The 55,395-nt window shown below is 66.5% G+C and carries 57 protein-coding genes (1 of these 57 only partly in view); 31 read left to right on the top strand and 26 right to left on the bottom strand.

Annotated elements, in window-relative coordinates:
* Positions 1-1,254: the 5' portion of a Pls/PosA family non-ribosomal peptide synthetase gene (locus J0I42_RS08970; RefSeq protein WP_291654484.1), read on the bottom strand. 2,766 nt of this gene lie to the left of the window's left edge; the window shows 1,254 of its 4,020 coding nt (coding positions 1-1,254); it begins with the start codon at positions 1,252-1,254; its stop codon lies off the left edge, out of view.
* A gap of 252 nt (positions 1,255-1,506) precedes the next feature.
* Positions 1,507-2,118: a histidine phosphatase family protein gene (locus tag J0I42_RS08965; protein WP_291654483.1), complete on the bottom strand. Its 612-nt coding sequence runs from the start codon at positions 2,116-2,118 to the stop codon at positions 1,507-1,509.
* A 125-nt stretch (positions 2,119-2,243) separates the two neighbouring features.
* Here J0I42_RS08965 and folP point away from each other — a divergent pair, with 125 nt between their 5' ends.
* From folP to folK, 3 genes are read left to right on the top strand one after another with little or no spacing between them, the layout of a single operon-like run.
* Complete coding sequence (folP, locus tag J0I42_RS08960) at positions 2,244-3,086, top strand: dihydropteroate synthase (protein ID WP_291654482.1); 843 nt, start codon at positions 2,244-2,246, stop codon at positions 3,084-3,086.
* Positions 3,083-3,457 carry a dihydroneopterin aldolase gene (folB, locus tag J0I42_RS08955; RefSeq protein ID WP_291654481.1) on the top strand — a complete coding sequence of 125 codons (375 nt, stop codon included), beginning with the start codon at positions 3,083-3,085 and terminating at the stop codon, positions 3,455-3,457. The genes folP and folB overlap by 4 nt, the downstream gene beginning before the upstream one ends.
* Entirely contained in the window at positions 3,447-3,962 is a 516-nt protein-coding gene (gene folK, locus J0I42_RS08950; RefSeq protein ID WP_291654480.1) for a 2-amino-4-hydroxy-6-hydroxymethyldihydropteridine diphosphokinase, read from the top strand. The genes folB and folK overlap by 11 nt, the downstream gene beginning before the upstream one ends.
* A 54-nt stretch (positions 3,963-4,016) precedes the next feature.
* Here folK and fabI read toward each other — a convergent pair whose 3' ends face one another.
* From fabI to J0I42_RS08935, 3 genes are all read right to left on the bottom strand, one after another.
* Positions 4,017-4,856 (bottom strand): enoyl-ACP reductase FabI, encoded by an 840-nt coding sequence (gene fabI, locus J0I42_RS08945; RefSeq protein ID WP_291654479.1) that lies wholly within the window; start codon positions 4,854-4,856, stop codon positions 4,017-4,019.
* A 155-nt stretch (positions 4,857-5,011) separates the two neighbouring features.
* On the bottom strand, positions 5,012-5,941 hold the full coding sequence (locus J0I42_RS08940; protein ID WP_291654478.1) for a DnaJ C-terminal domain-containing protein: 930 nt from the start codon (positions 5,939-5,941) through the stop codon (positions 5,012-5,014).
* Positions 5,942-6,095: 154 nt separating this feature from the next.
* Positions 6,096-6,566, bottom strand: coding sequence for an RT0821/Lpp0805 family surface protein (locus J0I42_RS08935; protein ID WP_291654477.1), 471 nt, complete (start codon positions 6,564-6,566; stop codon positions 6,096-6,098).
* Between the two features lie 123 nt (positions 6,567-6,689).
* Here J0I42_RS08935 and pdxH point away from each other — a divergent pair, with 123 nt between their 5' ends.
* The 5 genes from pdxH (at position 6,690) to J0I42_RS08910 (ending at position 9,488) form a co-directional block, all read left to right on the top strand.
* Complete coding sequence (pdxH, locus tag J0I42_RS08930) at positions 6,690-7,304, top strand: pyridoxamine 5'-phosphate oxidase (RefSeq protein ID WP_291654476.1); 615 nt, start codon at positions 6,690-6,692, stop codon at positions 7,302-7,304.
* Between the two features lie 67 nt (positions 7,305-7,371).
* Positions 7,372-8,094: an SDR family NAD(P)-dependent oxidoreductase gene (locus tag J0I42_RS08925; RefSeq protein ID WP_291654588.1), complete on the top strand. Its 723-nt coding sequence runs from the start codon at positions 7,372-7,374 to the stop codon at positions 8,092-8,094.
* Positions 8,095-8,110: 16 nt separating this feature from the next.
* On the top strand, positions 8,111-8,593 hold the full coding sequence (locus J0I42_RS08920; RefSeq protein ID WP_291654475.1) for an NUDIX hydrolase: 483 nt from the start codon (positions 8,111-8,113) through the stop codon (positions 8,591-8,593).
* Positions 8,590-9,036: a TIGR02301 family protein gene (locus J0I42_RS08915; RefSeq protein WP_291654474.1), complete on the top strand. Its 447-nt coding sequence runs from the start codon at positions 8,590-8,592 to the stop codon at positions 9,034-9,036. Before J0I42_RS08920 ends, J0I42_RS08915 begins: the two co-directional genes overlap by 4 nt.
* A 182-nt stretch (positions 9,037-9,218) precedes the next feature.
* Complete coding sequence (locus J0I42_RS08910; protein WP_465247664.1) at positions 9,219-9,488, top strand: hypothetical protein; 270 nt, start codon at positions 9,219-9,221, stop codon at positions 9,486-9,488.
* 9 nt (positions 9,489-9,497) lie between these two features.
* Here the strand turns inward: J0I42_RS08910 and J0I42_RS08905 are convergent, their stop codons facing one another.
* Together J0I42_RS08905 and ggt are read right to left on the bottom strand one after the other, a co-directional pair.
* Positions 9,498-10,544: a Gfo/Idh/MocA family protein gene (locus J0I42_RS08905; protein WP_291654473.1), complete on the bottom strand. Its 1,047-nt coding sequence runs from the start codon at positions 10,542-10,544 to the stop codon at positions 9,498-9,500.
* A gap of 56 nt (positions 10,545-10,600) precedes the next feature.
* Complete coding sequence (gene ggt, locus J0I42_RS08900; protein ID WP_291654472.1) at positions 10,601-12,196, bottom strand: gamma-glutamyltransferase; 1,596 nt, start codon at positions 12,194-12,196, stop codon at positions 10,601-10,603.
* Here ggt and ilvA point away from each other — a divergent pair.
* Positions 12,132-13,913, top strand: a complete 1,782-nt coding sequence (gene ilvA / locus J0I42_RS08895) for a threonine ammonia-lyase, biosynthetic (protein ID WP_366509812.1) — start codon at positions 12,132-12,134, stop codon at positions 13,911-13,913. The two genes, ggt and ilvA, sit on opposite strands and share 65 nt — an antisense overlap.
* A gap of 19 nt (positions 13,914-13,932) precedes the next feature.
* The gene (locus J0I42_RS08890) at positions 13,933-14,811 is read left to right on the top strand and encodes a LysR family transcriptional regulator (RefSeq protein WP_291654470.1); all 879 of its coding nucleotides are present in this window, start codon (positions 13,933-13,935) and stop codon (positions 14,809-14,811) included.
* A gap of 3 nt (positions 14,812-14,814) precedes the next feature.
* Here the strand turns inward: J0I42_RS08890 and J0I42_RS08885 are convergent, their stop codons facing one another.
* Positions 14,815-15,873 carry an ornithine cyclodeaminase gene (locus J0I42_RS08885; RefSeq protein ID WP_291654469.1) on the bottom strand — a complete coding sequence of 353 codons (1,059 nt, stop codon included), beginning with the start codon at positions 15,871-15,873 and terminating at the stop codon, positions 14,815-14,817.
* A gap of 128 nt (positions 15,874-16,001) precedes the next feature.
* On the opposite strand from J0I42_RS08885, the gene J0I42_RS08880 reads away from it, so the two are divergent.
* The 3 genes from J0I42_RS08880 (at position 16,002) to mgrA (ending at position 19,234) form a co-directional block, all read left to right on the top strand.
* Positions 16,002-16,439, top strand: coding sequence for an Lrp/AsnC family transcriptional regulator (locus tag J0I42_RS08880; RefSeq protein ID WP_291654468.1), 438 nt, complete (start codon positions 16,002-16,004; stop codon positions 16,437-16,439).
* Positions 16,440-16,687: 248 nt separating this feature from the next.
* Positions 16,688-18,118, top strand: a complete 1,431-nt coding sequence (locus J0I42_RS08875) for an aldehyde dehydrogenase family protein (RefSeq protein WP_291654467.1) — start codon at positions 16,688-16,690, stop codon at positions 18,116-18,118.
* Between the two features lie 93 nt (positions 18,119-18,211).
* Entirely contained in the window at positions 18,212-19,234 is a 1,023-nt protein-coding gene (gene mgrA / locus J0I42_RS08870) for an L-glyceraldehyde 3-phosphate reductase (RefSeq protein WP_291654466.1), read from the top strand.
* A 15-nt stretch (positions 19,235-19,249) separates the two neighbouring features.
* On the opposite strand, the gene J0I42_RS08865 is transcribed toward mgrA, so the two are convergent.
* Positions 19,250-19,738 (bottom strand): Lrp/AsnC family transcriptional regulator, encoded by a 489-nt coding sequence (locus tag J0I42_RS08865; RefSeq protein ID WP_113587173.1) that lies wholly within the window; start codon positions 19,736-19,738, stop codon positions 19,250-19,252.
* Positions 19,739-19,906: 168 nt separating this feature from the next.
* Here J0I42_RS08865 and J0I42_RS08860 point away from each other — a divergent pair, with 168 nt between their 5' ends.
* Positions 19,907-21,268, top strand: a complete 1,362-nt coding sequence (locus J0I42_RS08860; RefSeq protein ID WP_291654465.1) for an aminotransferase-like domain-containing protein — start codon at positions 19,907-19,909, stop codon at positions 21,266-21,268.
* Between the two features lie 15 nt (positions 21,269-21,283).
* Here the strand turns inward: J0I42_RS08860 and J0I42_RS08855 are convergent, their stop codons facing one another.
* The 5 genes from J0I42_RS08855 to J0I42_RS08835 all read right to left on the bottom strand — a co-directional run bounded on the left by J0I42_RS08855 (position 21,284) and on the right by J0I42_RS08835 (position 26,840).
* On the bottom strand, positions 21,284-21,691 hold the full coding sequence (locus J0I42_RS08855; RefSeq protein WP_291654464.1) for a DUF983 domain-containing protein: 408 nt from the start codon (positions 21,689-21,691) through the stop codon (positions 21,284-21,286).
* A 122-nt stretch (positions 21,692-21,813) separates the two neighbouring features.
* Positions 21,814-23,226 carry a dihydrolipoyl dehydrogenase gene (gene lpdA / locus J0I42_RS08850; RefSeq protein ID WP_291654463.1) on the bottom strand — a complete coding sequence of 471 codons (1,413 nt, stop codon included), beginning with the start codon at positions 23,224-23,226 and terminating at the stop codon, positions 21,814-21,816.
* A 29-nt stretch (positions 23,227-23,255) separates the two neighbouring features.
* Positions 23,256-24,560, bottom strand: coding sequence for a dihydrolipoamide acetyltransferase family protein (locus J0I42_RS08845; RefSeq protein WP_291654462.1), 1,305 nt, complete (start codon positions 24,558-24,560; stop codon positions 23,256-23,258).
* Positions 24,560-25,576, bottom strand: coding sequence for an alpha-ketoacid dehydrogenase subunit beta (locus J0I42_RS08840; RefSeq protein ID WP_291654461.1), 1,017 nt, complete (start codon positions 25,574-25,576; stop codon positions 24,560-24,562). Before J0I42_RS08840 ends, J0I42_RS08845 begins: the two co-directional genes overlap by 1 nt.
* Before the next feature lie 4 nt (positions 25,577-25,580).
* On the bottom strand, positions 25,581-26,840 hold the full coding sequence (locus J0I42_RS08835; protein ID WP_291654460.1) for a 3-methyl-2-oxobutanoate dehydrogenase (2-methylpropanoyl-transferring) subunit alpha: 1,260 nt from the start codon (positions 26,838-26,840) through the stop codon (positions 25,581-25,583).
* A gap of 228 nt (positions 26,841-27,068) precedes the next feature.
* Between J0I42_RS08835 and J0I42_RS08830 the strand changes: the two genes are divergently transcribed.
* Entirely contained in the window at positions 27,069-27,563 is a 495-nt protein-coding gene (locus J0I42_RS08830) for an Lrp/AsnC family transcriptional regulator (protein WP_291654459.1), read from the top strand.
* A 166-nt stretch (positions 27,564-27,729) separates the two neighbouring features.
* On the opposite strand, the gene J0I42_RS08825 is transcribed toward J0I42_RS08830, so the two are convergent.
* A complete protein-coding gene (locus J0I42_RS08825; RefSeq protein ID WP_291654458.1) occupies positions 27,730-28,761 on the bottom strand; it encodes an LLM class flavin-dependent oxidoreductase in 1,032 nt (343 codons plus the stop codon).
* A gap of 210 nt (positions 28,762-28,971) precedes the next feature.
* Here J0I42_RS08825 and J0I42_RS08820 point away from each other — a divergent pair, with 210 nt between their 5' ends.
* The 6 genes from J0I42_RS08820 (at position 28,972) to J0I42_RS08795 (ending at position 36,203) form a co-directional block, all read left to right on the top strand.
* Positions 28,972-29,886, top strand: coding sequence for a LysR family transcriptional regulator (locus J0I42_RS08820; RefSeq protein WP_291654457.1), 915 nt, complete (start codon positions 28,972-28,974; stop codon positions 29,884-29,886).
* 302 nt (positions 29,887-30,188) lie between these two features.
* Positions 30,189-30,665, top strand: a complete 477-nt coding sequence (locus J0I42_RS08815) for an NAD(P)H-dependent oxidoreductase subunit E (protein ID WP_291654456.1) — start codon at positions 30,189-30,191, stop codon at positions 30,663-30,665.
* Positions 30,662-32,227, top strand: a complete 1,566-nt coding sequence (locus J0I42_RS08810) for a formate dehydrogenase beta subunit (RefSeq protein WP_291654455.1) — start codon at positions 30,662-30,664, stop codon at positions 32,225-32,227. The genes J0I42_RS08815 and J0I42_RS08810 overlap by 4 nt, the downstream gene beginning before the upstream one ends.
* Positions 32,228-32,237: 10 nt before the next feature.
* Entirely contained in the window at positions 32,238-35,120 is a 2,883-nt protein-coding gene (fdhF, locus tag J0I42_RS08805) for a formate dehydrogenase subunit alpha (protein WP_291654454.1), read from the top strand.
* Entirely contained in the window at positions 35,107-35,949 is an 843-nt protein-coding gene (fdhD, locus tag J0I42_RS08800; RefSeq protein ID WP_291654453.1) for a formate dehydrogenase accessory sulfurtransferase FdhD, read from the top strand. The genes fdhF and fdhD overlap by 14 nt, the downstream gene beginning before the upstream one ends.
* Complete coding sequence (locus J0I42_RS08795; protein WP_291654452.1) at positions 35,946-36,203, top strand: formate dehydrogenase subunit delta; 258 nt, start codon at positions 35,946-35,948, stop codon at positions 36,201-36,203. The genes fdhD and J0I42_RS08795 overlap by 4 nt, the downstream gene beginning before the upstream one ends.
* A 50-nt stretch (positions 36,204-36,253) precedes the next feature.
* Here the strand turns inward: J0I42_RS08795 and J0I42_RS08790 are convergent, their stop codons facing one another.
* Positions 36,254-36,550, bottom strand: a complete 297-nt coding sequence (locus J0I42_RS08790) for an antibiotic biosynthesis monooxygenase (protein ID WP_291654451.1) — start codon at positions 36,548-36,550, stop codon at positions 36,254-36,256.
* A 156-nt stretch (positions 36,551-36,706) separates the two neighbouring features.
* Here J0I42_RS08790 and J0I42_RS08785 point away from each other — a divergent pair, with 156 nt between their 5' ends.
* Positions 36,707-37,138: an OsmC family protein gene (locus J0I42_RS08785; RefSeq protein ID WP_291654450.1), complete on the top strand. Its 432-nt coding sequence runs from the start codon at positions 36,707-36,709 to the stop codon at positions 37,136-37,138.
* Between the two features lie 3 nt (positions 37,139-37,141).
* Here the strand turns inward: J0I42_RS08785 and J0I42_RS08780 are convergent, their stop codons facing one another.
* The 7 genes from J0I42_RS08780 to J0I42_RS08750 all read right to left on the bottom strand — a co-directional run bounded on the left by J0I42_RS08780 (position 37,142) and on the right by J0I42_RS08750 (position 45,473).
* Positions 37,142-38,146 (bottom strand): ABC transporter ATP-binding protein, encoded by a 1,005-nt coding sequence (locus J0I42_RS08780; RefSeq protein ID WP_291654449.1) that lies wholly within the window; start codon positions 38,144-38,146, stop codon positions 37,142-37,144.
* Positions 38,139-39,128, bottom strand: coding sequence for an ABC transporter ATP-binding protein (locus J0I42_RS08775; protein ID WP_291654448.1), 990 nt, complete (start codon positions 39,126-39,128; stop codon positions 38,139-38,141). The genes J0I42_RS08780 and J0I42_RS08775 overlap by 8 nt, the downstream gene beginning before the upstream one ends.
* Complete coding sequence (locus tag J0I42_RS08770; protein WP_291654586.1) at positions 39,125-40,588, bottom strand: amidohydrolase family protein; 1,464 nt, start codon at positions 40,586-40,588, stop codon at positions 39,125-39,127. Before J0I42_RS08770 ends, J0I42_RS08775 begins: the two co-directional genes overlap by 4 nt.
* Positions 40,589-40,626: 38 nt before the next feature.
* Positions 40,627-41,823: an amidohydrolase family protein gene (locus J0I42_RS08765; protein ID WP_291654447.1), complete on the bottom strand. Its 1,197-nt coding sequence runs from the start codon at positions 41,821-41,823 to the stop codon at positions 40,627-40,629.
* Positions 41,824-41,855: 32 nt separating this feature from the next.
* Positions 41,856-42,791: an ABC transporter permease gene (locus J0I42_RS08760; protein ID WP_291654446.1), complete on the bottom strand. Its 936-nt coding sequence runs from the start codon at positions 42,789-42,791 to the stop codon at positions 41,856-41,858.
* On the bottom strand, positions 42,781-43,773 hold the full coding sequence (locus J0I42_RS08755; protein ID WP_291654445.1) for an ABC transporter permease: 993 nt from the start codon (positions 43,771-43,773) through the stop codon (positions 42,781-42,783). Before J0I42_RS08755 ends, J0I42_RS08760 begins: the two co-directional genes overlap by 11 nt.
* A 131-nt stretch (positions 43,774-43,904) precedes the next feature.
* Positions 43,905-45,473, bottom strand: a complete 1,569-nt coding sequence (locus J0I42_RS08750) for an ABC transporter substrate-binding protein (RefSeq protein ID WP_291654444.1) — start codon at positions 45,471-45,473, stop codon at positions 43,905-43,907.
* Between the two features lie 245 nt (positions 45,474-45,718).
* On the opposite strand from J0I42_RS08750, the gene J0I42_RS08745 reads away from it, so the two are divergent.
* From J0I42_RS08745 to J0I42_RS08725, 5 genes are all read left to right on the top strand, one after another.
* Positions 45,719-46,426: a GntR family transcriptional regulator gene (locus J0I42_RS08745; RefSeq protein ID WP_291654585.1), complete on the top strand. Its 708-nt coding sequence runs from the start codon at positions 45,719-45,721 to the stop codon at positions 46,424-46,426.
* Positions 46,427-46,723: 297 nt separating this feature from the next.
* Positions 46,724-47,539: an alpha/beta fold hydrolase gene (locus J0I42_RS08740; protein WP_291654443.1), complete on the top strand. Its 816-nt coding sequence runs from the start codon at positions 46,724-46,726 to the stop codon at positions 47,537-47,539.
* A 107-nt stretch (positions 47,540-47,646) separates the two neighbouring features.
* On the top strand, positions 47,647-48,033 hold the full coding sequence (locus J0I42_RS08735) for a c-type cytochrome (protein WP_291654442.1): 387 nt from the start codon (positions 47,647-47,649) through the stop codon (positions 48,031-48,033).
* Positions 48,034-48,115: 82 nt separating this feature from the next.
* Positions 48,116-49,312 (top strand): Na+/H+ antiporter NhaA, encoded by a 1,197-nt coding sequence (gene nhaA / locus J0I42_RS08730; RefSeq protein WP_291654441.1) that lies wholly within the window; start codon positions 48,116-48,118, stop codon positions 49,310-49,312.
* Between the two features lie 222 nt (positions 49,313-49,534).
* Positions 49,535-49,984, top strand: coding sequence for an NUDIX hydrolase (locus J0I42_RS08725; protein ID WP_291654440.1), 450 nt, complete (start codon positions 49,535-49,537; stop codon positions 49,982-49,984).
* 111 nt (positions 49,985-50,095) lie between these two features.
* Here the strand turns inward: J0I42_RS08725 and J0I42_RS08720 are convergent, their stop codons facing one another.
* Positions 50,096-50,428: a hypothetical protein gene (locus J0I42_RS08720; protein WP_291654439.1), complete on the bottom strand. Its 333-nt coding sequence runs from the start codon at positions 50,426-50,428 to the stop codon at positions 50,096-50,098.
* Between the two features lie 544 nt (positions 50,429-50,972).
* On the opposite strand from J0I42_RS08720, the gene J0I42_RS08715 reads away from it, so the two are divergent.
* Entirely contained in the window at positions 50,973-51,470 is a 498-nt protein-coding gene (locus J0I42_RS08715) for a GNAT family N-acetyltransferase (protein WP_291654438.1), read from the top strand.
* A gap of 106 nt (positions 51,471-51,576) precedes the next feature.
* On the top strand, positions 51,577-51,915 hold the full coding sequence (locus J0I42_RS08710) for an endonuclease domain-containing protein (RefSeq protein ID WP_291654437.1): 339 nt from the start codon (positions 51,577-51,579) through the stop codon (positions 51,913-51,915).
* A 366-nt stretch (positions 51,916-52,281) separates the two neighbouring features.
* On the opposite strand, the gene J0I42_RS08705 is transcribed toward J0I42_RS08710, so the two are convergent.
* Positions 52,282-52,422 (bottom strand): DUF2267 domain-containing protein, encoded by a 141-nt coding sequence (locus J0I42_RS08705; RefSeq protein ID WP_291654436.1) that lies wholly within the window; start codon positions 52,420-52,422, stop codon positions 52,282-52,284.
* Positions 52,423-52,437: 15 nt separating this feature from the next.
* Between J0I42_RS08705 and J0I42_RS08700 the strand changes: the two genes are divergently transcribed.
* Both J0I42_RS08700 and J0I42_RS08695 read left to right on the top strand, forming a co-directional pair.
* The gene (locus J0I42_RS08700) at positions 52,438-53,322 is read left to right on the top strand and encodes a hypothetical protein (protein WP_291654435.1); all 885 of its coding nucleotides are present in this window, start codon (positions 52,438-52,440) and stop codon (positions 53,320-53,322) included.
* Positions 53,303-53,857, top strand: coding sequence for a TIGR02391 family protein (locus J0I42_RS08695; protein WP_291654434.1), 555 nt, complete (start codon positions 53,303-53,305; stop codon positions 53,855-53,857). The genes J0I42_RS08700 and J0I42_RS08695 overlap by 20 nt, the downstream gene beginning before the upstream one ends.
* 38 nt (positions 53,858-53,895) lie before the next feature.
* Here the strand turns inward: J0I42_RS08695 and J0I42_RS08690 are convergent.
* Positions 53,896-55,395: helicase-related protein (locus J0I42_RS08690; RefSeq protein WP_291654433.1), on the bottom strand; the 1,500-nt coding region annotated here is incomplete at its 5' end.

The following is a 55,395-nucleotide window of genomic DNA, read 5'->3' as shown; positions in this document are numbered from 1 at the left end:
GCGGTTTTCATCGAGGCTGACGGCATCGCCGGAGCGGTAGAGGATCGGATCGCCTTCGCCCGCGACCCCGGTGAAGGGGTTGGCGATGAACTTCTCCGCCGTCAGCTCGGGACGGCCATGATAGCCTCTGGCCACGCCGGGGCCACCGATCAGCAATTCGCCCTGCTCACCGGGATGGACGAGGCGCATGTCCTCGCCGACGACATAGGCCGTGTAGTTCGGGATCGGCTTGCCGATGGTCACCGTCTCGCCGGGAACGACCTCGGCCGCGGTCGCGACCACCGTCGCCTCTGTCGGCCCATAGGTGTTGAGGATGCGCCGGCCGGGCTTCGACCATTTCTGCACGATCGCGGGCGGCAGCGCCTCGCCGCCGAGCAGGATCAGCTTCAGCGAAGGCACGTCGGCCGGCAGGATGCCGAGCAGGGTCGGCACGGTGTCGATGATGGTGACGCCGGCCCGGTTGAGGATCGCCGGCAGTTTCTCGGCATCGCCCATCATCTCGGGTGACGCGACGAAGAGCGTCGCGCCGACGAGATAGGGCGTCCAGATCTCCTCCATCGACAGGTCGAAGGCGACGGAGGCGCCCTGGAAGACGACATCGTCAGGCCCGAAGCCGTAGATCGCGTTCCCGGAGCGCAGAAAGTGGCAGATGTTGCGATGGCTGATGACGATCGCCTTCGGCGTGCCCGTCGAGCCGGAAGTGTAGATCAGATAGGCCGGATGATCCGGCGTCAGGCCGGCGGGGCGCGCCGGCGGCTCCGTGCCATCGGCGCCCGCGGCAAGGTCCCCGGGCGTCCAAACGGTGCGTTCGGTCGCCTCGGCCCGGCCGGCCCACGCGGTGCAGGTGACGATGCCTCTGGCCTGCGCGTCGTCGAGGCAGGTCGCGATGCGCTCGACCGGCGCTTCGGCATCGAACGGAATCCAGGCCGCGCCGACCCGGGTGATCGCGATCTGCGCGACGAGCAGGTCGATTCCGCGCGGCATCCACAGCCCGATCATGTCGCCGGGACCGATGCCGGCGAGATGAAGGCCGCGCGCCTGGCGTCCGGCTTCAGCCCAGACCTCGGCGTAGGTCATGCGGCGCTCGAGGTCGGTCAGAGCGGGATGATGGGGGCGGATCGCGGTCGTCGCCGCGAAAATTTCGGCCAGAACCTCGTCCCGAATCAGGTCGGGACGCTTCTCGCCGGCCAGCATGGCGAGGGGATTTGCGGCAGCCGCGTCAGACGCCGCCGACAGCTTCGTCATATCGTTCATCGCGCCCCGCTGCGCTGAAAGGCCCGTCTCTCATGCCGCGGCAAATCCTGCCTTCGGCCCTTGTGGCGCCTTATCACGCACCTCGTGAAGAAAACCGGAATCGCCGCTTCTGCCTCGCGACTTTCGCATGAGCCCCCCGGCCGGGCAGGGTTGCCGCATCACGCTGCTTCGCTAGCATATCCTCCCTGCCGAAGCACGCGTGAACCGATGATGAATGCCGGCGCGCCGTTGCACCCCGGCACCGAGGGAAACTCAGAGCCAGTCCGCCTTGTTCCCGCTGACGACGAGCAGCTTGCCCTGCCAGATTTCGACCATCGAGGCCTCGCGCGGCGCCACGGCCCCAACCAGCGCCAGCACGGCGCGTGCGACACCGCCATGGCTGACGATCACCGTCTCGTGCTGGAGCTCTTCCAGAACCGGCCGTATCCGCTCGGCAAGCATGCGGTAGCTCTCGCCGCCCGGCGGTACGAAGCCCCATTTGTCGCGCTCGCGCAGATGCGCCTGCTCGCGCTCGGCCTTGCGGATGTCGCGCCAGGTGAAGCCTTCCCACTCGCCGAAGGTCAATTCGCGCAGACGATCGTCGATACGATAATCGTCCGCCGGCAAAGCCAGCTCACGCCGGAGAATATCCATGGTCTCGCGCGCGCGCTGCATCGGCGAGCCGATATAGTCGAGATCGGCGCAAGCCGGCTCCAGCGCCTTCAGGCGGCCGGCAGCCTCCGCAGCCTGACGGCGGCCGAGATCGTTCAGGGGAATGTCCTGGCTGCCCTGCAGGCGGCCCTCCCGATTCCAGTCGGTTTCGCCATGACGGACGAGAATGAGACGGTGAGGAAGCGAGAGCGGAACCATAGAAGGCTTCTGCACGCTGGCACCGGCAGGGTCAAAGCTCTTCCCGGCGCTTTGCGCCGAGGGTGACAATCGGCCGCTTTCTGTGGCCGATTCCACACGGGCTGTGTATAGCGCCCTTGCCCAATCATCGGCGGAACCGCATGCCCCCTGCCCTTACCCTGCCCGACGGCCGCAGCCTCCCGCTTCCCGCGACGCCGCTCGTCATGGGCATCGTCAACATCACGCCCGATTCGTTCTCGGACGGCGGATTGCTGGCGAATGCCGAGGCGGCGATCGCCCATGGCGCGCGCCTCGCCGGCGAAGGCGCGGCCATCGTCGATATCGGCGGCGAATCAACGAGGCCCGGCCACGCCACCGTCGATGCCGCCACCGAGATGGGCCGCGTGCTGCCGGTCATCGCCGGGCTGAAGGCCAAGGTCGACACGCCGATCTCTATCGACAGCTACAAGGCCGAGGTCGCGGAAGCGGCTCTCGCCGCCGGGGCCGCGATCGTCAACGACGTCTGGGGCGCCCAACGCGACCCGCGCATCGCAGCGGTCGCCGCCCGGGCCGGCGCGCCGATCATCCTGATGCATAACCGCGAGACCATCGATGCATCGCTCGACATCTTCGACGATGTTCTGCGCTTCCTCGAACGCTCGATCGCGATCGCGATGCAAGCCGGCGTGCCGCAAAGCCAGATCGTCGTCGATCCCGGCATCGGCTTCGGCAAGACGGTCAGGCAGAATCTCGACTTGATCCGCCATCTCGACCGGCTCAGCGTGCTCGGCTGCCCGATCCTGCTCGGCGCCTCCCGGAAATCGACGCTCGGGCGCATCACCGGCCGGGAGGTCCCGGCGGAGCGGCTCGCCGCCAGCATCGCCGCGCATCTCTATGGCGCGAGCCGCGGCGCCGCCATCATCCGCGCCCATGACGTCGCCCCGCATATCGACGCGCTCAAGACCTGGGCGGCCATCGAAGACAGCATGAAAGCAGACCTGTGAGCGAAACCGGCCGCATCCTGATCGAGAAACTCGATATCTACGCCTATCACGGCTTCTTCTCGGAGGAAGAGCGGCTCGGCCAGCGCTTCGTCCTCGACCTCGTGCTGAATGCCGACCTGCGGGCCGCCGCCTCCAGCGACCGGCTCGCCGATACCGTCGATTACGGCCGCGCCGTCACGATCGTCGCCGAGACCTTCACAGCGCGCCGCTACAACCTGCTGGAGGGCGCGGCGCGGGCCGTGGCTCTCGCGATCCTCGACGCATTCCCCTCGGTCGAGAGCGTCGAGGTCACGCTGCGCAAGCCCGCACCGCCGATCCCGGCGACGCTCGGCTCGGTCGGCATCCAGTTGAGGTTCCAGCGTGAAGGTTGAGGCCGCACTCGCCTTCGGCGGCAATATCGGCGATCCCGTCGCGGCCTTCGCCTCGGCGCTGAAGGGCTTGCGCGAGCATCCGGATGTCGCGCTCGGCCGGCTGTCCTCGATCTATCGCACGCCACCCTGGGGCAAGACCGATCAGCCTGAGTTCCTCAACATGGCCGCGCTGGTCGAGACCTCGCTGCCGCCGCAGGACCTGCTCGCTTTCTGCCTCGAACTGGAGCGTGCCGGAGGCCGCGAGCGGCGCGAGCGCTGGGGGCCGCGCACGCTCGATATCGATATCCTGACCTATGGCGACGCGATCATCGACCAGGCGCGACTGCAGATCCCGCATCCGCGCATCCCCGAGCGCGCCTTCGTGCTGACACCGCTCGCGGAGATTCTGCCGCAGCGCCTGATCGGCGGGCGCAGCGTGGCCGATCTGCTTGCCGCCGCCACAGACGAAACGATCCGCCGCGACGAGGCCGCGACGGATCGACTGAGGGATCTGCTGGCAGACTAGGCGCATCGCGCCGAATCGATCAGGCCGGACGGCCGGGCGATCCGAGGCGAAAAGTCAGTCGCCCTTGTCGAGGGAAATGTCGGGCGCGGTCGGCACCTTCATGCCGACGACATGGTAACCGGCGTCGACATGCATGATCTCGCCGGTGATGCCGCGCGACATGTCGGAGACGAGGAAGACCGCGGTCTCGCCGACCTCCTCGATCGTGACCGTGCGGCGCAGCGGCGAATTGTACTCGTTCCAGCGCAGGATGTAGCGGAAATCGCCGATCCCGGAAGCCGCGAGCGTCTTGATCGGACCGGCCGAGATCGCGTTGACGCGGATCTTCGACGGGCCGAGATCGGCGGCGAGATACTGCACGCTCGATTCCAGCGCGGCCTTGGCGACCCCCATGACGTTGTAATGCGGCATCCACTTCTCGGCGCCGTAATAGGTCAGTGTCAGCAGCGAACCGCCATCGGTCATCAGCTTTTCGGCGCGCTGGGTGATCGCCGTGAAGGAGTAGCAGGAGATGAGCAGCGACTTCGTGAAATTCGCCTCGCTAGTCTCGACATAACGGCCGGTCAGCTCGTCCTTGTCGGAGAAGGCGATGCAATGGACGACGAAATCGAGCTTGCCCCAGAGCTTCTCGACCTCGGCGAAGACCGCGTCGATCGTGGCGCCGTCGGTGACGTCGCAATGGCCGACGACATGGCCGCCAAGTTCCTTGGCGAGCGGCTCGACCCGCTTCTTCAGCGCATCACCCTGATAGGTGAAGGCGAGTTCCGCGCCCGCGTCCGCAGCCGCCTTGGCGATGCCCCAGGCGATGGACCGGTTGTTCGCGACGCCCATCACGAGCCCGCGCTTGCCCTTGAGGAGATTGGCGGTCGGCGAAACGGCGTTGGAATCAGGCATGGGAAACCCGCAGATGAACGATGAGCAGGTCTCTTAGAACAGTCGCAGGGAAACGGGAACCGCTTTGATGCCCGCCTCCACGGCTGAATCATGCATGGAGGCGCGCTCCGCGGCCCGCCCGCCGCGTTCTGGGCTGCGTCGGCGTCGGAGCCGGCTCAGTTCGCCTCGTCGCGCGCCTTCATCAGCGCGGTGAGTTCCGCATCGTTCGCGGGCATCTCGATGTCGATGGCCACGAAGAGGTCGCCCACAGCACCCTTCTCACCCTTGAGCCCCTTGCCGCGCAGGCGGAACTGCCGGGTCGTGCCGGTCAGCGGCGGAATATTCATCTCGACGGCTCCGGTCAGCGTCGGCACATGCAGCGGCCCGCCGAGCACCGCCTTCGCGAGCGGCACCGCGACGCGGGTGCGCAGATCATTGCCGTCGACGGTGAAACGGGAATCCGGTTTGATCTTGATGGTCATCATCACGTCGCCGGTCTCGCCCGAGAACGGATCGGCCTGGCCGAGCCCGCGCAGGCGCATCACCTTGCCGTCGCTCACGCCCTCGGGGATGGTGATCTCGACTTCGCGCCCGCCCGGCAGCTTGACCCGGCGCGTGCCGCCGGTCGCGGCCTGCGCCAGCGTGACCTCGAGGGTAAAGCTCTGCTCCGGCGGCTTCTGCGGCTCGGGCCTGCCACGGGCACGCCGTGCGCCCTCGCCGAAGAGCGAGGAGAAGATGTCGGAGGCATCGAAGCCGGCATCGCCACCGCCCGGGCCGCCGCGGCCTGCGAAGGGATGGCCCCCGCCCTGGCCGAAATTGAACTCGAACCCGCCACTGCGCCCGCCCCGGCCGGCGCCCATGCCCTCGAAGCCCTGGAAGCGCGGCTTGCCCTCGGCGTCGATCTCGCCGCGGTCGAACTGCTTGCGCTTGGCCTCGTCGCCCACGATCTCATAGGCGCTGTTGAGCTCCGCGAACTTGTCCTGCGCCTTGGGATCGTCCCGGTTGCGGTCCGGGTGCAGCTCCTTGGCGCGGCGACGGAAAGCCTTCTTGATTTCCGCATCGCTCGCGCCGCGGGCGACGCCCAGAACCTGATAGGGATCGCGCATCCAAAACCTCGTTTCCACGCAAAACCGAACGGCCAGCGCCGAAGCCGCCAGCCGTCCGTCTCGCCCTATGTGGGGGCGGTGTGGCGTGTACGCAACACCTATCCCGGGCCGTTTTGCACCCGGTTCAACGGCGAAGCAAGCGGAGCAGAAAGCGTCAGCCCAGGTCCTTCCAGGGCCCCATGTCCTTGACCGCCCATTCGCCACCCGACGGGCGGCAGGCCGTGCCCTGCAGCTTGACCGGCTTCGCCTGCGTCTGGACGCTGGCGATGAAAGCGCGGCAGATCTCGTCGGAGCGCAGGAACGGGCCACCGACCGGGATGAAAGAACCCTTGATGCCACTTTGGGGATTGTCCCAGGAGACGGCAGCGCCATTGCCCTGAGGATCGAGCGCCACGCTCATCGCGCCGTCGGCACGACGCATGTCTTCCGGCCCGAGATCCGCCGCCAGACTGGCGAGTGGCCCGGCGTGATCACCACCGCGGGCCGGCAGAACCGCCGAAGTCGTCATCGCCGAGGTCGCGGCGACCTCGTCCTCGCTCTTGCTCGACAGGCCGAGAATCGGGAAGGAGACCGAGCAGCCGGCACCGAGCAGCCCCAGAACCACGGCGGCAGCCAGTGGGCGCATGGGGGTTGCGCAACGGTTGAGGCTTTGGAACGCCCCCGCCCCTGCCTTATATAAACCAATCGCCCGGACCCCGACCACTTCTGCGCTCACCCAACGCCATTTCCACTACCCGAGGATTAGAACGTGCAAGCGTTAACGAGCGGTGACTTCACCGAGGAAAACGAGCCTTTCGCCTTGTTCCAGAAGTGGTTGGACGAGGCCACGAAATCGGAGCCGAACGACCCGACCGGAATGGCGCTCTCCACCGTCGATGCCGAGGGCATGCCGAACAGCCGTATGGTGCTGCTCAAGGGCCACGACCCGGACGGTTTCGTGTTCTACACCAACACCGAAAGCCAGAAGGGGCAGGAACTGCTCGGCCAGCCCAAGGCTGCCGCGCTGTTCCACTGGAAGAGCCTGCGCCGGCAGATCCGCATCCGCGGGACGGTCGCGCTGGTGAGCGACGCCGAATCGGACGCCTACTACCAGTCCCGCCCGCGCGACAGCCGCATCGGCGCCTGGGCCTCCCAGCAGTCCCGCCCGCTGGAGAGCCGCTTTGCGCTGGAGAAGGCAGTGGCGAGCTACACGCTGAAATTCGGCATCGGCGAGATTCCGCGCCCGCCCTACTGGCGTGGCTTCCGCATCACCCCGACCTATATCGAGTTCTGGCGCGATGGCGCCTTCCGCCTGCATGACCGCATCGTCTTCCGCCGCAGCGCCGCTGGCGAGGCGTGGACCAAGACGCGCTTCTATCCCTGAGGATTCCCGTTCCATGGCGATGCCGAAATTCGATTTCCCGAAGACCGAACCGGGCAAGCGCCCGGTGATGCTGCTGACCGGGGCGAGCCGCGGCATCGGCCATGCCACGGTGATGCAGTTCGCCATGGCGGGCTGGCGCATCCTGTCCTGCTCGCGCCAGGCCTTCTCCGACAAGTGCCCGTGGCCATCGGGCGCCGACGACCATGTCCAGATCGATCTCGGCGATCCAGAAGACACGATGCGCGGCATCGCGGAGATCAAAAAACGACTGGCCGTCGAGGGCGGCAAGCTCAACGCGCTGGTCAACAATGCCGGCATCTCGCCGAAGGGGCGCAACGGCGAGCGTCTCGGCGCCGCCACCACATCCTTCAACGACTGGCACAAGGTCTTCCAGGTCAATTTCTTCGCGCCGATCATGCTGGCACGTGGCCTGCTCGACGAGCTCACCGTAGCGAAGGGGGCGATCGTCAACGTCTCCTCGATCGCGGGCTCGCGCGTCCATCCTTTCGCCGGCGCGGCCTATGCGACGTCGAAGGCGGCGCTCGCCAGCCTGACCCGCGAGATGGCGGCCGATTTCGGTCCGCTCGGCGTGCGCGTCAACGCGATCTCGCCCGGTGAGATCGACACCTCCATCCTCTCGCCCGGCACCGAGAAGATCGTCGCGACCCTGCCGATGCAGCGCCTCGGCAAGCCCGAGGAGGTCGCCAAGGCGATCTATTTCCTTTGCACGGACGCATCGAGCTACGTCACAGGCTCGGAACTGCACATCAATGGCGGACAGCACGTTTGATGCCGATCAACGCCCGATGAGCGAGGATGGCGGCCAGGTCATCCGCTTCCCCACGCCCGGCCGGGCGGCGGCGCGACCGGTGCTGGCGGCCTCCGTCGCCGTCTTCCGCGACGGCAAGGTGCTGCTGGCGACACGGACGAAGCCGCCGGCCGACCAGCTCTGGTCGTTGCCGGGCGGCAAGGTCGAGGCCGGCGAGACGCTCGAGGAGGCGGCCCTGCGCGAGCTGGAGGAGGAGGTCGGCGTCGTAGCCCGCATTCTCGGCTTCAATCGCCATGTCGAGATTTTCGGCCGCGACGCCAAGGGTGCGGTGACGCATCATTTCGTCGTCGCCTCCTTCGTCGGCGAATGGCTCTCCGGCGAGCCGCGCCCAGGACCGGAAGCCGGGGCTGTGAAATGGGCAGACCCGCTGAAACTCGGCGGATTGGCGACCACGCGCGAGCTCGGCGACGTGCTGCGCCGCGCCCACCGGCTCTTCACCGCGGGCTTGTCGACATCGTGAGGCCCCGACTTTGCCATCAGGCGCTTCTGGCCGCCCTGTTGCTGCTGCCGACCATGGCGGAAGCACAGCAGCGGTCCCAGCAGCCGGCGGAGAAGCCTCCCGCGACCAAGCCTGCCGAGCAACCTGCCTCGGAGCCCAACGCCCCGCCCTATGAGCCCCAGCTCCTGCAATTATCCGAGATCATGGGCTCGCTCGCCTATCTCAGGACGCTGTGCGGTGGCCGCGAAGCGCAGGACTGGCGCACGCGGATGGCCGCGCTGATCGAAGCCGAAGGGCGGACGCCGCAGCGCCGCGACCGGTTAACCGCAGCCTTCAATCGCGGCTTCAAGGCCTATTCGCTGACTCATCGCTCCTGTACCGAGGCGAGCCAGGAGGCCTCGTCGCGGCTCGCCGCCGAGGGCGAGGTGCTGTCGCGGGCCCTTGCCGGACGCTATGGCGGATAGGCAACAACTGTTGCCATAGCGCTTCTTCCACCGGATTTTCCCGGTCGCGTTAACCTTTCTTAAACTGCGCGGTAGCGTGCCGCTCTGGCACGGCTTATGTCTTGAGCATCGCCCAAACGTTGCGATCCGGAGCAGAAGCGCCGCGATTCGCGTCAGACAGAAGGCTCAAGAGTCCCGTTTCGATGCCGATCCAGCCAGACGACACGATGCTCGACCCGAATCTCGCCGAGGACCATGGCGACGTCCGCCGCGTCGCCTATGGCTATGTCGAGGATGCCTTCAACGAAGCGCAGCAGGACGGGCTCGATTCCGACGCCATGGCCCACGCCGCCCTGTTCGCAGCCCTGCGCACGTTGGTCGAGACCTATGGCGAGGACGCGACCGCGACCTTCGCCGAGACGCTGGCCGACAAGATCCGCTGCGGTGCCTTCACCTGCGGCACGCGCCACTGAGCAGGTTGGTCAGGGCGTCATTGCCGGCTGCGCCCGTATCATGTCGATGATCCGCAGCACGGCTGCGCTTTCGCCCAGGGACATCTCCTCGCAAGCTCTCTTCCCTGCGCGAATAGCCGCCATCGCAGCCTCCGCCTGGAACTGAAGACCGTTGCCAGGAAAAGCGACGTTTTCGTTGCCCCGGCCGGACTGAGGCAGGCGGTCGAGCAGACGCGCCATGCTGCCCGTTCCACGCTCGTAAGCGGCCGCTGCGCGGCCTGCATCGGCATACCAGCTCAATCGCTGTGCCTTCAGGAACGGGGCCTCCAAGATCACCCCGCCCCGCGCCCCCTCGACAAGCAGACGGTTCGCCCCGTTGCAATCGAAACCACAGGACAGCTCCGCGACTGCCGTCGGATAATCCAGCCGGAAGCTGCTGCGCCGATCCACACCCGTGTCGGCGGCAATCCAGCTTCCGCTCACGGCTTGCGGCTCGCCCAGCAGGTGCAAGGTGAGCGACAGCGGGTAGACACCGAGATCGAAGGCCGCACCACCCCCAAGGGCGGGATCGAAGAAGCGGCTGCCGGGCTCTTCGGGATGGAGATAGGAGAGATCGGCGCGGATGCGCCGGACCTTGCCGATGCGGCCTGCCGCAATCTGCTCGCGCGCCCGGCGCACCGCCGGCAGGAAGCGGCTCCACAGAGCCTCCATCGCGAAGACGCCGCGCTCGGCTGCCGCCCGCGCGATCGCTTCGACATCGGCGCTGGCGAGCGCGATCGGCTTCTCGATCAGAACCGGCTTGCCGGCTGCGATCGCACGCAATGCCTGCGCGGCATGCAGATGGTTGGGCGTGGCGACATAGACCGCCTCGATCGCGGGATCGGAGAGGAAGGCCGCTTCATCGTCATAGGCTTTCGCCTGGCCAAAGCGCCCAGCAAAGCCTCGCGCCTTCTCAAGGGAGCGCGAATGCACGGCGGCGATACGCGCCCGCGGCAGCAGGCCGAGGTCGGCGGCGAAGAGCCCGGCGATGGTGCCGGTGCCGATGATCCCCCACCCGAATGGCTCGTCCTGCGCCAAGCGCCCCTCCCTCGCTGGCGACGAGCGATAGCGGAGGGGCGTTAAGGGCGCGTTCCTCAGACGGCCAGCGCGAAGCCGTCCTTGCGATGGTCGGAAGCGCCGAACATCACGCCGCGCTTGTGATCGACCCAGATCGCCTGGCAGCCCCCGAGAGGATCCTCGGCCCAGACCACGTCATGGCCCCGCGCCTTCAGGTCGGCGGCGATACTGGCGGGGATCGTCGTCTCCAGCGAGAGCTTGCCGTCATAGGCGAAGCTGCGGGCTGCGTCCGAGGCCTGCTGCGGATCGAGGCCGCGGTCGAGGATGCCGGAGAGGAAATGGACATGGCCGGTCGACTGGTACTGGCCGCCCATCACGCCGAACGGCATGATCGGCTTGCCGTCCTTGGTGAGCATGCCCGGAATGATCGTGTGGAACGGGCGCTTGCGCGGCGCGATGGCGTTGGGATGGCCCTCGACCAGGCGGAAGCCGGAGCCGCGGTTCTGCAGCATGACGCCGGCCTTGGCCGCATAGATGCCACTGCCGAAAGCGGAGAACAGCGAGTTGATGAAGGAGACCATGTTGCCCTGGCCATCGACGACGCAGAGATAGATCGTGTCCTTGTGCAGGGGCATGTCGAAGACTTCGGGCGCCGCCGCCTTTTCCAGGCTGATTTCCTTGCGGATGCGGCCGACGAACTGGTCCGACAGGAAGGCATCCGTGTCGAAGGGGCTCACAGCGGGGTCGGCGACCAGCGCGTCGCGCTGGCGATAGGCGGCCTTGCTGGCTTCGGCGAGGAGATGGATACGGTCGGCCTCGCTGAGCTTCGCGTCCTTCATGTCGAAGCCTTCGAGGATGCGCGCGATCAGCAGCGCGGCGATGCCCTGGCCGTTCGGCGGGCATTCCCAGAGGCGGTGGCCGCGATAATCGGCACCGATCGGATCGACATAATCCGGCTTCGAGGCAGCGAAGTCCTCGAGGCTGATCAGGCTGCCGGCCGCGTTGAGCACGGAGACCATGTCCTGCGCCAATTCGCCCTCGTAGAAGGCCGAGCGGCCCTCGCGGGCGATGCGGCGCAGCATGTTGCCGAGCGCGGGGTGGACCATCCTGTCGCCGACCGCCGGAGGATTCCCACCCGGCAGATAGACGGCATTGCCGAGACCGTGCTTCTCGATACGACCCCGCGCCTTGGCCCAGTCGAGCGCGACGCGCGGCGTCACCACGAAGCCCTCCTCGGCGGCGCGGATCGCGGCCGAGAAGATCTCGTCGAGGCTCTTGCTGCCATGGTCGGCAACGAGGCGGCACCAGGCGTCGATGGCGCCGGGCACAGTGACGGCGTGGGGCGAATCCGCCGCGATCGAGGTCATGCCCTGGCCGAGGAACCAGCCGAGCTCAGCCTTGGCGGCCGAACGGCCCGAGCCGTTGATCGCGACCATCTTGCCATTGGCGGGAGCATAGATCGCAAAACAGTCGCCGCCGATGCCGGTCATGTGCGGATCGACCACGGCCTGGACCGCCACAGCCGCGATGGCGGCGTCGATGGCGTTGCCGCCATTGCGAAGGATATCGACCGCAGCCAGCGTCGAGGCCGGATGCGAGGTCGCCGCCATGCCGCGATCGCCGACCGCAACCGGGCGGCCCGGCACCATGAAATCGCGATTGCCCCAGCTCATGCGTCGTCTCCACCTCTGCGGCGCCATCGCTCGCGGCACCTTGTTTCTCCCAACGCTTTGGCGCGCCGGCCGGGGCCTTGGCAATCCCGCCTCGCGCATAGCCGACGCGATCCGCCCCTCGCCGCACGCAACTGTCGCGGTTGACATCACAGCGCATGAGACTATCGCCGCCTCGAAGGACGGGCCGGCCATGCAAGACTACATCCGCAAGATCATCGGGGCGCGCGTCTACGACGTCGCGATCGAAAGCCCGCTCGACCCGCTGCCGCGATTGTCCGCACGGCTCGGCGGCAGCGCGCTCCTCAAGCGCGAGGACCTGCAGCCCGTCTTCTCGTTCAAGCTGCGCGGCGCCTACAACAAGATTGCCGGGCTAACCACAGTCGAGGCCGAGCGCGGCGTGATCTGCGCCTCCGCCGGCAATCATGCGCAGGGCGTGGCGCTGGCAGCAAAGAAGCTCGGCATCAAGGCGACCATCGTGATGCCGCGCACCACGCCGGACATCAAGGTGCAGGCGGTGCGCAGCCTCGGCGGGCGCGTCGTGCTCCATGGCGAGAATTTCGACGAAGCCTATGGCCATGCCCGCAAGCTGGAGGCCGAGAAGGGGCTGACCTTCGTCCACCCTTATGACGATCCGGACGTCATCGCCGGTCAGGGCACGGTCGGCATGGAAATCCTGCGCCAGCACTCCGAGCCGATCGAGGCGATCTTCGTGCCGATCGGCGGCGGCGGGCTCGCGGCCGGCGTCGCGGTCTATGCCAAGTTCCTGCGGCCGGAGATCAAGGTGATCGGCGTCGAGCCGGAAGACGCCGCCTCGATGGCCGGCGCCATCGCGGCGGGCGAGCGGATTGTGCTCGATCAGGTCGGGCTCTTCGCCGACGGGGTCGCAGTGCGGCAGGCGGGCGAGGAAACGTTCCGGCTCTGCCGCGAGCTGCTCGACGAGGTCATCACCGTCTCGACCGACGAGATCTGCGCGGCCGTGAAGGACATCTTCGAGGATACCCGCGCCATCGCCGAGCCCTCCGGCGCCGTCAGCCTCGCGGGGCTCAAGGCCTATGCGGCACGAGAGCCCAAGCGCACCGGCGCGCTGATCGCGATCAACAGCGGCGCCAACATGAATTTCGACCGCCTGCGCCATATCGCCGAGCGGGCCGAAATCGGCGAGCATCGCGAGGCCCTGCTGGCGGTCACCATCCCCGAAAAGCCCGGCGCCTACCGCGCCTTCATCGAACTGCTCGGCCGGCGCGCGATCACCGAGTTCAACTACCGCTATTCCGACCCCAAGGCCGCCCGCATCTTCGTCGGTGTCCAGCTTTCGGAGGGCGATGCCGAGAAGCGCCAGGTCATCGCGATGCTATCCGAGCACGGCTATCCCGTGCTCGACATGAGCGACAACGAGCTCGCCAAGCTGCATATCCGCTACATGGTCGGCGGCAAGGCGCCGGGGCTCGGCGACGAGCTGATCTTCCGCTTCCAGTTCCCGGAGCGGCCGGGCGCGCTGCTGAAATTCCTCAACAGCCTTTCGGCCGACTGGAATATCTCGCTGTTCCACTACCGCAATCACGGCGCCGATTACGGCCGCATCCTCGCCGGCATCCAGATTCCGCCGGCCCAGCGCGGGCAACTCGCCAAGCGGCTCGATGCGCTCGGCTATCCCTACTGGAGCGAGGCCGACAACCCGGCCTATCTCTCGTTCCTGGCGGAGATGCCGGCGCCGTGAATCGGCTTAAGGTGGAAGCATGACGCTCGAACAGCTTCGCATCTTCGTCGCCGTCGCCGAACGCGAGCACCTGACGCAAGGCGCGCGTGTCCTCAACCTCACGCAATCGGCGGTGAGTTCCGCCATCACGACGCTCGAAGCGCGCCATGCGACGAAGCTGTTCGACCGGATCGGCCGGCGGATCGCCCTGACCGAGGCCGGCAAGCTCTTCCTGATCGAGGCGCGCGCCGTGCTGGCCCGCGCCGCGGCGGCGGAAGCCGTACTGTCCGATCTGTCCGGGCTGGCACGGGGCTCTCTGGCGCTGATGGCCAGCCAGACCGTCGCAAACTACTGGCTGCCTCCGCTGATCCAGCGCTTTCGCCGGGAGCATCCCGGCATCGCCGTCAAGCTCGCGATCGGCAACACGGAGACGGTGAGCGCCGCCATCCGCGACGGCGTGGCCGATCTCGGCTTCATAGAAGGCGAGATCGAAGACCCGGCTCTGGCCATGACCGCGGTCGACGAGGACGAACTCGTCATCATCGTGCCCACCGGCCATCCCTGGGCGCGGGTCGTTCCCTCCGCGGAGGAGCTTTCGCAAGGCACCTGGGTCCTGCGAGAGGCCGGCTCTGGGACGCGAGCGATGTTCGAGGCGGCACTGCCGGGACTTGGTCTCGCCGCGAACGATCTTACGGTGGCGCTGGAACTGCCGTCCAACGAGGCGATCTGTGCAGCCGTCGCGTCCGGCGCCGGGGCGACCGCGATCTCGCGGCTCGTCGCCGCCAATGCCATCGCAGCCGGGCGGCTCGCCACAGTGGCGCTGCCGCTGCCGAAGCGCCGTTTCCTCGCCCTGCGCCACAAGGAACGGTACCTCGCCAAGGCGGCGGCAGCGTTCCTCGCGCTCAGTCAGGTCGGTTGACGTTCAGGCCGCGGCGGCCGAGCCCGGCGCGGCACGCATCAGCATGCCGAAGAGATCGCGGGAATCGTCGGGGTCGGCGATCAGGTCGAGATCGACATAGGTGCCGGCCTCCCGGATGCGCTCATAGACATAGCGCAGCGCCGAAAAGTCCTCGATCGCGAAGCCGACCGAGTCGAACAGGGTGATCTGGCTGAAATCGGTACGGCCCTGCGCCGCCCCGGCGATGACCTTCCAGAGTTCCTCGACCGGATGATCGGCGTCGAGCTGCTGGATGTCGCCCTCGATACGGGTCTGCGGCGGGTATTCGACGAAGATCGAGGAGCGCAGCAACACGTCGCGGTGGATCTCGGTCTTGCCGGGGCAGTCGCCGCCGACCGCGTTGATGTGAATGCCGGCGCCGACCATGTTGTCGGTCAGGATCGTCGCATATTGCTTGTCGGCCGTGACGGTGGTGACGATCTCGGCGCCCTCGACCGCCTCCATCGCGGTCGCGCAGCGCGTGATCCTGAAGCCATGACGCGCGAGATTGCGGGCGCATTTCTCGGTCGCGACCGGATCGACGTCATAGAGCCGCAGGTTATCGATGCCGAGGATCGCGCGGAAGGCGAAGGCCTGGAATTCGGACTGCGCGCCATTGCCGATGATCGCCATGGTCGCAGCGTTCTTCGGCGCGAGATGCTTCGCGGCCACCGCCGACATCGCCGCCGTGCGCAAGGCGGTCAGGATGGTCATCTCGGAGAGCAGCACGGGATAGCCGGTCGCGACGTCCGAGAGCAGGCCGAAGGCCGTGACCGTCTGGAGGCCGGCCTTCATGTTCTTCGGATGGCCGTTGACGTATTTGAAGCCGTAGAGCTTGCCGTCGCTGGTCGGCATCAGCTCGATCACGCCTTCGAGGCTGTGCGAGGCGATGCGCGGCGTCTTGTCGAAGATCTCCCAGCGCCGGAAATCGTCCTCGATGTAATCCGCGATCTCGGACAGCATCCGCTCGATACCGATCGCATGGACCAGCTTCATCATGTGGTCGACGCTGACGAAAGGCACGACGTTGAGCTGCTGAATCATGGGTCCCCGCGCTGTTCTCGTTGAAGAAGCCATTGTCCTCGTTTTCGGCGGCAGGCGGAAGAAGCCAAAACGACCAGATCGGCGCTTGGATTGATCGATCTGGCAGAGTCATCTATCCATTTCGGATAATGGACGATCTCGACCGCAAGCTCATCACCCTGCTGCGCCATGACGGGCGTCGCAGCATCTCGGACCTCGCCGCCGATCTCGGCCTGACGCGGGCGACCGTGCGCGCCCGGCTGGAGAAGCTTGAGCATTCCGGCGAGATCATCGGCTTCACCGTGATCCTGCGCTCGGACGCGATCGACCTGCCGGTGCGCGGCATCACCATGATCGAGATTGCCGGCCAGGCGGCGGATTCGGTGATCGATGCGCTGTCGGGCTTCACCGAGGTCTCCAGCATCCACACCACCAACGGTAACTGGGATCTCGTCGTCGAGCTCGGCACCTCCGACCTGATCGCCTTCGACCAGGTGCTCCGGCGTATCCGGATGATCCCCGGTGTCACCAACAGCGACACCAGCCTGCTGCTGGCGACGCCCCGCAGCGTCAAGGCGCGGCTCTGATCGCTACAAGAAGCGCCGCTGCATGGCCGCCATCCGCAAACGCGGCGCAGCGCCCGGTGACAGGCGCGCCTTCGCCCCCTAACGTCATGCCTCGTCAGATACAGCGTCGGTGGCGGCCGGCGATGCATGATCGCGCAAGGCCGCCCGTTCGCGTCGGACACCCACAGTTCCCGCCCGGAGCGTGGATCACCGGTCGCCTTCCGGCCGGTCGTTCTTACCCTGGGACAAGACAGGCAGGAGACAAGACCATGGCGCATGAGCTCGAATTCTATATCGATGGCCAGTGGGTGAAGCCGTCCGGCAACCGCACGCTCGGCGTGATCGATCCGTCGAACGAGGAGGTCTTCGCCACGATCGCGCTCGGCGAGCAGGCCGATGTCGACAAGGCCGTCGCCGCGGCCCGCGCCGCCTTCCCGGCTTTCGCCAAGACTTCCAAGGCCGAGCGCCTCGCGCTGATGCGTCGCCTCGCCGAGGCCTACAAGAAGCGCTACGACGCCATCGCCGATATCCTGTCGCGCGAAATGGGCGCGCCGAAGGAGCTGGCACACCGGGCGCAGGCCGCGATGGGCACCGCCCATCTCGCCAAGATGATCGAGACGCTCGAGAACTTCGAGTTCGAGGAGCTGCGCGGCACGACACTGATCGCCAAGGAGCCGATCGGCGTCGTCGGCATGATCACGCCGTGGAACTGGCCGCTCAACCAGATCATGTGCAAGGTCGCGCCCGCGCTCGCCGCCGGCTGCACGATGGTGCTGAAGCCCTCCGAGATCGCCCCGCTCAACGCGCTGATCTTCGCCGAGGCAATGGATGAGGCCGGTGTGCCGAAGGGCGTGTTCAACCTCGTCAACGGCGACGGCCCGACGGTCGGCGAAGCCATCTCGCGCCATCCGGGCGTCGACATGGTCTCCTTCACCGGCTCGACCCGCGCCGGCATCCTCGTCGCCAAGGCGGCGGCGGATACCGTCAAGCGTGTGCATCAGGAGCTCGGCGGCAAGTCGGCCAACATCATCCTCGACGATGCCGACCTGAAGAAGTCGGTCAAGCTCGGCGTCGAGAGCGTGATGCGCAATTCCGGCCAGTCCTGCAACGCGCCGACCCGGATGTTCGTGCCGGAGAAGCTGCACGAGGAGGCGCTCGCCATCGCCAAGCAGGTGGCCGAGCCGCTCAAGGTCGGCGCTCCCTCCGCGGATGGCGTCTTCCTCGGCCCGGTCGTCAGCGAGGTGCAGTACGACAAGATCCAGCGCCTGATCGAGGCGGGCATCAAGGAAGGCGCGACGCTGGTCACCGGCGGCCCGGGTCGTCCGGAAGGCCTGAACCGCGGCTACTATGTCCGCCCGACCGTGTTCGGCGGCGTGACCGACGAGATGACCATCGCTCGCGAGGAGATCTTCGGCCCCGTGCTGTCGATCCTGCCCTACAAGAGCGATGACGAGGTGGTGGAGCGCGCCAACGACACGCCCTACGGCTTGGCGTCCTATGTCCAGTCGGGCTCGCAGGAGCGTGCTCGCGGCATCGCCGCGCAGATGCGCTCGGGCAATGTCTACATCAACTATCCGGCCTGGGACGCCGGCGCGCCCTTCGGCGGCTACAAGCAGTCCGGCAACGGCCGCGAATACGCCGATTTCGGCCTCGAGGAGTTCCTCGAGATCAAGGGCACGGTCGGTTACGCCGCGGCCTGATCGGATAGCGATCCGAAGACAACGAGGCCCGGTGGACCAAGCGCCACCGGGCCTTCATTTTATACCCGCTTCAATCGATTGAGAGGCTGAACCATGGTCAATCCGAACCGCTATGACGCGATGCGCTACAACCGCTGCGGTCGCAGCGGTCTGCAATTGCCGGCGCTCTCGCTCGGCCTCTGGCAGAATTTCGGCGAGACCGGCCAACACGCTAACATGCGCGAGATCTGCCGCACGGCCTTCGATCTCGGGATCACCCATTTCGACCTCGCCAACAACTATGGTCCCCCGCCCGGCTCGGCCGAGACCGCGTTCGGCGAAATCCTCCAGCAGGATTTCGACGGGCTTCGCGACGAACTCGTGATCTCGACCAAGGCTGGCTACCGGATGTGGCCCGGTCCCTATGGCGAATGGGGCAGCCGCAAATACCTGGTCTCCAGCCTCGACCAGAGCCTGAAGCGGATGAAGCTCGACTATGTCGATATCTTCTATTCGCATCGCTTCGACCCGAACACGCCGCTGGAAGAGACGATGGGCGCGCTCGACGCCATCGTGCGCCAGGGCAAGGCGCTCTATGTCGGGCTCTCCTCCTACAACGCGAAGCGCACCCGCGAGGCGGTCGCGATCCTGCGCCGGCTCGGCACGCCCTGCCTGATCCACCAGCCGAGCTATTCGATGCTGAACCGCTGGATCGAGCAGGACGGCCTGCTCGACACGCTCGACGCGGAGGGCATCGGCTCGATCGTGTTCTCGCCGCTGGCGCAGGGCATGCTGACCGACAAGTACCTGAAGGGCGTGCCGGCCGGCAGCCGCGCCGACAAGAAGGCGCCTTCCTTCCGCGATGGCTTCCTCAGCGAAGCCAATCTCAGGAGCATCGCGGCGCTGAACGAGATTGCGGCGGCGCGTGGCCAGAGCCTCGCGCAGATGGCAATCGCCTGGGTGCTGCGCGGCGGGCGGGTCACCTCCGCACTGATCGGCGCGAGCCGGCCGGAGCAGGTGACAGATTGCGTCGCGGCGCTGAAGAACCCGGAGTTCTCAGCGGAAGAGCTGGCCGCGATCGACAAGCACGCGGTCGATGGCGGCATCAATATCTGGGCGGCTTCGGCGGAACGGTAAATCGCTCCGCCGCGGTCAGTCCTCCTCCGGCACCGCCGCGATCGGGAGCGCGCTGGAACGCTTCACCTGGCCCAGCGCAAAGCTCGACTCGATCGAGGCGACGCCGTCGAGGCGGGTGAGCTTGTCCTTGAGGAAGCGCTCATAGGCCGGCAGGTCGCGCACCACGATGCGCAGCAGGTAATCGCGCTGGCCGGTCATCAGATAGCAGTCGACGACCTCGGGCCAGCGCGCCACGGCCTGCGAGAAGCGGTCGAGTTCGTCCTCGCGCTGGCGCTCCAGCTTGATCGAGACGAAGACGCTGATCGGCAGGCCGACCTTGGTCTGGTCGATGATCGCGGCATAGCCGGTGATGACGCCCGCCTCTTCCAGAATACGGATGCGGCGGGCGCAAGGCGAGGCGGACAGCCCCACGCGCTCGGCCAGATCCTGCACAGAAAGGCGCGAATTGATCTGCAGTTCCGCGATGATCTTGCGGTCGAGCGCATCAAGGCGCAGGCGTGCCATACCCTGTCTCCGGTCCCGGCTGAAATCGCTCTATGACAGGAGAGGCTGCCCGCGACCACCGGCATCTCCCCGAGAGCGGATGACATTGACGACATGGGCTGGCACAGAGCGGCTGGCCGGGCTATGCGATACCTACAATCCTGTGAATGTATGGAATTAGACTGCGCAATGGCCGAAAGCGACGACACGATCCAATGGATCGGCCGGCTCGACCCGGCGGCGGGTCCGCGCTACCTGCAGATCGTCGCGCAGCTCGAACAGGCCGTCGCGACCGGGTTGCTGCGGCCGGGCGACCGGCTCCCGCCGCAACGCCGGCTCGCCGAGCATCTCGCGGTCGATCTGACCACGGTGACGCGCGCCTTCGGCGAGGCCCGCGAGCGCGGGATGATCGACGCGGTGACGGGGCGCGGCTCCTTCATCTCGGCGCGGCAGGAGCAGGAAGGGCCGCCGCTCGATCTCAGCATGACGATTCCGCCCGCGCCGAAGGGCCTGCGGCTGGGCGAACTGATGCAGCGCGGGATCGCCGAGATCCTGGCGCGCTGCGATGCCGATCAGTTGATGAACTATCATGGCGGCGCGGGCTCGATCGCCGAGCGCGCGGCCGGCGCCGCATGGCTCGCACCCTTGTTGGGCACGGTTGCGCCGCAACGCATGGCCGTGGTTCCCGGTGCCCAGACGGGGCTCAACGTCCTGCTCTCGCTGCTCGCGCAGCCCGGCGACACGCTCCTGATGGAGCCACTGACCTATCCTGGCCTGATCGGCGCCGCGCGGCAGCGCGGGCTCCACATCGTTTCCGTGACGGCCGATGCCGATGGCCCGTTGCCCGACGCGCTCGACGAGGCTGCCGGACGCTCCGGGGCCCGGCTGTTCGCGCTGACGCCGACATTGCAGAACCCGACCTGCATCACCCTTCCGCAGCGGCGCCGGCAGGAACTCGTGGCCGTTGCCCGCCGGCGCGGCCTCATCCTGATCGAGGACGACCCCTACAGCCTGCTCGCCGGCGATGCGCCCGCACCGCTGGCAGCACTGGCCCCGGAGCGGACCTGGCATGTCGCGACCTTGTCGAAAGTGCTGACGCCCGGCCTGCGTACGGCCTTCGTCGTCACACCGGAAGGAGCCGACAATGCAACGTTCCTCGCGGCATTGCGGGCGATCGCGCTGATGCCCGCTCCCCTTATGACGGCTCTGGCGGCGCACTGGGTCAGGATCGGTGCCGCCAAGGACCTGCTCGACGGAGTAAAGCGCGAGGCAGCCGAACGACAGTCTCTGGCGCGACAGATTCTGCCGGCGACGATGCAGAGCCACCCGCATGCGCTGCATGTCTGGCAACCTCTGCCCGCGCATTGGGGACGCGACCGGCTGATCGAGCGTGCCCGCATGGCCGGGCTCGGCATCATGGCGGCCGATGCATTCAGCACGGGAGGGAAGGCGCCGGATGCGATCCGGATCGCGCTGGGCGCAATCCCCGAACGCGCGCGGCTGGCGGAAGCGCTCGGCCTGCTCGCCGGACTGATCCGCGAAGGATGCTGAGCGCGCCGGGCCGCCTCAGTTCGAGGCGACCGGCTTCTCCCGAGGGGTCGGACGGGCGAGCCGGCCTTCCTCCGCCTTGTGGAAATATTGCGAGGCGACCAGCCAGCCCTTGAGCGGCTGCAGCGGTGGAATGCAGGTCAACAGGATCAGCGGAAGCGTCGTGACGAGATGCACCCAGGTCGGCGGGTTGTAGGTCAGCTCCAGCCAGAGCGGGAAAGCCGCAGCCGGGATACAGACGAACATCATGACGAAGAAGGCCGGGCCGTCGGCTGGATCGGCGAAGGAGTAATCCAGGCCGCAATTCTCGCATTTCGGCTTCAGCTTCAGAAAACGCTCGAACATCTTGCCCTGCCCGCAGCGCGGGCAGCGGCCGCGCAGGCCGGTCTGGAGCGGAGAGAGTGGCGGCCAGTGCTCGCCGGACATGGAATGTCTCCTCGGGACGGCGCCATTCGTTCGGCGTCGCCCCTCAGATCGTCCTCGATGCAGACAATGTCAATATTGTATGCATGATAGTCACCCGCCTGCGCGGATCGGTCGCGGGCCGTTCAGATGTGCAACGCGTGGCCCAGCGCCTTCATCGCCGCTTCCGGGAAGGCCTCGCCCAGTGTCGGATGAGCGTGGATCGTGCCGGCGATGTCCTGCAGCGTCGCGCCCATCTCGATGGCGAGCCCGAAGGCAGCCGACAGTTCCGAGACACCCTGTCCCACCGCCTGGATGCCCAGCACCAATTCGCTGCCGGCCTGCGCGACGACGCGGACGAAACCGGCCTCGCCATGGCGCGTCATGGCCCGGCCATTGGCAGCGAAGGGGAACTGACCGATCTTGAACTCGTGGCCGGCGCGCCTGGCTTCGTCCGGCGAGAGGCCGACCGAGACGATCTCGGGATCGGTGAAGCAGATCGCCGCGATGCCGCGCTTGTCCCAGGCACGCGGCAGGTCGGCGACGATCTCCGCCACCATCTCGCCCTGCGCCATGGCGCGATGGGCCAGCATCGGCTCGCCGGTGACGTCGCCGATGGCGTAGATGCCGCGCATCGCCGTCTCGCAGCGCTCGCCGATGCGGATGAAGCGGCCATCCATGTCGAGCACGAGGTTTTCGAGCCCGAGACCATCGGTGACAGGCTTGCGGCCGACCGTGACCAGGATCTTGTCGGCCGGCAGGCTGCGCTCCTTGCCGTCCGCCGTCTGGATGCGCAGGCCGTCACCCTTCTGCGCGGCGCCTTTGGGCGTAGGCCCGAGCGCCTTGGCGCCGGTGAGCACCTCAACGCCGAGCGCGGTCAGGCGCTTCGAGATCGGGCCGGTCAATTCCGCATCGTAGAGCGGCAGGATCTTGTCCTGCGCCTCGACGACCGTGACCTTGGCGCCGAGCTTGGCAAAAGCGGTGCCCAGTTCCAGCCCGATATAGCCGCCGCCGACCACGACGATACGCTTCGGTACCTCGGTCAGCGCCAGCGCGCCGGTCGAGGAGATCACGTTGCCGCCGAAGGGCAGGAAGGGCAGTTCGACCGGGGCCGAGCCGGTCGCGATGACGATGGCCTCGGCCTGGATCGTCTCCGGGCCGGTCTCGGTCTCGACCACGACGGTCTTGCCGTCGCGGAACTTCGCCTTGCCATGGACGATCTTGACCTTGGCCTTGCGCAGCAGGCCGGCGACGCCGTTGTTGAGGCGCTGGACGATGCCGTCCTTCCAGGCCACGGCCTGTTTCAGGTCGAGCTTCGGCTCGGCCGCGGTCAGGCCGAAGGGCGTCTTGCCGGCGGCGGCTTCCGCCGCCTTCTCGAACTCCTCGGCGACATGGATCATAGCCTTGGAGGGAATGCAGCCGACATTGAGGCAGGAGCCGCCGAGCTTGGTGCTCTCGACGATGACGGTGTCGATGCCGAGCTGGCCGGCGCGGATGGCGCAGACATAGCCGCCGGGGCCGGCGCCGATGACAAGGAGCTTGCAAGTAATTTCTGTCATGGCTCGATCTCGGTCATGGGCAGCGCTCCTCAGATGTACACGAAGAGCGTGGCCGGGTTCTCCAGCAGCTCCTTAAGCCGCTGCACGAAGACGGCGGCGTCCCAGCCGTCGATGACGCGGTGGTCGAAGCTGGAGGAGAGGTTCATCATCTTCCGCGGCGCGAAGGTGGTGCCGTCCCAGACCGGGCGCACGACCATCTTGTTGACGCCGACGATCGCGACTTCCGGATAGTTGATCACCGGCGTGGTCGCGATGCCACCGAGCGCACCGAGCGAGGTGATGGTGATGGTCGAGCCGGTGAGCTCGTCGCGGGTCGCGGTGCCGTCGCGGCCGCGCTCGGCGAGGCGGGCGAGCTCGATGCCGCAACCCCAGAGATCGCGCGCCTCGGCATGCTTCACCACCGGCACGATCAGGCCGGTCGGCGTCTGCGTGGCGATGCCGATATTGATCGCGGCATGCTGGCGCACGATCCCGGCCTCGTCGTCATAGAGCGCGTTCAGCGCCGGCTGCTCGGCGAGCGCCTTGACCATGGCCCGCATCAGGAAGGGCAGCAGCGTCAGCTTCGGCCGCTCCGGCGTCGGCTTCCTGTTCAGCGTCGCGCGCAGGTCTTCCAGCGGCGAGACGTTGATTTCCTCGACGATGGTGATGTGCGGGATGCGCGATTTAGACAGCGCCATCTTCTCGGCAATGCGGCGGCGCAGGCCGACGATCTTGACCTCGGTGACGGCGCTCTGCTCGACGAGCCCTCCGCCACGCGCCGGCTCCGGGCCACGCAGCAGGAAGGCGTCGATATCCTGATGGGTGATGCGGCCGGCAGGGCCGGTGCCCTGGACCTGGCGCAGGTCGACCCCGGCCTCGCGCGCCTTCAGGCGCACGGCCGGCGAGGCCAGCGGCTTCTCGCCCGGCGCACGACGCTGGGCGGGAGCTGCGTCGGCGCGCGCGGCTTTCGGCGGCGGCGGAGGCAGAGCTGCCGGTTTCGTAGGAACAGCCGGTGCGGCAGGCTTTTCGGCCTTGGGCGGAGCTGCGGCAGCAGCCGGCGCCGGCTTCTCAGCAGGCGCCTCCTCGGCGGGCTCCTCGGCCGCGGCACCTTCGCCGGCGACCTTCAGCTTCACGATGGCCGAGCCGATCGGCACGGTGTCGCCGACCTCGGCGCCGACCCAGGTGACCTCGCCCTCGACCGGCGAGGGAATTTCCACGGTTGCCTTGTCGGTCATCACGGCGGCGAGCAAATCGTCCTCGCGGACAATGTCGCCGACCTTGACGTGCCACTCGACGAGTTCGGCTTCCGCGATGCCCTCGCCGACATCCGGCAGCTTGATGATGCGCTCGGCCATCAGCGTGCCTCCACGATGTCGCGCAGCGCCTGTCCGAGGCGAGCGGGCCCGGGGAAATAGTCCCATTCCTGCGCATGCGGATAGGGCGTGTCCCAGCCGGTGACGCGCATCACCGGCGCCTCCAGATGATAGAAGCAGTGTTCCTGCACCAGCGCCGCGAGCTCACCGCCGAAGCCTGACGTCAGCGTGGCCTCGTGCAGGACGATGCAGCGGCCGGTCTTCCGAACCGAGGCGAGGATCGCATCGAGATCGAGCGGGACGAGCGTGCGCAGGTCGATGACCTCGGCGTCGATGCCGGTATCCTCCGCCGCCGCCAACGCGACATGGACCATGGTACCATAGGCGAGAGTGGTGACGGCCGAGCCCTGGCGCCGCGTCGCCGCCTTGCCGAGCGGCACGGTGTAATGGCCCTCCGGCACCTCGGCGAGTTCATGCTTCGACCAGGCCGTAACCGGGCGCTCATGATGGCCGTCGAAGGGGCCGTTATAAAGCCGCTTCGGCTCCAGGAAGATCACCGGGTCGGGGTCCTCGATCGCGGCGATCAGAAGCCCCTTGGCGTCATAGGGATTGGACGGAACGATCGTCTTCAGGCCCGAGACATGGGTGAAGAGCGCCTCCGGACTCTGGCTATGGGTCTGGCCGCCGAAGATGCCGCCGCCGGTCGGCATGCGGATCACCATCGGGCAGGTGAAGTCACCGGCCGAGCGGTAGCGCAGGCGCGCGGCCTCCGAGACGATCTGGTCATAGGCTGGGTACATGTAGTCGGCGAACTGGATCTCGATGCAGGGCTTCAGCCCATAGGAGGCCATGCCGATCGCCGTGCCGACGATGCCGGATTCGCTGATCGGCGCGTCGAAGCAGCGGGAGACCCCATATTTCTGCTGCAAACCATGGGTGCAGCGGAAGACGCCGCCAAAGAAGCCGACATCCTCGCCGAAGACCACGACATCGTCGTCGCGGCCCATGGAAACATCCATGGCGGAGCGGATCGCCTCGATCATCGTCATCTTGGCCATGGCGTCAGACTCCGATCTGCTGGCGCTGGCGGCGCAGATGCGGCGGCAGCTCGGCATAGACGTCCTCGAAGATGTCGCGCGCCGAGGGCTTGCCGCCGGAATGCAGCGTGCCGAAGCTCTCGGCCTCCTTCTGCGCGGCGATAACGGTGGCGAGGATCTCGGCCTCCGCCTGCTTGTGGCGTTCCTCCGACCAGGCGCCGACCGCGATGAGGTGCTGCTTCAGCCGCATCAGCGGATCGCCCAAGGGCCAATCGTCGGATTCGTGCTTGGGCCGGTAGGCGGAGGGGTCGTCCGAAGTCGAATGCGCGCCAGCGCGGTAGGTGACGTATTCGATCAGCGTCGGGCCGAGATTGCGGCGGGCGCGCTCGACCGCCCATTGCGCGACCGCATAGACCGCGAGGTAGTCGTTGCCGTCGACGCGCAAGGCCGGGATGCCGAAGCCGAGGCCCCTCGCCGCAAAGGTGCCGGAGCCGCCGCGGGCGATGCCCTGGAAGGTCGAGATCGCCCACTGGTTGTTGACGACGTTGAGGACGACCGGCGCCTTGTAGGTCGAGGCGAAGACGAGCGCGGCGTGGAAATCCGATTCCGCCGTCGAGCCGTCGCCGATCCAGGCGGCAGCGATGCGGGTGTCGTTCTTGATCGCCGAGGCCATCGCCCAGCCGACGGCCTGGACATATTGCGTCGCGAGGTTGCCGGAGATCGAGAAGAAGCCATGTTCCTTGGAGGAGTACATCACCGGCAATTGCCGGCCCTTCATCGGGTCGCGCTCGTTCGAGTAGATCTGGCACATCATGTCGACGAGCGGATAATCGTGCGCGATCAGCAGGCCAGCCTGACGGTAGGTCGGGAAGTTCATGTCGCCGGGCTGGAGTGCGATGCGGAAGGCGCAGCTCACCGCCTCCTCGCCGGTGTGCTGCATGTAGAACGAGGTCTTGCCCTGGCGCTGCGCCATCTGCATGCGCCCGTCGAAGGTGCGCAGCGTCATCATGTGGCGCAGACCGCGGATCAGGTCGTCATGCGAGAGATCGGGTACCCAGGGACCGACCGCCTCGCCCTCGCGATTGAGCACGCGGATGATCGAATAGGCGAGGTCGCGGATGTCCTTGGGATCGACATCGACCGGCGGGCGCGCGACGGAGCCGGCCTTCGGGATCACGACATGGGAGAAGTCGGGCTTCTCGCCGGGACGGCTCGCCGGCTTGGGGACATGGAACTGCAGTGGCTGGGTTGCTGCCGGCGCGTGACCGGTCTTGTCGCTGCTCATGAGCGCCTCCATCCCTGACGCCGCCAGCATTCCGCCTTCGCGCGCATCCCGCAAGCGCCCGTGGCGCTCTTCAGAGATGCGGCAGGACGCACAGCCGGACGGCATTCGTTCCCCTTGCAACCAACGCTAGCGGGGACGGTTCGGAGGTTCATTCCGAATTTGCCGGAAAGGGCGAAATCCGACAGAAGAAACGTCTTCCATTTCCACCTCTTTCAGAACGATCTCCCGATGAACAAAAAGAGCCAGAACGGTCCTGCTCTCGATCTGATCGATCGCAAGATTCTCGCTGCGTTGCGGGAGGACGGGCGCCTGACAACCCAGGCACTGGCGGAAAAGGTCGGGCTTTCGCCCTCCCCCTGCTGGACGCGGGTAAAGCGCCTGGAGGAGTCCGGCGCGATCGAAAAATATGTCGCGCTGCTCGACCACAAGGCGCTTGGCTACAACAACATCGTCTTCGTCGAGATCACGCTCGACAAGCATGACGACAAGGTGCTCGACCAGTGCGGCGAGGCCTTGAACCGGGCGCCGGAGGTGGTCGAGGCGCATCTGGTCACCGGCGAGTACGATTATCTCGCCAAGGTCGTGGTCAGCGGCACCGACCATTACGAGCGCTTCCTGCGCGGAACGATCTACCGCATTCCCGGCGTGCGCCAGACGCGGACGACATTCGGCCTGAGGGCGCTGAAGCGGACGCTGTCGGTCGATCCGCTGAAGGTGCCATAAGCACGCCTACTCGCCCCTTTGCGCGGTCATCCCGGACAAGCGGCAAAGCCGCGCTGATCCGGGATCCATTCCGGAGCGCTTCCGAAGAAGCTTCAGGAATGGATCCCGGGTCTTCGCTACGCTCCGCCCGGGATGACCACGGAGGGAGCGCTTCGTTGTCAGAGCCTCAGGCCAGCATCTCCCGGACCAGCGGCACGACCTTCTCGCCATAGAGCCGGATGCACGCCATCGCCTTCTCATGCGCCAGCGGGCCGGCGCTGTACTTGAGCTGGAACCTGGCGATGCCCAGCCCCTTGGCGGTCGCGGCGATCTTGCGGGCCACCGTCTCGGGCGAGCCGAGATAGAGCGAGCCGCGCGCGACCTCCTGCTCGAACTCGTCCCGCCCCATCGGAGGCCAGCCGCGCTCGGCGCCGATGCGATCGCGCATCTGCTTGTAGGCCGGGAAGAACTCCTCCTTCGCCTGCTCGTCGGTCGCGGCGACATAGCCCGGCGAATGTACGCCGACGGGCTTGGCCGACTTGCCGACCTGGCCATAGGCGCGGTGGTAGAGATCGACGAACGGCTTGAAGCGCAGCGGGTCGCCGCCGATGATGGCGAGCATCATCGGCAGGTCGTAGCGCACCGCACGGACCACCGATTCCGGGCTGCCGCCAACGCCGATCCAGGTCTTGAGCGGGCCATGCTCGACCGGCGGATAGACGAGCTGGTCCTTGAGCGGCGGGCGGATTGAGCCCTGCCAGGTCAAGGGTTCCTGCGGCAGCAGGCCGGCGAAAAGGTCGAGCTTCTCCTCGAACAGCTTCTCGTAATCCCGCAGGTCGAGGCCGAAGAGCGGGAAGGACTCGGTGAAGGAGCCCCGGCCGAGGATGACTTCCGCACGCCCGTTCGAGAGCGCGTCGACCGTCGCGAAGCGCTGGAAGACGCGGATCGGATCGTCCGAGCTCAGCACGGTCACGGCGGAACCCAGCTTGATCCGGCTGGTGCGCGTGGCCATGCCGGCGAGCACCGTCTCCGGCGAAGAGACTGCGAAATCGGCACGGTGGTGCTCGCCGACGCCGATGAAGTCGATGCCGACCTGATCGGCCAGGACGGCTTCGTCGACGAGATTGCGGATCACCTGCGCATGCGGCTGCGGCTTGCCGTCCGCCCCGTTGGTGACGTCGCCGAAGGTGTCGAGCCCGAATTCCAGTTCCTGTGCCATGATCATCCCGAGGCCGCGCCGCGGCCTTTTGCCTGCCGGCCATCCCGGCTTCCGGGAGTTAGGGTCGGGATTGCTCCGGCGCAATTCTCCGGGCGTTGCCCCGCCAGCAACAGGCTGTTTGCAGGAATGCAACCGCCTGGCTTGCATCACCCGCGCAAGCTGCCGATGCTCGCGCGTCCGGCACAATCAGCCGCCTTTCGAACCGACGCCATGATCATTCGCCAACTGGTCTATCTCGACGCGCTCGCCCGCGAGAAGCATTTCCGCCGCGCAGCCGAAGCCTGCAACGTCTCGCAGCCGACGCTCTCGGCGGCGATCGTGCAGCTCGAGGAGGAACTCGGCGTGCGGATCGTCGAGCGCGAGCGGCGCTTCCAGGGCTTCACCAAGGAAGGCGAGGTGGTGCTCGCCCATGCAAGGCGCATCCTCGCCGAGGCCGAGGTGATGAAGGATTCGATCGCCGAATTGCGCGAGGGCGTCTCCGGCCGCATCCGGCTCGGCGCGATCCCGACCGCCCTGCCGATGATCGCCCATATCACCGCGCCCTTCTCCGCGCGCTATCCGGGGGTGTCGCTCACCGTTCTCTCGCTGACCTCGCAGGAGATCCAGGCGGGCATCGACAATTTCGAAATCGATGTCGGCCTGACCTATCTCGACAACGAGCCGCTCGACCGGGTGATCTCGAAGCCGATCTACCAGGAAGCCTATGTGCTGCTGACCCGCGAGGACGGGCCGCTCGGGACGCAGGACACCATTTCCTGGGCGGAAGCGGCCAAGCAGAAGCTCTGCCTGCTGACCGGCGACATGCAGAACCGGCGCATCATCGACGGCATCTTTCGTTCGGTCGGCACAGCACCGCGCCCGGTGATCGAGACCAACTCGATCTTCAACCTCTGCTCCCATGCCGGCATTCAGGGCGTCGCCAGCATCGTCTCGCGGCAATTGCTGGAATTCTTCGGCGTGCCCCTCGGAACGAAGGCGCTCTCGCTCGTCGAGCCCGAGACACAACGCACGATCGGGCTGATCGTGGCGGACCGGCAGCCCGTAGCACCCCTGGCGCGCAACCTGATGACGATGACCCAGCAGGTCGCGGAAGCCGGGCTGGCCCGGCAGTCGCGACAACGATAGCCGTGATCTATCGCTGCGGTGCAACGACGCCTCCGGACGCTTCGCGCATCGCCATCCTGCTCGAAATCGCATCAAAGCGCGACCGATCAAGGTACTGGCAAGGATGCCGGCTCTCCATGTCGCCGCCCCGGGGTAGCCGCGGTTCTCCACGAAATGCCGCGCGCTCCAGGCGCTGGCGCGTCACTCTCAGAGATTGATAGCCTGCAACTATCAACCGGTCGAAACAAACGATTTGAAAACGTTCCAAACTTGCCGTCTGCTCGCCTGAAATGCGCCCGGCAAACCGGGGCCCTGGAGGAACGATGGCTGAATATTCCGCCTGGAGCGAGGACAGCGCCCGCCTGATCATTGCCGGGCTGGTGCATCTGGAGGGCGCCACGCTGCCGATACTGCACGCCCTTCAGGATGAATTCGGCTATGTCGATCCCGAGGCCGTGCCTTTGATCGCGGAGGCGCTGAACCTGTCGCGCGCCGAAATCCATGGCGCGATCTCGTTCTATCACGATTTCAAGACGACCCCGCAGCCGGCCCGCACGATCAAGCTCTGCCGGGCCGAGGCCTGCCAGGCGCTGGGCTGCGAGAGCGTCGTCGTCGAGCTTGCGCGCACCCATGGCATCGCAGTCGACGGAGATCAGGTCGGCGACGCCCGTGTTGAAACGGTGTATTGTCTCGGCAATTGCGCGCTCGGGCCGTCGGCCCTGGTCGATGGCGAATTGATCGGGCGCGTCGATGCCGCCCGCATCGCCGGACTCTGCAAGCACGGAAGGGCGCATTCATGAGCGCCGCCCCGGTTCGCATCTTCGTCCCCATCGATGCCGCCGCCCTGTCGGTCGGCGCGGAAGCCGTCGCGCAGGCCATCGCCAGCGAGGCCGCGGCACGCGGGCTTGCCGTCGAGATCGTCCGCAACGGCTCGCGCGGCATGCTCTGGCTGGAGCCGCTGGTCGAGGTCGAGACGGCCGAGGGGCGCATCGCCTATGGCCCGGTCGCGGCGAGGGATGTGCCCTCGCTGTTCGATGCCGGCTTTGCCTCGGGCGGCGCGCATCCCTTGCGCCTCGGCAAGACCGAAGAACTCGACTGGATGAAGCGCCAGCAGCGCCTCACCTTCGAACGCGTCGGCGTCATCGACCCGCTCTCGATCTCCGATTACCGCGCCCATGGCGGCTTCAAGGGCTTGGAGAAGGCGCTGGCCCTGACCGGCGGCGAGATCGTCGAGGCGGTGAAGGCGTCGGGCCTGCGCGGCCGCGGCGGCGCCGGCTTCCCGACCGGCATCAAATGGAAGACGGTCCACGACGCGAAAGCCGAGCAGAAGTATATCGTCTGCAACGCCGACGAGGGCGACAGCGGCACCTTCGCCGACCGCATGCTGTTCGAAGGCGACCCCTATCTCACCATCGAGGGCATGGCGATCGCGGCGATCGCGGTCGGCGCGACGCGCGGCTATATCTACCTGCGCTCCGAATATCCGCATGCCCATCGCATGCTGCAGCGCGCGATCCTGAAGGCCGAAGCGGCCGGAATGATCGGTGCCTCGGTGATGGGTTCGAGCCACGCCTTCCATCTGGAAGTGCGGCTCGGCGCCGGCGCCTATATCTGCGGCGAAGAGACCTCGCTGCTCGAAAGCCTCGAAGGCAAGCGCGCCATCGTCCGGGCCAAGCCGCCGCTTCCGGCCTTGCAGGGCCTGTTCGGCAAGCCGACCATCGTCAACAACGTGCTCTCCTTCGCCGCGGTGCCGTGGATTCTGGATCATGGCGCGCGGGCCTATGCCGATTACGGCATGGGCCGTTCGCGCGGCACACTGCCGGTCCAGCTCGGCGGCAATGTCAAGCGCGGCGGGCTGATCGAACTCGCCTTCGGCATCACGCTCCGCGAGATCATCGAGGACATGGGCGGCGGTACGCTCTCGGGGCGGCCGATCCGGGCCGTGCAGGTCGGCGGGCCGCTCGGCGCGTACCTGACGGCCGGACAGCTCGATGTGCAGATGGATTACGAGGCGCTTGCGGCGATGCGCGCAATGCTCGGCCATGGCGGCATCGTGGTGTTCGACGACAGCGTCGACATGGCCAGGCAGGCGCGCTTCGCCTTCGAATTCTGCGCCAAGGAATCCTGCGGCAAGTGCACACCCTGTCGCATCGGCGCGACGCGCGGCGTCGAGGTGATGGACCGCATCATCACCGGCACCGAACGGCCGAAGAACATCGCCGTGCTGCGCGACCTTTCGAAGCTGATGACCGACGCCTCGCTCTGCGCCATGGGCGGACTGACCCCCATGCCGGTGCTGAGTGCGCTCAACCATTTCCCCGAGGATTTCGACCGTCCTCCGCTGCCGCTGGCAGCCGAGTGAGGAGGCTGGGATGGCACTGATCAAGGAAATCGACTACGGCACGCCGATCCGTCTCTCCGAGAAGTCGGTGACGCTGACCATCGACGGCCGGAGCGTCACGGTGCCGGCCGGCACCTCGGTGATGGCGGCGGCGATGAGCATGGGAACGGCCATTCCGAAGCTCTGCGCCACCGACTCGCTCGAACCCTTCGGCTCCTGCCGGCTCTGCCTTGTCGAGATCGAGGGGCGGCGTGGCACGCCGGCTTCCTGCACCACGCCGGCCGAAGAGGGCATGGTCGTGCGCACCCAGTCGGAGAACCTCTCGTCCTTACGCAAGGGCGTGATGGAACTCTATATCTCCGACCACCCGCTGGACTGCCTGACCTGTTCGGCCAATGGCGACTGCGAATTGCAGGACATGGCCGGCGCCGTGGGCCTGCGCGAGGTGCGCTACGGCTACGACGGCGAAAACCACGTCTTCGCCAAGGGAAAGGGCGGCACGGTCAACGAGAACTGGCTCGCGCAGGATACCTCCAACCCCTACTTCACCTACGACCCCTCGAAATGCATCGTCTGCAATCGCTGCGTGCGGGCCTGCGAGGAGGTGCAGGGCACCTTCGCGCTGACGATCACCGGCCGCGGCTTCGAGTCCCGCGTCGCGGCGGGCCCGACCGATTTCCTCGGCTCGGAATGCGTCTCCTGCGGCGCCTGCGTGCAGGCCTGCCCGACGGCGACGCTGATGGAGAACGAGGTCATCGAGCATGGCCAGCCCGAGCATTCGGTGGTCACGACCTGCGCCTATTGCGGCGTCGGCTGCTCGTTCAAGGCCGAGATGCAGGGCGACCGCGTCATCCGCATGGTGCCCTACAAGGACGGCAAGGCGAACGAGGGCCATTCCTGCGTGAAGGGCCGCTTCGCCTGGGGCTATGCGACCCACAAGGACCGCATGACCAAGCCGATGATCCGCGCGAAGATCACGGACCCGTGGCGCGAGGTGTCATGGGAAGAGGCGATCACTTACGCGGCCAGCGAGTTCAAGCGCATCCAGGCCAAGTACGGCCGTGAAGCGGTCGGCGCCATCACCTCGTCGCGCTGCACCAACGAGGAGGTTTTCCTCGTCCAGAAGCTGGTGCGCGCCGCCTTCCGCAACAACAATGTCGATACCTGCGCCCGCGTCTGCCATTCGCCGACCGGCTATGGTCTCAGAACGACGCTCGGCACATCGGCCGGCACGCAGGACTTCAAATCGGTCGCCAAATCCGACGTGATCCTGATCATCGGCGCCAACCCGACCGACGGGCACCCGGTCTTCGCCTCGCGGATGAAGAAGCGCATCCGCGAGGGCGCCCGCCTGATCGTCGCCGATCCCCGCCGGATCGACATGGTGCAGTCGCCGCATGTGAAGGCGGATTATCATCTGCCGCTCAGGCCCGGCACCAATGTCGCGCTGCTCAATGCGCTCAGCCATGTCGTCGTTACCGAAGGGCTGATCGACGAGGCCTATGTGCGTGAGCGCTGCGATCTCGGCGATTTCGAACACTGGGCCCGCTTCGTCGCCCGCGAGGAGAATTCGCCTGAGGCGAGCGAGCCATATACCGGCGTGCCGGCGGCCGATGTCCGGGCCGCGGCGCGGCTCTATGCCACCGGTGGCAACGGCGCGATCTATTACGGCCTCGGCGTCACCGAGCACAGCCAGGGCTCGACCACGGTGATGGCGATGGCCAATCTCGCCATGGCCACCGGCAATATCGGGCGCGACGGCGTCGGCATCAATCCGCTGCGCGGGCAGAACAATGTCCAGGGCTCCTGCGACATGGGCTCCTTCCCGCACGAGTTCTCGGGCTATCGCCACGTGGCCGACGACGCGACGCGGCAGGTCTTCGAAACGCTGTGGGGCGTGCCGCTCGACCCGGAGCAAGGCCTGCGCATCAACAACATGCTGGACGAGGCGACCGAGGGCGCCTTCAGGGGCCTCTACATCCAGGGCGAGGACATCGCCCAGTCCGACCCCAACACCCAGCATGTCACGGCCGGCCTCGCCGCGATGGAATGCGTCGTCATCCAGGACATCTTCCTGAACGAGACGGCGAAATACGCTCATGTCTTCCTGCCGGGCGCCTCCTTCCTGGAGAAGGACGGCACCTTCACCAACGCCGAGCGACGCATCAACCGCGTGCGGAAGGTGATGGCGCCGCTTTCCGGCAAGGACGAATGGCAGGTCACGATCGAACTGGCGCGGGCACTGGGTTACGAGATGGCGTATGGCCACCCCAGCGAGATCATGGAAGAGATCGCCCGGCTGACGCCGACCTTCGCGGGTGTGTCCTATGAGAAGCTCGACGCGCTCGGCTCGGTGCAGTGGCCCTGCAACGACAAGGCGCCGGAAGGCACGCCGCTGATGCATGTCGACCGCTTCGTGCGCGGCAAGGGCCGGTTCATGCTCACCGAATATGTGCCGACCGACGAGCGAACCGGGCCGCGCTTTCCGCTGCTGCTCACCACGGGCCGCATCCTCTCGCAATACAATGTCGGCGCGCAGACGCGGCGCACCGAGAACGGTGCCTGGCATGACGAGGACGTGCTGGAGATCCACCCCTTCGACGCCGAAAGCCGCGGCATCCGCGACGGCGACCTCGTCGCGCTCGCCAGCCGCTCAGGCGATATCGCGCTGAAGGCGGTGATTTCGGAGCGGATGCAGCCGGGCGTGGTCTATACGACCTTCCACCATGCCAAGACCGGCGCCAACGTCATCACCACCGACTATTCGGACTGGGCGACGAACTGCCCGGAATACAAGGTGACCGCCGTCGAGGTTCGCCGCACCAATGCTTATTCCGCCTGGCAGGAGAAGAATTTCGAGGAGGACGTGACCTTGCGCCGGATTGCGGAGCGCCTGCCCGATGCCGCGGAATAACCCGCCTGCCCAGCCGCCGGCCTCGGCCGCCGTCGCCGCCGAGCCGCTGCGTTTCGGCGCGGTGCCGGAGGGCGCGCGCGAGATCGAGGTCGCGGTCGAGACGCCGATCAACATCGTCTACGGCAACATGCCCTATGCGGTGATGATGGCGAGCCCGTCGGATCTGGAGGATTTCGTCACCGGCTTCAGCCTGACCGAAGGCATCGTGCGCGGCGCGGACGAGATCCGTAACGTCACAGTCGAGCCGAAGGACGAGGGCGTCATCGTCACGGTCGAGCTCGCACCGGGCCGTTTCCGCGAGCATCTGGCGCGGCGGCGAAATCTCTCGGGGCGGACCTCCTGCGGACTTTGCGGCGTCGAGACCATCGAGGAAATTCCGATGGCCGATGCGGCGATGCGGGCCTCGCGCGCCGTGCCGGCCTCGGCGGTGGAGACCGCACTTGCGGCGCTCGACAAGCACCAGCCGCTCAACCGGCTCACCCGCGCCGTCCATGGCGCCGCCTGGTGCGATGCCTCGGGCGCGATCCTGGCGGCGCGCGAGGATGTCGGCCGCCATAACGCGCTCGACAAGCTGATCGGCGCGCGGCTCCGCGCCGGGGCCGATGCGAGCGACGGCTTCCTGCTCGTCACCAGCCGCGCCTCCTTCGAGATGGTCGAGAAGGCGGCGATCTTCGGCGCCGGCACGCTGGTCGCGATCTCGGCGCCGACCTCGCTCGCGATCGAACGGGCACGGCATCTCGGCCTCACGCTCGCCGCCGTCGCGCGGCGCGACGGCTGCATCGTCTTCACCGGGGCGCTCGCGCCCGAAGCCGAGACCATCGCGCAATGACGGAGGCCGGCCTGACCATCGATCACCACGCGGAAAACGTCGAGAAGCTCCGGCGCATGGCCGGGCAGATCGCGGATTTCTTCAAGGCCTATCCGGAGGCGGAGGCGGCGGCTTCTGTCGCCGACCATATCAACCAGTTCTGGACGGGGCGCATGCGCGAGGATTTCCTCGCAGCCTTCGCCGATCGCCCCGAGAACCTCCCGCCCCTGCTGCGGCACGCGCTGCCGCGGATCAGGCCGCGGCGTGGAGGCTAGCGCTGTCGAGCGGCAGGAGCCGCGCTCTGCATGCGCCAGCCGCTCGCGCCCTACTTCAGCGACAAGGCGACCGATCCGGCAATCGGATCGGTGACGCCAAGCCCGCCGCCGAGATCATCGAGCGTGTGACGGAAGCCGTTGAGCGTGGCGATCATCTGCGGCCGGGCCGCGGCCATCGCGTCCATGCTGTCCCATTCGGCGATGATGCAATAGCGCCCCTCGCCGGCCGCGATGATGTTGGCGTGCCGCAGGCCCGGCCAGTCTACGGGGACATTGCGATGGGCCTCGAGGAATGCGGTTTCCAGCCCCGGCTTTACCTTGAAACGAACGGCATTGAATGCGGTCATGGCAACCTCCCGCGCCTAGACCATGACCTTACGGCAACCGCTGTCCGTCTGCCCGTCACGATCACGTGCCGGTGAACCCAACCGGCACAGCCCCGTTGTCAGAGAGGAGCTTTCCAGCCCCAGAGCACCGACCCCAACCAGAACGGGAGACAGACGATGGCGATCAACAAGAGCGGCTCGGCCCATTGGGAAGGCGGCATCAAGGACGGCAAGGGCACGATCTCGACCGAGACCAAGGCGCTCGACGCCTATCCTTACGGCTTTTCCAGCCGCTTCGAAGGCAAGCCCGGCAGCAATCCCGAGGAGCTGATCGGCGCGGCGCATGCCGCCTGCTTCACCATGGCGCTCTCGCTGATCCTGGGCGAGGCTGATCTCAAGGCCGATACACTCGACACGACGGCGCGCGTGACGCTCGACAAGCTCGATGATGGCTACGCGATCACCGCGATCCATCTGACGCTGAAGGGCAAGGTGCCCGGCGCCGACCAGGCGACCTTCGAGTCTCTGGCCGGCAAGGCCAAGGCCGGATGCCCGGTCTCGAAGCTGTTCAAGGCGCCGATCACGCTGGAAGCGACGCTGGTCCGCTGACGCTCAGGCGAAGTGGCAGGACACTTCGACGCCACCCAGTTGCCGCAGCTCCGGCCGCTCGACGCGGCAGCGGTCAGCCGCTTGCGAGCAGCGCGGGTTGAAGGTGCAGCCGGCCGGCGGGCTGATCGGGCTCGGCACCTCGCCGGACATCGGCCGACGCTCCCGGTTCGGACGCTCGACATCGGGGATCGTGTCGAGCAGCAGGCGGGTATAGGGGTGCTGCGGCCGGGTGAAGACCTGCTCGGCGGGACCCGCCTCGACGAAACGCCCGAGATACATGATCGCGAGATCGTCCGACATGTGCCGAACCACCGAGAGGTTATGGCTGATGAAAAGATAGGTCAGCCCGAATTCCTTCTGCAGCCGGACCATCAGGTTGAGGATCTGCGCCTGCACGGAGACGTCGAGCGCCGAGGTCGGCTCGTCGCAGACGAGAAAATCGGCCTCTGTCGCGAGCGCACGCGCGATCGAGATGCGCTGGCGCTGGCCGCCGGAGAAGGCATGCGGATAGCGGCTCGAATCGGTGCGTGAGAGACCGACCACCTCCAGCAGATCGCCGACGCGCTGCTGGACTGCAGCCTCGTCGGACCTGAGCTTCAGCTCGCGGATCGGCTCGGCGATGATGTCGCCGACGCGCCAGCGCGGATTGAGCGAGGCATAAGGGTCCTGGAAGATCATCTGCACGCGCGGCGGGCCGCTCGTGCCGCCGGCGCGGCGGATGTCGCGGAAGCTCAGTTGGCCCTCGGTCGGCCGCTGCAGGCCGACGACCATGCGCGCCAGCGTGGACTTCCCGCAGCCGGACTCGCCGACGATGCTGAAGGTGGTGCCGCGCCTGACCGTGAAGGAGACGTTCTCGACCGCGCGCAGAATACGGCGCGGCTCATGTGAGAACAGGCGCGTGAGCGTGGGCGCCGAGACATCGAAGCGACAGCAGGCCGCCGCGACATCGAGGATGATGTCGCCGCCTGCGGCTCGGGCGGGAGCGAGCGTCGGTGCCTGGTCACGCATAGGCCGCTTCCTTCAGAGGGAAATGGCAGGCAGCAGCATGCCCCAAGATGGGCAGGCCGGGTTTGTGCTCGCGGCAGAAGTCCTCCGCCCGATCGCAGCGCGGATTGAAGGCGCAGCCCGGCGGAATGGCATTGAGACGCGGCATGGCGCCGTCGATCTGGTTGAGATGTTCGTGGCGGACATGGACGCTCGGGATCGAGGCCATGAGGCCGGCCGTGTAGGGATGGCTCGGCCGGCGCGTCACCTCCTCGACCGGGCCGATCTCGACGATGCGACCGGCATACATCACCGCGACCCTATCGGCCGTCTCGGCGATGACGCCCATGTCGTGGGTGACCAGCATGATCGCGGTGCCGTGCTCGCGGCAAAGCCGCTTCAGGAGCGTGGTGATCTGCGCCTGGATCGAGACGTCGAGCGCCGTCGTCGGCTCGTCGGCGATGATCAGCGAAGGCTCGGCGCAGAGCGCGAGCGCGATGACGACACGCTGGCGCATGCCGCCGGAGAACTGGTGCGGGAAATGGTCGATCCGCGTCTCGGCGGCGGGGATGCCGACCTCCTTGAGCAGATCGAGCGCGCGTTTGCGGGCTTCCGCCCGGCTGACCGGCAGATGGGTCAGGATGGTCTCGACGAGCTGGTCGCCGACCTTGAGCAATGGGTGCAGCGAGGTCAGCGGGTCCTGGAAGATCGCGCCGATGCGCCGGCCGCGCAGCTTGCGCATCTGCTCGGCCGGCAGGTTGTCGATGCGCTGGCCGGAGAGATGGATCTCGCCGCCGGCGATGCGCCCCGGCGGATCGAGCAGGCCGATCACCGCCGTGCCGGTGAGGGACTTGCCCGCCCCGGACTCGCCGACCATGCCGAGAATCTCGCCGGGCGCGATGTCGAAGGAGACGCCGTCCAGCGCGGTCAACGGGCCGTGGCGGCCATCGAAGACGATGCGCAGGTCGCGGACGGACAGGAGAGGCTGGGCGGCGGGTGCGGTCATGCAGAGGCCTCGCTGCGTTCGATCGCGTAGCTCGACGAGAAGATTTCGCTCATCGGCGGGTGACCCAAGGTGCGCTCGGGATAGCGCGCCATCACGCCCTCGAACTGCTTCTGGGCGCGGATGTTGTCGGCGACCTCGTCCTGGCCGGGGATCGCCCGGTTCTCCATGACGAAGCGGCCGTCGATCACCACGGTCGCGAAATCACGGCCATGGCCGGTCAGCATCATCGTCTGGATGGGGTCGATGACCTGCCCGCTATGCGGCCGGTCGAATTCGAAGACCGTGATGTCTGCGCGGGAGCCCGGCTGGAGACGGCCGAGATCGGGGCGCTGCAGCGCATCCGCACCGCCAATGGTGGCGGCGTCGTAATAATCTTCGGAGCGCACCGCGCCGACATTGCCGGCCATGGTGCGGGAGAGGATCATGCCGGTCTGCATGTTCATCACCATGTCGGGCGGCGCGGTATCGGTACCCATGGCGATGTTCAGGCCCATGGCGCGATAGCTGCCGAAATGGTTGATGCTGTTGCCGTGCCGGCCCGAGACCAGCGGGCAATGCACGATGCTCGCGCCGGAATCGCGGATGATCTCGAGGTCGCGGCCGGGGCGGTCGATCAGGCGGCTGCCGGAGACGACGGTGCCATGCGGCAGCAGGCAGCGCTCGTTGAGGAAGCCGAGGCTTTCCAGCCATTCCGGCGGGCTCATGCCGTGCTGGGCGAGGACGAGGTCGTATTCGATCTTCGACTGGCAGCAATGCAGCCGGACGGGGATGTCGAGCTCGCGCGAGGCGGCCGCCGTGCGGCGCAGGAGCTCGGCCGTCGAGGTCTCGATACGGTCGGGCGCGAACATCGCGCGGATCAGGCCGCCGGCCTGCCCCTCGTGGCGCCGGGCGAAGTCGATGGCAGCATCGAGCTCGGCGAGGCCGCGCTCCTCCTCGTAATAGGTGACAACGCGCCCGTCGCTTTCGACGACCTGGTTGCCGGTGCGGTAGGCCGGGCCGAGATAGGCGCGCATGCCGAGATCGGCGGCGGCCGCCGCGGCGTCCTCGAATTCCTGCACCGTCTCGCCCCAGGCGCGGTAGAACAACGAGGCGATCGGCAGCGCGGTCGTGATGCCGTTGCGGATGAGCTGCGAGAAGGCATAGCGCTTCTGGAAGGCCAGTTCCTCGCGCGTGTACATCTCGTAGGGACCGGCCTCGAGATAGCTGCGCGGCCAGACGCGGCCCTTCTTCCAGGCCGGCTGGTTGTCATAGCCGAGGATGGTGGTGTCGAGATCCGAGAGCGCATCGCAATCGACGAAGCCCGGCCCGATCAGGGCATGGCCGTAGTCGATCCGGCGGGCGACTTCGCCCGGAAAACCGTGGCCGACGAAGACAACCTCGCCGTTCTCGAACACGACCTCGCCGTTCTCATAGAGGCGATGGCGGCCGTCCTTGTGGCCGACCACCCAGCGCGCGGTCATCAGGACGCGGCCTTCGGGCCGCTTCTTGGCTTCCAGGCTCACGGGGCAGTCCTCACGGAAACGCCGTCACGGGCGACGATCTTGCCGCGCTTGATCACGCGGCGCTTGGGCGAGCGGGTCACGACGATATCCGTCAGGCTCTGGCCGGGCATGATCACGAGATCGGCGATCTTGCCCTCGGCGAGGCCGTAATCGGCGATCTCCATCACCTCAGCGCCGCCGGTCGTGCAGACATGCAAGCCGAGCTCGACCTCGTCGTCGCGGCGGAAATTATTGCGCAGGCCGATGAACATGGCGCGCTCGACCATGTCGGCATTGCCATAGGGACCCCAGGTGTCGCGGATGCCGTCCGAGCCCGAGCAGACGCGGATACCGGCATCGAGCAGCTTCTTGACGGCCGGCGCGGTGTTGCGGGCGGGCGCCGTCGTCATGATCGCGATATCGAGGGCGGCGAGTTGCGGAATCACAGGGTCTACCAGTTCCGGCGCGGTGCCCAGGCAGAAGGCATGACTGATGGTGACCTTGCCCTTCATGCCGAGCGCGCGGGTGCGCTCGATGATCAGGTCGAGCGAGAACAGTCCCATCTCGCCGGGCTCGTGCAGGTGGATGTCGAGCGGCCGGCCATAGGTCTGGCAGAGCCCGAAGATCGCATCGAGATGGCCCTTGGGATCACGGTCGATGGCGCAGGGGTCGAGGCCGCCGACGATCTCGCAGCCGGCCTTCATTGCCTCATGCATCAGTTCCAGCGTGCCCGGCCGGCGCAGCAGGCCCGATTGCGGGAAGGCGACGAGCTCGATGTCCATGATGTCCGCGTACTCCTCGCGGGTCTTCATGACGCCCTCCACGCCCCAGAGGCCGTGATCGGTATCGACATCGACATGGCTGCGGGTATGGGTCGAGCCCATCATCGAGGACTGGACGGTCTGGCGCGCAGACTGGCGGGCAGGATCGAGATCGAGGCGCTTCTTGCTCAGGCGCTCGTTGTCGATCTTGTCGAGCAGCTTCGGACCGACCTTGTTGACGTACCAGGGTTGCCCCCAGAGGCTCTTGTCGAGATGCGCATGGGCCTCGACCAGGCCGGGGATCGCGATCTCGCCGCGGCCGTCCTCGACCGTCACGCCGGCGGGAGCGGCGATGTCCTTCGCCATCCGGGCGATGCGGCCATTCTCGATGAGGATATCGAGAGCCGGCCCCGCATGCGGCCTGACATTGCGGATCAGGAGAGAGGTGGTCATCGCAGGCATATCCTCGTGGTTTCTGGTGATGGTCAGCGCAGCTTCGGGTTCAGCGCATCGCGCAGCCAGTCGCCGAGCAGGTTGACCGAAAGCACGATCAGGCCGAGCTGCAGCGAGGGGAAGACGACGAGCCACCAGGAGCCGGAGAACAGGTACTGGTTGCCGATGCGGATCAATGTGCCGAGCGAGGGCTGGGTGATCGGCATGCCGACGCCGAGGAAGGAGAGCGTCGCCTCCGAGAGGATGGCGAGGCCGAGATTGAGCGTGGCCGAAACCAGCACCGGCGTCATCGTGTTGGGCAGGATATGGCGCCCCATGATCCGCGTCGCCGGCACCTTGATGATGCGGGCGGCGAGCACGTATTCCTTGCGGCGCTCGACCATGGTCAGCGCGCGCACGGTGCGGGCATATTGCACCCAGCTCGTCAGCGCGATCGAGAGCACCAGCACCACGGCGGAGAAGGGCTCGCGCAGGGCCGGCGGCAGCATCTCGCGGAAGATCGCGGAGACCAGGATCGCCATCAGCAAGGTCGGAATCGAGAGTACGGTATCGCCGAGTCGCATCAGCAGGTTGTCGACGCGCCCGCCATAGAAGCCGGCGGTGAGCCCGATCGAAACGCCGATCAGCATCGAGACCATCACCGCCGCGAAGCCGATGATCAGCGAGATGCGCGAGCCGTAGAGGATGGCCGAGAGCACGTCGCGCCCTTGAGGATCGGTGCCGAGCAGGAAGGGCCATTCACCGCCGGATTGCCAGATCGGCGGGATCTCGGCCTTGTCGATGAAGATCTGCGTGAGATCGTAGGGGTTCTGCGGCGCGACCAGCGGGGCGAAGAGCGCGCTCAGGACGAGCAGCGCCAGCACCAGCGCCGAAAGCCAGGCGACCGGTGTGTGGCAGAAGCTCCAGCCGATATCGCTGTCGAGGAAGCGGCGCAGGCGGCCGGGTTTCTTCACGGCGTCAGCGGGCATTTGCGCCTCCCGTGAGCGCGTCCTCGCGCAGGCGCGGGTCGACCCAGGCATAGGTCAGGTCGACGAGCGTGTTGAGCGTGACGAAGATGAAGGAAACGACGATCAGATAGGCCGCCATTACCGGGATATCGACGAAGGTCACGGCCTGGACGAAGAGCATGCCCATGCCCGGCCACTGGAACACCGTCTCCGTGACCAGCGCGAAGGCGATGAGATTACCGATCTGCAGGCCGGTGACGGTGATGACCGGCATCAGGCAGTTGCGCAAAGCATGGCCGAAATGGACGGCTCGGGACGGCAGGCCACGGGCCCGGGCGAAGCGGATGAAGTCTGTCCGCATCGTCTCCAGCATCTCGGCGCGGACGAGACGCATCACCAGCGTGATCTGGAAGAGCGAGAGCGTGATGCCGGGCAGGATCAGCGCCTTGCGGCCCGACGCGGTGAGCAGGCCCGTGCTCCACCAGCCGATCTGCACGACCTCGCCGCGCCCGAAGGCCGGCAGCCATTGCAGTGTCACCGAGAAGATCAGGATGAAGAGAATGCCCAGCGCGAAGCTCGGCAGCGAGACCCCGAGCACCGAGACGAATTGCAGCATCTTGGCGGGAAAGCTGTCGCGTCGGATCGCGGTGTAGACGCCGAGCGGAATCCCCACGGCGAGCGACAGGAAGGTCGCGACCAGCACCAGCTCGAAGGTCGCCGGGAAGCGCTCCGAGATCAGCGTGAAGACGTCCTGCTGGTTGCGGTAGGAGATCCCGAAATCGCCGCGCGCGGCATTGCCGACGAAGGTCGCGTATTGCAGGACGAAACCCTTGTCGAGGCCGAGGCGGACGCGCAGTTCGTCGCGCTGCTGCTGACTCGCCTGCTCGTTCAGCATCAGCTCCACGGGGTCGCCGACGAAGCGGAAGGTCAGGAAGGCGAGAAAGGCCACCGCCAGCATCACGCCGGCGGCGTTGAATAGTCGCTTGAGGAGAAAGGCCGGCATGGGAACTCCTGCGTTCCGGCGTCATTCCCGGGCCTCGTCACGCGGAGACCCGGGAACTTCAGGAGAAGAGGCGCTGGTTTCCGAGATGGCCGGGGGTCAAGCCCGGCCATGACGGCAGAACCGCTTCAGCCTCACTTCATCACGGTCAGCCAGAGCCGCGGCTTGTTGTCCGAGGCCTGCACCGTCGAGACGACGGTCGAGCGCATCGCCCAGGCCATCGGCTGCTGGTGCAGCGGGATGAAGAGCTGCTCCTGCTTGGCGATCTTGAGCGCCTCTTTCATCATCTCGATGCGCTTGGGCGTATCGAGCTCGACGCCGGCCTTGTCGATCAGCGCGTCGATCCGCGGATCGCCCCAGTTGCCCCAGTTGAAGACGCCGCTCGTGCCGTTCTTGGAGTGCAGCACCTGTACCAGCAGCGAGTAGGCATCGATCATCGGCTCATTGGCCCAGCCGAATGAGATGACGTCGAAGTCACCCTTGACGCGCTTCGGGGTCTGCTGGCTGCGCGGGGCCATGCTGAGATTGGGCTTCAATCCGGCGCGCGACCACATCGCTGCGATCGCCTGACAGAACTCCTCCTCGTTGACGAGCGAGTCGCTCTGGCAATTGATCTGGAATGAGAAGCCGTTCGGATAGCCGGCATCGGCCAGGAGCTTCTTGGCACCGGGCAAGTCGAAGGGCAGACGCTCGTCCTGGGACGGCTCGTAGCCGGGAATCGCCGGGGCGACGAGCGCGCCGGTATTGCGCGACAGCCCGCGCATCGCACGCTTGTGCACCGCGTCGATGTCGATGGCGCGATAGAGCGCCTCACGGACACGGATGTCCTTGAAGGGGTTCTTGTCCTTGACGTCGCTCTCGACCAGCTTGTCGCCGAGATTGAGGGCGAAGAAGACCGAGCGCAGCTCGTTGGTCTGCAGCACCTTGACGTCCGGCGAGGCAGCGAGACGCGGCAGATCCTGCAGCGGAGCGACATTGGTGTAGTCGATCTCGCCGGAGAGCAGCGCCGCGACGCGGGTCGAGGCCGAGGTGATCGGCGAGAACTCGATCACGTCGATATTGTGCATGGGCTTGTCCCACCAGGCCGCGTTCTTGACGAAGACCGTCCTGGAATCGGCGCGGCGGCTCTCGACCTTGAACGGGCCGGTGCCGTTGGCGTTGTCGGTGGCATAGCCCTTCACGCCCTTGCCGGAATCGGTCGGAAGCAGCGAATTGTTCGCCTCCATCCACTCCTTGTCGAAGATGAAGATGTTGGTGAGGTCGTTCAGCAGCAGCGGGTAAGGGCCGTTGACCTCGAGCTCGATCGTGTAGTCGTCGATCTTCTTCGAGCTCTTGTAGGCCGGCAGATTGCCCTTGAGCGGCGAGGTCTCATGGGTGACGCGAGCCAGCGAGGCGATCACGTCATCGGCGGTGAAGGGATTGCCGTTGTGGAACTTCACCCCCTGGCGCAGCTTGAAGCGCCAGACAGTCGGCGACACCGTCTCCCAGGATTCGGCCAGAGCCGGTTCGATCTTGAGATCGCCGGTATAGCGGACGAGACCCTCATAGACATGGTTCAGCACGGCGAGCGTGAAGGTCTCGCCATAGGAATAAGGGTCGAGCGAGGCGATCTCGCGCGCCGCACCCCATTTCAGCGTCTTGGCTTCCGCCGCGCCGGTGAGCGCAAAGGCAGCGACGGCCGCCAGCAACCAGGCCTTCTTCATCGACTTCTCCCCTTTTTCATCGGCGCGCCCGTGTGCCGCACCGAACCTCGATCGCTTTCTGCCGTCCCGTTATGCACGCGGCGCTTTGCGCGCCATTCTCGTGTGCGATTATTCGACATACTTGCATACGATATTGGAACGGTATTGTATGCGATTATTGAAGACAAGTGGAAACTGGCGCGGAGCCCGCCATCGTGACATTGACGCCCCCGGACAAGACCGTTCCAGCACGAGGGACAACCACGATGGGCGAGAAGCGAACCCCGGTTCTGCGCGCCGAATCCGTCTACCGGGCTCTGCGGCGGGCGATCATCGAGCAGGCGCTGAAGCCCGGCATGAAGCTGCCCGAGGATTCCATCGGCGAGCAGCTCGGCGTCAGCCGCACTCTGGTTCGCGAAGCTTTCGGCCGCCTCGCCGTCGAGGGCCTCGTCGAGCTCAAGCCCAATCGCGGCGCTTCGGTGGCCTATCCAACGCTGGAGGAGGCCCGCGACGTCTTCGAAGTCCGACGCGGTCTCGAACGGCTGGTGGCCGAGAGCCTTGCCGGCCGCATAACGCCGGCCCAGGTCGCCGAACTGGAAGCCCATGTCCACCAGGAGGAGAAGGCGCACGAGCAGGACGGGCCGGAATCGATCCGTCTCTCCGGCGAGTTCCACATCAAGCTCGCGAACATGACCGGCAATGCGCTCCTCTTGCGCTATGTGCAGGAAGCCTCGTCGCGCTGCTCGCTGATCCTGGCCATCTACGGACGCCCGCACTCGAGCGAATGCGCCGTCTCCGAGCACAGGCAGCTGATCGATGCGCTGCGAGCCGGCGATGCCGCCCGGGCCGCCGACCTGATGGACCACCACCTGCGGGCCGTGGTCACCCGCGCGCTGCTGACGCCCCGCGTCGAGCGCGACATCCGCGACGTGCTCGCGCCCTATGCCCTCAGCGAAGGCCTGACCCCGTCCTGAACCCGTGACCGGGCACGGCACATGCCGGCAGCCCGCCGCACCGCGCACAAAGGCATGCGCCAAACGCAGGCCAATTAGTCTTTGGTCTATTTGATCTGCGTCAAGAACATTGCGCCCCCTGCACTCAAGCCATGGCGGGGGCGGTTACGATACGCCATCCTGCCACGAAGCGATCTCATCGGCCAGTCAAGACCGAGCGATCGGGCGGGCGACCCACTATTGCAGGGAGGATGGGGCCATGGACGGAATCATGCGCGGGCGGCACGGCATCCGACATCCCCATCCGCGAGGTGACGCATGACGGCCACCACGGACATCGTCGATTTCAGGATCGAGACGCCAGATGGAGCGACGCTGCACGCCTTCAGGGAAGGCCACGGCCAACCGCTGCTGCTCGTCAGCGGCCTCAGCGGCAGCGCCGCCTTCTGGAGCGACATCGCCGCGACGCTCTCGCGCTCCTTCCAGGTCATCCGCTTCGACCAGCGCGGCATCGGCGCGAGCACGCGGGGCGAGGCAGCATGCTCGATCGACCAGCTCGCGCAGGACAGCCTCGCCGTCCTTGACGCGGCCGGAATCTCGCGGGCCGTTGTGCTCGGTCACTCCACCGGCGGCTGCATCGCGCAGGCGATCGCCAAGCAGGCGCCCGGCCGGCTCGACGGCCTGATCCTGAGCGCGAGCTGGCTCAAGGCCGGCCGCTACCTTAACGCCGTCTTCGGCACCCGGCGCGCCATCCTCGGCTGCGACCCCCATGCCTATGCCGCGACCTCCGTGCTGAGCGGTTACCAGCCGCGCTGGATCGAGGCGAACTGGCATGTCTACGACGCCGCCATCGAGGCCGCGCCCGTCAGCGAACATGCCCGGACGGTGGCGCGCGAACGCCTCGACGCATTGCTCTCCTTCGACGGCACGGCCGATATCGACTCGCTGATGATGCCGGTCCTCGTCCTCGGCACGCGCGACGACATGGTCGTGCCCGTCTACCATCAGGAAGAGCTCGCCGCCGCCCTGCCCGGCTGCCGCCGGGCGATCATGGAAACCGGCGGGCATCTCTTCCCGGTCTCGCGGCCCGATGCCTTCACCGCGACCGTGGCGGAGTGGATCGGCGAACTCTGAGCCGAAGCCGGCGCGACGGACAGCGCGACGCGCGGCAAAATGGCTCATGACAAAGCCCGCCGGCTCGGCGCTAAGCTGAGAATGCCTCCAAGTCGAAAGACGTGATCATGCGAGCCATCCTCTCCAGCCTCGTCCTGCTTCTCCCGGTCCTCGCCCAGCCCGCCACGGCACAGGACATCTCGGCCGGCGAGCGCTCCTTCGCCAAATGCCGGGCCTGTCATCAGGTCGGCGAGGGCGCGCGCAATCTCGTCGGCCCGGAACTCAATGGCCTGATCGGCCGGCATTCCGGCGCGGTCGAAGGCTACAGCTACTCGAACGCCAACAAGAATTCCGGCCTGACCTGGGACGAGGCCACCTTCGCCGAGTACATCAAGGACCCGAGAGCCAAGATACCCGGCACCAAGATGATTTTCGCAGGTATCAAGAGCGAGAAGGAAATCAAGGACCTGACCGCTTTCCTCAAGCAGTTCGACAAGGACGGCAAGAAGTCCTGAGGCCGCCTGCGGCATCGGCAAACTTGGTCATCGGCGGCGGCCTGTCGTATCTCTCCGCGTCTGACTGACGAAGGAGAGCTTGATGGCCGCACCCGCAACCCGGACGAAACCCCTTTCCGCCTTGCGGGACTTCCTGCGCGGCGAAGCAGCGGGCGGCATCGTCCTGATGGCGGTCGCGGCGCTTGCCCTCGTCGTCGCCAACTCGCCGGCGGCACCGCTCTATTTCGGCGTCCTGAAGAGCTATGTGCTCGGGCTGTCGGTCCTGCACTGGATCAACGACGCGCTGATGGCGGTGTTCTTCCTGCTGGTCGGACTCGAGATCAAGCGCGAGATGCTCGACGGACAGCTTTCGAGCTGGGCGCGCCGGGCGTTGCCCGGTTTCGCCGCGCTCGGCGGCATGGTCGCCCCGGCGCTGGTCTATGTCGGCTTCAATCTCGGCTCGCCCGAGACGTTGCGCGGCTGGGCCATCCCCGCCGCGACCGACATCGCCTTCGCGCTCGGCGTGCTCTCGCTGCTGGGTTCGCGCGTGCCGGCCTCGCTCAAGATCTTCCTGACGGCCCTGGCGATCCTCGACGATCTCGGCGCGGTCATCATCATCGCGATCTTCTACACGGCCGAACTGTCAGGCCTGCATCTCGGGCTTGCCGCAGCGGCGCTCGTCGCGCTCGTCGCGCTGAACCGTCTCGGCGTGGTCAGGCTGGCGCCCTATCTCCTGCTCGGTGCGGCGCTCTGGTACTTCACCCTGAAATCCGGCGTGCATGCGACGCTTGCCGGCGTCGCGCTGGCGCTGACGATTCCGCTCACACCCTCCCCGGCCAAGCCCGACAGCACCGTCTCGCCGCTGCACCGGCTGGAGCATGCGCTGCATCCGTATGTCGCCTTCCTGATCATCCCGATCTTCGGCTTCGCCAATGCCGGCGTCTCCTTCGCCGGGCTGGGACTGTCGACGCTCGGCCAGACCGTGCCGCTCGGCATCATGCTCGGGCTGTTCCTGGGCAAGCAGATCGGCGTCTTCGGCTTCGGCTGGCTGGCGATCCGCGCCGGCCTCGCCGACCTGCCGGCCCGCGCCTCCTGGGCGCAATTCTACGGCATCGCGCTGCTCTGCGGCATCGGCTTCACCATGAGCCTGTTCATCGGGCTGCTCGCCTTCCCCGCTTCGGAAGCGCTGCAGGACCAGACCAAGATCGGCGTGCTCGCCGGCTCGCTGCTCTCCGGCCTCTGCGGCTGGCTGCTGCTGCGGCTGGCAAAGCCGGAAGACATGCGCATTGCGAAGGGCTGATGCGATTCGGCGGAACGCCTCTTCCATTTTTCCGGATCGATGCAATATTTATTCGTTCCGGCGAACATCTGTGATTCGGGACCGGGCAAATGTGCAGCCGCTGGATCGTCAGAGCGTCCGAACGAACGCGAAGCGGCGATCCGGCTCGTAGATCCGGCATCGGGCTCCCCGGGAAGGTGCGTTCCACTTTCCGGCCCGATGCGGAGGGGGCATCCAGCGTCGATGAAGAAGGCCAAGCGGAAACCGGGGGAGAAGCGGTCGCAGATCGCCGCCATGCCGATCCGCCTGGCTGCCGACGGCTCGATCGAAATCCTGCTCGTGACCTCGCGCACCACGCGCCGCTGGATCGTGCCCAAGGGCTGGCCGATCAAGGGCCTCAAGGACCGCGACGCCGCCGCGCGCGAGGCCTATGAGGAGGCCGGCGTCGTCGGCCGCGTCAGCGAGAAGCCGGCCGGGCGCTACACCTACTGGAAGCGGATGAACGACCATTTCGTGCTCTGCGAGGTGAAGCTCTACCTGCTCGAGGTCGAGCAGCAGCTCGATAGCTGGGCCGAGCAGCACCAGCGCGACCTGCACTGGTTCACCCTGGCCGATGCCGCCGACATCGTCGACGAGCCCGAGCTCAGCACGGCGATCCGCAAGCTCGACATGGAACTCGCCGTCGCGGCCTGATTTCTAGAGCAATTCCGCAATTCTCCGAATCGCCGAATTGCTCCAGGCTCTTGATTTAACGCATTTTCTTCACGCGAACCGGTGTCCACTTCGCTCGAAAATGCTCTAGCCTCAGAGATCGTCGAAGGGCGTGCGGCCGTCGACCGCCATCATGCGCTCGCAGGCGATCCGATCGGCCTCGGCCGGGCTCGCGCCGCCGGTCCGGGCGATGACCACGAGCCGGACATATTGCTTGAGATCTTCGGGCATCGTCACGAAGAAGGCGCTCAGGCAGAGCGACGGCCGCTCATTACCGCAGCTCATCTGCCGCTGGCAGCCCTTGCGCGGGCAGAACGACCAGATCTCCAGCCGGTCCACCAGGCTGCGATACTGCCGCGCCCGCCGGGCCTCGTAATCCGCCTGCCACTGCGCCTGCTCGGGCGTCTGCCAGTCCAACCTCGCCATGATCCGCTCCTGCATCGCGCCTGCGCGAAAGCGCATAGGTCCTCGGTCGCCCGGCTCGCGCGCGGGCGCTGGTCGATAGCGAGGGGCAGCGGAGCGCCGCGAGGCGCGGGGTATCGGCCGCTTCCGTTGAGCCAGGATGCGGCGCGGATGGATTGAGCCACCATCCGCACGCCCCGTGGCACTCCGCTTGCCGGCGTTCTTGAAAACTGCGGGCCGCGCTTCCGTTGGGCGGAACGACGATCGCGGACGGACAGGATGCGCCAGCTTCCCTCAACGGGTCGTCGCGCGCCGCCGCCTCACAACCGCCGCGCCGCCTCTCCTAGCGAGGCTCCTCGCGCAGGGACCGTATTATCTCCCCAGGGCGGTTCCCGCAGCCTCCCGAGTCCGGGGTGCAAACCCGGCCGCAGGGCGCCGCCCTCACCCCGCCATGCAGCTTGCCTCCGGATGGCCGCCCCTCGGGGATGAGGTGGGCCGAGGATAGGCATGCGTCGCGCGGGCGGGGATAAGTTTTCATCGGCGATACCGGCATGGCATAAGCCCCCGCATGGAAATCCGCTCCGAACAGCCCGCAGATGCCGACGCCATCCGCACCCTGACCACGGAGGCCTTCGCGACGGCGCCGCATAGCAGCGGCACCGAAGCGGCGATCGTCGATGCCCTACGCAAGGCCGGGGTGCTGACGCTCTCGCTCGTCGCCGTCGAAGACGAGAAGATCGTCGGCCATGTCGCCTTCTCGCCGGTGATGATCGACGGGGCGGAGCGCGCCTGGTTCGGGCTCGGGCCGGTCTCTGTGCAGCCGGGGCGGCAGCGCGGCGGCATCGGCTCGGAGCTGATCCGCGAGGGCCTGCGGTGCCTGCGCGACATGGGCGCCGCTGGCTGCGTCCTGCTCGGCGACCCCGCCTATTACGGCCGCTTCGGCTTCGCCAACGATCCGACGCTGGTGCTGGAGGGCGTGCCGCCGGAATACTTCATGCGCCTCGCTTTCGGCGCAGCGGTGCCGTCCGGCGCGGTACGCTATCACGCGGCATTCGACGGGGAGTGATCCTGGGAAGCTGCGGAACCGCGGGAACCCCTCTCCCGAATGGGAGAGGGGCAGGGGTGAGGGTGTGCGGTTGATTGCGGATGCGATCGGCAGCAGCATCGCAAGCGTGGCAACTGAGCAACGACAATTTGCGAGAAAACTGCGACGGCACGCGACGGAAGCCGAGGACATCCTGTGGTCCCTCATCCGCGACCGCTGCCTCGACGGCCTCAAGTTCCGCCGACAGGTGCCGCTTCTCGGCTACACCGTCGATTTCCTCTGCATCGAGCGAAGGCTGATCATCGAACTCGATGGGCGCCAGCATGGCTGGGAGGCGGATTATGATGCGGAACGCACAGCCGAGATCGAGCGGCATGGTTTCACGGTGATCCGCTTCCGGAATGCCGAGGTCGTTGGGGATCGGGATGCGGTCATCGCGGCGATCCGAAACGCGCTGGCGACTTGATTCCGGGAACCGCGACGCCCCTTCCTTCTCCCGAATGGGAGAAGGTGGCGCGAAGCGCCGGATGAGGGTGTGCCCCTGCCGCAGAAGGTGCGACGGCACCGTTGCGGCTTGACGATCAGCGGCGGTCCCTCACCCCTACCCCTCTCGCATCCAGGAGAGGGGTTCCCCGCGCTTTGCCTTTTCAGGTAGCGCCCGAACCGCGACACCCTTTCCTTCTCCCGGATGGGAGAAGGTGGCGCGAAGCGCCGGATGAGGGTGTGCCCTTGCCGCAGAAGGCGCGACGGAGCCGTTCTGGCTCAAAGATCAGCGGCGGTCCCTCACCCCTGCCCCTCTCCCATCCGGGAGAGGGGTTCCCCGCGCGTGTGTTTACCGCCGGAAGGTGACGAGCACGGCCAGCACCGACTGCCAGGTCTGGTGCGTGGTGGCATGGCCGAGTTCATCGCGCGCATCGAGCAGGAAGCGTTCGAGATCGCGCGAGGCATGGACGAAGGTTGAGGGGACGGTCATGGCGGGAGGATAGCGATGATGCAGCCGCCACCAAACATGAGCGTGAACCCGGCTCGTTTGGCGCACCCGAATTTTGTGGCCAATCCCACTGAATCCGCACCCCCCATTCAAAATCTTTTGTTATCAGATCTTTATGTCTCATTGACTTTCTGGTTTCGTGTGAAAATATCCACACTAGACCAAGGAGAGTCGGGGATGGCAGAGAAGAACCGTTACCCCCAGATCCCAAGCACCGTTTGGTGGGGGTTGCGTGCAATCCTCCAAAAAACTCCAAATGCGACGATCGATGAGCGTCTTCTAGGCGTGCAACTTGGCGTCCAGGAGGCAGCCGCCCGGCAGTATGTGACTGAGATAAAATCTGTGGGCCTTCTCACAGATGAGAACAAGGCCACGCCGCTTGCTCAAAAATGGCGGCTCGACGATAGCTACTCCGATGCTGTCCAAGAGATTGTCGAAGCGGTTTATCCAGAAGGGCTGATTGCGATCGCCCCTCCGGGGGAAGCAGAGCGCGCGAAAGTCGTTAGCTGGTTCCTTCGAGAAGGCCTTGGGCAGGGAGCGGCGGGAAATAAGGCCGCCACCTATCTATTGCTGAGTAGCCCCACGCCAAACGAAGCCCCCACGCGAAACGCCGCACGCACAACGGGGGAAGAAGGAACCAAGCGCAATAGCGCCCCTCAAAAATCCTCTCAGGCCAAGCCGACACGAGCCCCCCAATCCGCCCAAACGGAAGTCAAGAGCAACGGCGGCGAGAATCTGCACTCCGCCCGCCCGCCTACATCTGGAATGATGCCATTGAACATTAACGTTCAGATCCACATCAGCGCAGATGCTGAGGCCGATCAGATCGAGACGATATTCAAGGCAATGAGACGTTACCTCTATGACGGCTCGAATAATTGACAATCTGAGGAAGTTTCAGGAATTTTTGCTTGAAACAGGCTTGGCTCGCTCGGTGTTGGCTTTGCCCGCACCAAGGATGCTTGCCCTACCATCGCCCACAACCGAAGCGGCAGAGCCCGCAAATGTATTTACGCGACTTGTTACAGAGTCAGAGATAGTTGATGTGTCGAGGGACCTGTTTTCTTCAGGACATTATTCCATAGCGGTTCAAGAAGCGTTCAAAGCGGTTGATCGTTACATTGCCACCAAAGCGGATTCACACTCTCTCAGTGGAACGCAGATGATGGAACTTGTGTTCAGCCCGAACGCCCCAATCTTGTATTGGTCAGATAGAAAAACACAGTCAGAGATTGACGAACAAAAAGGCTATCATCGGCTATACGCAGGCGCCATGCTCGGCATCCGAAATCCAGTAACACATGAGTTTAATTGGGTCGACGACCCTGATTCGGCGCTCGAACTAATAGTATTTGCTCAACATCTAATTCGAAAAGCGAAAGTCGCGAAGGTCGGCACAGGAAAGAAAGGCAACTAAATCTCACCGAAGGGAGCAAGCTCATATATAATAGCTCTCTACCTCCGCCGCCGTCGCTCCCCAGCCCCCTTCGGCCGCGATTCCGGCACCGGGCCCATCTCGTCGAGGGTCGGCTTGCGCACCCGTGAGGTGCCCGTCAGCAGCGGGTTCGGCTTCTCGCCGGCTTTCGGCTTGCCCTCGCCGCCGCCCCAGTTATGCGGGCCCATGTCCTCGTCCGTGGGTTTGCGGACGCGGGTCGGCGGCAGGTTGGCGCTGGAGCCGTAAGAGCGCTCGCCCTTGTACTTGCCGGCGGAGGCCTCGACATCGCCCTGCCGGGCGAGCGGATCGTCCGCGATCGCCAGCTCCGTCGCCTGCAGACGCTTGATCTCGTCGCGCAGGCGGGCCGCCGTCTCGAATTCGAGATCGGCCGCGGCCTCGCGCATGCGCTTCTCGAGATCGGCGATCGCGGCCTTGAGGTTGTGGCCCGAGGCCGGCGCCACCAGCCCCTTGTCGACCGTGACATGGTCGCGCTCATAGACCGAGCCGAGGATGTCGCCGATATTCTTCTTCACCGTCTGCGGCGTGATGCCGTGTTCCGCGTTATAGGCCTCCTGCTTCTCGCGGCGGCGCGTAGTCTCCGCCATCGCCCGCTCCATCGAGCCGGTGACGTGGTCGGCATAGAGGATGACCTTGCCGTCGACATTGCGCGCGGCGCGGCCGATGGTCTGGATCAGCGAGGTCTCGGAGCGCAGGAAGCCCTCCTTGTCGGCGTCGAGAATAGCGACGAAGCCGCATTCGGGGATGTCGAGGCCCTCGCGCAGCAGGTTGATGCCGACCAGCACGTCGAAGGCGCCGAGCCTGAGGTCGCGGAGAATCTCGATGCGCTCGATCGTGTCGATGTCCGAGTGCATGTACCTGACGCGAATCCCGTTCTCGTGCAGGTATTCGGTCAGGTCCTCGGCCATGCGCTTGGTCAGCACGGTGACGAGGGTGCGGTAGCCGCGCTCGGTGACCTCCTTGACCTCGTCCAGAAGGTCCGCGACCTGATGTTTGGCGGGGCGGATCTCGACCGGCGGGTCGATCAGGCCGGTCGGGCGGATGACCTGCTCGGTGAAGACGCCGCCGGTCTGCTCCATCTCCCAGCCGCCGGGCGTGGCCGAGACATGCACCGACTGGGGCCGCATCGCGTCCCATTCCTCGAAGCGCAATGGCCGGTTGTCCATGCAGGAAGGCAGACGGAAGCCGTATTCGGCCAGCGTCGCCTTGCGGCGGAAGTCGCCCCGGTACATGCCGCCGATCTGCGGCACGGTAACGTGGCTCTCGTCGGTGAAGACCAGCGCGTTGTCGGGCAGGTATTCGAACAGCGTCGGCGGCGGCTCGCCCGGCTTGCGGCCGGTGAGATAGCGCGAATAGTTCTCGATGCCGTTGCAGGAGCCGGTGGCCTCGATCATCTCGATGTCGAAGGTGCAGCGCTGGTCGAGCCTTTGCGCCTCCAGGAAGCGGCCCATGCGGTTGAGCTCGTCGAGGCGGGCCTTGAGCTCTTCCTTGATCGACTTCAC

Origin of the sequence: Allobosea sp. (genome assembly GCF_017308015.1) — a bacterium.
Classification (GTDB): domain Bacteria; phylum Pseudomonadota; class Alphaproteobacteria; order Rhizobiales; family Beijerinckiaceae; genus Allobosea.
This window is presented reverse-complemented; position numbering and strand designations above follow the sequence as displayed.

Bases quoted from the DNA above. Each gene is read 5' to 3' on its own strand.
- J0I42_RS08815 (WP_291654456.1), top strand. From the start codon at position 30,189: ATGGCTGAATATTCCGCCTGGAGCGAGGACAGCGCCCGCCTGATCATT.
- J0I42_RS08700 (WP_291654435.1), top strand. From the start codon at position 52,438: ATGATGCAGCCGCCACCAAACATGAGCGTGAACCCGGCTCGTTTGGCG.
- J0I42_RS08715 (WP_291654438.1), top strand. From the start codon at position 50,973: ATGGAAATCCGCTCCGAACAGCCCGCAGATGCCGACGCCATCCGCACC.
- J0I42_RS08825 (WP_291654458.1), bottom strand. From the start codon at position 28,761: ATGGCACAGGAACTGGAATTCGGGCTCGACACCTTCGGCGACGTCACC.
- J0I42_RS08740 (WP_291654443.1), top strand. From the start codon at position 46,724: ATGACGGCCACCACGGACATCGTCGATTTCAGGATCGAGACGCCAGAT.
- J0I42_RS08785 (WP_291654450.1), top strand. From the start codon at position 36,707: ATGGCGATCAACAAGAGCGGCTCGGCCCATTGGGAAGGCGGCATCAAG.
- J0I42_RS08790 (WP_291654451.1), bottom strand. From the start codon at position 36,550: ATGACCGCATTCAATGCCGTTCGTTTCAAGGTAAAGCCGGGGCTGGAA.
- J0I42_RS08835 (WP_291654460.1), bottom strand. From the start codon at position 26,840: ATGAGCAGCGACAAGACCGGTCACGCGCCGGCAGCAACCCAGCCACTG.
- ilvA (WP_366509812.1), top strand. From the start codon at position 12,132: ATGCCGCGATCGCCGACCGCAACCGGGCGGCCCGGCACCATGAAATCG.
- J0I42_RS08855 (WP_291654464.1), bottom strand. From the start codon at position 21,691: ATGTCCGGCGAGCACTGGCCGCCACTCTCTCCGCTCCAGACCGGCCTG.
- J0I42_RS08765 (WP_291654447.1), bottom strand. From the start codon at position 41,823: ATGACCACCTCTCTCCTGATCCGCAATGTCAGGCCGCATGCGGGGCCG.
- J0I42_RS08845 (WP_291654462.1), bottom strand. From the start codon at position 24,560: ATGGCCGAGCGCATCATCAAGCTGCCGGATGTCGGCGAGGGCATCGCG.
- J0I42_RS08830 (WP_291654459.1), top strand. From the start codon at position 27,069: ATGAACAAAAAGAGCCAGAACGGTCCTGCTCTCGATCTGATCGATCGC.
- mgrA (WP_291654466.1), top strand. From the start codon at position 18,212: ATGGTCAATCCGAACCGCTATGACGCGATGCGCTACAACCGCTGCGGT.
- J0I42_RS08890 (WP_291654470.1), top strand. From the start codon at position 13,933: ATGACGCTCGAACAGCTTCGCATCTTCGTCGCCGTCGCCGAACGCGAG.
- J0I42_RS08925 (WP_291654588.1), top strand. From the start codon at position 7,372: ATGCTGCTGACCGGGGCGAGCCGCGGCATCGGCCATGCCACGGTGATG.
- J0I42_RS08840 (WP_291654461.1), bottom strand. From the start codon at position 25,576: ATGGCCAAGATGACGATGATCGAGGCGATCCGCTCCGCCATGGATGTT.
- J0I42_RS08880 (WP_291654468.1), top strand. From the start codon at position 16,002: ATGGACGATCTCGACCGCAAGCTCATCACCCTGCTGCGCCATGACGGG.
- J0I42_RS08875 (WP_291654467.1), top strand. From the start codon at position 16,688: ATGGCGCATGAGCTCGAATTCTATATCGATGGCCAGTGGGTGAAGCCG.
- J0I42_RS08780 (WP_291654449.1), bottom strand. From the start codon at position 38,146: ATGCGTGACCAGGCACCGACGCTCGCTCCCGCCCGAGCCGCAGGCGGC.
- J0I42_RS08940 (WP_291654478.1), bottom strand. From the start codon at position 5,941: ATGCGCGATCCCTATCAGGTTCTGGGCGTCGCCCGCGGCGCGAGCGAT.
- J0I42_RS08860 (WP_291654465.1), top strand. From the start codon at position 19,907: ATGGCCGAAAGCGACGACACGATCCAATGGATCGGCCGGCTCGACCCG.
- fabI (WP_291654479.1), bottom strand. From the start codon at position 4,856: ATGCCTGATTCCAACGCCGTTTCGCCGACCGCCAATCTCCTCAAGGGC.
- J0I42_RS08910 (WP_465247664.1), top strand. From the start codon at position 9,219: ATGCCGATCCAGCCAGACGACACGATGCTCGACCCGAATCTCGCCGAG.
- J0I42_RS08745 (WP_291654585.1), top strand. From the start codon at position 45,719: ATGGGCGAGAAGCGAACCCCGGTTCTGCGCGCCGAATCCGTCTACCGG.
- J0I42_RS08695 (WP_291654434.1), top strand. From the start codon at position 53,303: ATGACGGCTCGAATAATTGACAATCTGAGGAAGTTTCAGGAATTTTTG.
- J0I42_RS08725 (WP_291654440.1), top strand. From the start codon at position 49,535: ATGAAGAAGGCCAAGCGGAAACCGGGGGAGAAGCGGTCGCAGATCGCC.
- lpdA (WP_291654463.1), bottom strand. From the start codon at position 23,226: ATGACAGAAATTACTTGCAAGCTCCTTGTCATCGGCGCCGGCCCCGGC.
- J0I42_RS08885 (WP_291654469.1), bottom strand. From the start codon at position 15,873: ATGATTCAGCAGCTCAACGTCGTGCCTTTCGTCAGCGTCGACCACATG.
- J0I42_RS08820 (WP_291654457.1), top strand. From the start codon at position 28,972: ATGATCATTCGCCAACTGGTCTATCTCGACGCGCTCGCCCGCGAGAAG.
- J0I42_RS08760 (WP_291654446.1), bottom strand. From the start codon at position 42,791: ATGCCCGCTGACGCCGTGAAGAAACCCGGCCGCCTGCGCCGCTTCCTC.
- J0I42_RS08750 (WP_291654444.1), bottom strand. From the start codon at position 45,473: ATGAAGAAGGCCTGGTTGCTGGCGGCCGTCGCTGCCTTTGCGCTCACC.
- J0I42_RS08935 (WP_291654477.1), bottom strand. From the start codon at position 6,566: ATGCGCCCACTGGCTGCCGCCGTGGTTCTGGGGCTGCTCGGTGCCGGC.
- J0I42_RS08865 (WP_113587173.1), bottom strand. From the start codon at position 19,738: ATGGCACGCCTGCGCCTTGATGCGCTCGACCGCAAGATCATCGCGGAA.
- J0I42_RS08810 (WP_291654455.1), top strand. From the start codon at position 30,662: ATGAGCGCCGCCCCGGTTCGCATCTTCGTCCCCATCGATGCCGCCGCC.
- ggt (WP_291654472.1), bottom strand. From the start codon at position 12,196: ATGAGCTGGGGCAATCGCGATTTCATGGTGCCGGGCCGCCCGGTTGCG.
- folP (WP_291654482.1), top strand. From the start codon at position 2,244: ATGCCCCCTGCCCTTACCCTGCCCGACGGCCGCAGCCTCCCGCTTCCC.
- J0I42_RS08920 (WP_291654475.1), top strand. From the start codon at position 8,111: ATGAGCGAGGATGGCGGCCAGGTCATCCGCTTCCCCACGCCCGGCCGG.
- fdhF (WP_291654454.1), top strand. From the start codon at position 32,238: ATGGCACTGATCAAGGAAATCGACTACGGCACGCCGATCCGTCTCTCC.
- J0I42_RS08770 (WP_291654586.1), bottom strand. From the start codon at position 40,588: ATGACCGCGCGCTGGGTGGTCGGCCACAAGGACGGCCGCCATCGCCTC.
- nhaA (WP_291654441.1), top strand. From the start codon at position 48,116: ATGGCCGCACCCGCAACCCGGACGAAACCCCTTTCCGCCTTGCGGGAC.
- J0I42_RS08775 (WP_291654448.1), bottom strand. From the start codon at position 39,128: ATGACCGCACCCGCCGCCCAGCCTCTCCTGTCCGTCCGCGACCTGCGC.
- J0I42_RS08705 (WP_291654436.1), bottom strand. From the start codon at position 52,422: ATGACCGTCCCCTCAACCTTCGTCCATGCCTCGCGCGATCTCGAACGC.
- fdhD (WP_291654453.1), top strand. From the start codon at position 35,107: ATGCCGCGGAATAACCCGCCTGCCCAGCCGCCGGCCTCGGCCGCCGTC.
- J0I42_RS08720 (WP_291654439.1), bottom strand. From the start codon at position 50,428: ATGGCGAGGTTGGACTGGCAGACGCCCGAGCAGGCGCAGTGGCAGGCG.
- J0I42_RS08735 (WP_291654442.1), top strand. From the start codon at position 47,647: ATGCGAGCCATCCTCTCCAGCCTCGTCCTGCTTCTCCCGGTCCTCGCC.
- J0I42_RS08755 (WP_291654445.1), bottom strand. From the start codon at position 43,773: ATGCCGGCCTTTCTCCTCAAGCGACTATTCAACGCCGCCGGCGTGATG.
- J0I42_RS08795 (WP_291654452.1), top strand. From the start codon at position 35,946: ATGACGGAGGCCGGCCTGACCATCGATCACCACGCGGAAAACGTCGAG.